Source organism: Microbacterium sp. X-17, assembly GCF_039615055.1.
The window spans coordinates 123,693-178,436 of record NZ_JBDHNI010000006.1; the positions used below are offsets into that span (position 1 = coordinate 123,693).

Annotated in this window: 57 protein-coding genes and 3 tRNA genes (1 of these 60 cut by a window edge); 28 read left to right on the top strand and 32 right to left on the bottom strand. The window is 68.2% G+C overall.

What is annotated here, in order from left to right; translation table 11 throughout:
• The 3 genes from ABCS02_RS26615 to ABCS02_RS26625 form a co-directional block, all read left to right on the top strand.
• On the top strand, window positions 1-204 hold the 3' end of the coding sequence (locus tag ABCS02_RS26615) for a MerR family transcriptional regulator (RefSeq protein WP_345839169.1). The gene continues 210 nt to the left of window position 1, outside the view; 204 of the gene's 414 nt are visible here — the last part of the coding sequence; its start codon lies off the left edge, out of view; the stop codon is at window positions 202-204.
• 125 nt (window positions 205-329) lie between these two features.
• Window positions 330-554 (top strand): hypothetical protein, encoded by a 225-nt coding sequence (locus tag ABCS02_RS26620; protein WP_345838729.1) that lies wholly within the window; start codon window positions 330-332, stop codon window positions 552-554.
• 43 nt (window positions 555-597) lie between these two features.
• Entirely contained in the window at window positions 598-1,161 is a 564-nt protein-coding gene (locus ABCS02_RS26625; RefSeq protein WP_345838730.1) for a dihydrofolate reductase family protein, read from the top strand.
• Here ABCS02_RS26625 and ABCS02_RS26630 read toward each other — a convergent pair.
• The 3 genes from ABCS02_RS26630 to ABCS02_RS26640 all read right to left on the bottom strand — a co-directional run bounded on the left by ABCS02_RS26630 (window position 1,142) and on the right by ABCS02_RS26640 (window position 3,651).
• The gene (locus tag ABCS02_RS26630; RefSeq protein WP_345838731.1) at window positions 1,142-1,705 is read right to left on the bottom strand and encodes a hypothetical protein; all 564 of its coding nucleotides are present in this window, start codon (window positions 1,703-1,705) and stop codon (window positions 1,142-1,144) included. The two genes, ABCS02_RS26625 and ABCS02_RS26630, sit on opposite strands and share 20 nt — an antisense overlap.
• Before the next feature lie 102 nt (window positions 1,706-1,807).
• On the bottom strand, window positions 1,808-3,214 hold the full coding sequence (locus ABCS02_RS26635) for an MFS transporter (protein ID WP_345838732.1): 1,407 nt from the start codon (window positions 3,212-3,214) through the stop codon (window positions 1,808-1,810).
• Window positions 3,211-3,651: a MarR family winged helix-turn-helix transcriptional regulator gene (locus ABCS02_RS26640; protein WP_345838733.1), complete on the bottom strand. Its 441-nt coding sequence runs from the start codon at window positions 3,649-3,651 to the stop codon at window positions 3,211-3,213. Before ABCS02_RS26640 ends, ABCS02_RS26635 begins: the two co-directional genes overlap by 4 nt.
• Before the next feature lie 148 nt (window positions 3,652-3,799).
• Between ABCS02_RS26640 and ABCS02_RS26645 the strand changes: the two genes are divergently transcribed.
• On the top strand, window positions 3,800-4,987 hold the full coding sequence (locus ABCS02_RS26645; protein WP_345839170.1) for an APC family permease: 1,188 nt from the start codon (window positions 3,800-3,802) through the stop codon (window positions 4,985-4,987).
• Window positions 4,988-5,016: 29 nt separating this feature from the next.
• Here the strand turns inward: ABCS02_RS26645 and ABCS02_RS26650 are convergent, their stop codons facing one another.
• The 5 genes from ABCS02_RS26650 to ABCS02_RS26670 all read right to left on the bottom strand — a co-directional run bounded on the left by ABCS02_RS26650 (window position 5,017) and on the right by ABCS02_RS26670 (window position 10,102).
• Window positions 5,017-5,802: a glucosamine-6-phosphate deaminase gene (locus ABCS02_RS26650; RefSeq protein ID WP_345838734.1), complete on the bottom strand. Its 786-nt coding sequence runs from the start codon at window positions 5,800-5,802 to the stop codon at window positions 5,017-5,019.
• A 97-nt stretch (window positions 5,803-5,899) separates the two neighbouring features.
• Entirely contained in the window at window positions 5,900-6,895 is a 996-nt protein-coding gene (locus ABCS02_RS26655; protein WP_345838735.1) for a Gfo/Idh/MocA family oxidoreductase, read from the bottom strand.
• Between the two features lie 22 nt (window positions 6,896-6,917).
• Complete coding sequence (locus tag ABCS02_RS26660; RefSeq protein ID WP_345838736.1) at window positions 6,918-7,748, bottom strand: carbohydrate ABC transporter permease; 831 nt, start codon at window positions 7,746-7,748, stop codon at window positions 6,918-6,920.
• Window positions 7,745-8,707 carry a sugar ABC transporter permease gene (locus tag ABCS02_RS26665; RefSeq protein ID WP_345838737.1) on the bottom strand — a complete coding sequence of 321 codons (963 nt, stop codon included), beginning with the start codon at window positions 8,705-8,707 and terminating at the stop codon, window positions 7,745-7,747. The genes ABCS02_RS26660 and ABCS02_RS26665 overlap by 4 nt, the downstream gene beginning before the upstream one ends.
• A 69-nt stretch (window positions 8,708-8,776) precedes the next feature.
• The gene (locus ABCS02_RS26670; RefSeq protein ID WP_345838738.1) at window positions 8,777-10,102 is read right to left on the bottom strand and encodes a sugar ABC transporter substrate-binding protein; all 1,326 of its coding nucleotides are present in this window, start codon (window positions 10,100-10,102) and stop codon (window positions 8,777-8,779) included.
• 161 nt (window positions 10,103-10,263) lie between these two features.
• Between ABCS02_RS26670 and ABCS02_RS26675 the strand changes: the two genes are divergently transcribed.
• The 3 genes from ABCS02_RS26675 (at window position 10,264) to ABCS02_RS26685 (ending at window position 12,681) form a co-directional block, all read left to right on the top strand.
• Window positions 10,264-11,214 (top strand): BadF/BadG/BcrA/BcrD ATPase family protein, encoded by a 951-nt coding sequence (locus ABCS02_RS26675; RefSeq protein WP_345838739.1) that lies wholly within the window; start codon window positions 10,264-10,266, stop codon window positions 11,212-11,214.
• Window positions 11,207-11,920: a putative N-acetylmannosamine-6-phosphate 2-epimerase gene (locus tag ABCS02_RS26680; RefSeq protein WP_345838740.1), complete on the top strand. Its 714-nt coding sequence runs from the start codon at window positions 11,207-11,209 to the stop codon at window positions 11,918-11,920. The genes ABCS02_RS26675 and ABCS02_RS26680 overlap by 8 nt, the downstream gene beginning before the upstream one ends.
• Window positions 11,921-11,985: 65 nt before the next feature.
• A complete protein-coding gene (locus tag ABCS02_RS26685) occupies window positions 11,986-12,681 on the top strand; it encodes a GntR family transcriptional regulator (protein ID WP_345838741.1) in 696 nt (231 codons plus the stop codon).
• Window positions 12,682-12,758: 77 nt separating this feature from the next.
• Here the strand turns inward: ABCS02_RS26685 and ABCS02_RS26690 are convergent.
• A tRNA-Leu gene (locus tag ABCS02_RS26690) sits at window positions 12,759-12,842 on the bottom strand.
• A 155-nt stretch (window positions 12,843-12,997) separates the two neighbouring features.
• Here ABCS02_RS26690 and ABCS02_RS26695 point away from each other — a divergent pair.
• The 7 genes from ABCS02_RS26695 (at window position 12,998) to pknB (ending at window position 21,913) form a co-directional block, all read left to right on the top strand.
• Window positions 12,998-13,711: a DUF3662 and FHA domain-containing protein gene (locus ABCS02_RS26695; RefSeq protein ID WP_345838742.1), complete on the top strand. Its 714-nt coding sequence runs from the start codon at window positions 12,998-13,000 to the stop codon at window positions 13,709-13,711.
• Window positions 13,708-14,301 carry an FHA domain-containing protein gene (locus tag ABCS02_RS26700; protein WP_345838743.1) on the top strand — a complete coding sequence of 198 codons (594 nt, stop codon included), beginning with the start codon at window positions 13,708-13,710 and terminating at the stop codon, window positions 14,299-14,301. Before ABCS02_RS26695 ends, ABCS02_RS26700 begins: the two co-directional genes overlap by 4 nt.
• Window positions 14,302-14,304: 3 nt before the next feature.
• Window positions 14,305-15,552, top strand: coding sequence for a PP2C family serine/threonine-protein phosphatase (locus ABCS02_RS26705; protein WP_345838744.1), 1,248 nt, complete (start codon window positions 14,305-14,307; stop codon window positions 15,550-15,552).
• A complete protein-coding gene (locus tag ABCS02_RS26710; RefSeq protein WP_345838745.1) occupies window positions 15,536-16,933 on the top strand; it encodes an FtsW/RodA/SpoVE family cell cycle protein in 1,398 nt (465 codons plus the stop codon). Before ABCS02_RS26705 ends, ABCS02_RS26710 begins: the two co-directional genes overlap by 17 nt.
• Window positions 16,934-16,936: 3 nt before the next feature.
• Entirely contained in the window at window positions 16,937-18,391 is a 1,455-nt protein-coding gene (locus tag ABCS02_RS26715) for a penicillin-binding protein 2 (RefSeq protein ID WP_345838746.1), read from the top strand.
• Window positions 18,388-20,103 (top strand): serine/threonine protein kinase, encoded by a 1,716-nt coding sequence (locus ABCS02_RS26720; protein ID WP_345838747.1) that lies wholly within the window; start codon window positions 18,388-18,390, stop codon window positions 20,101-20,103. Before ABCS02_RS26715 ends, ABCS02_RS26720 begins: the two co-directional genes overlap by 4 nt.
• Window positions 20,104-20,218: 115 nt before the next feature.
• A complete protein-coding gene (gene pknB / locus ABCS02_RS26725) occupies window positions 20,219-21,913 on the top strand; it encodes a Stk1 family PASTA domain-containing Ser/Thr kinase (RefSeq protein ID WP_345838748.1) in 1,695 nt (564 codons plus the stop codon).
• A 14-nt stretch (window positions 21,914-21,927) separates the two neighbouring features.
• On the opposite strand, the gene ABCS02_RS26730 is transcribed toward pknB, so the two are convergent.
• The 3 genes from ABCS02_RS26730 to ABCS02_RS26740 are packed head-to-tail and all read right to left on the bottom strand — an operon-like array spanning window position 21,928 to window position 23,531.
• A complete protein-coding gene (locus ABCS02_RS26730; RefSeq protein ID WP_345838749.1) occupies window positions 21,928-22,566 on the bottom strand; it encodes a gamma-glutamyl-gamma-aminobutyrate hydrolase family protein in 639 nt (212 codons plus the stop codon).
• The gene (locus ABCS02_RS26735; protein ID WP_345838750.1) at window positions 22,563-22,721 is read right to left on the bottom strand and encodes a hypothetical protein; all 159 of its coding nucleotides are present in this window, start codon (window positions 22,719-22,721) and stop codon (window positions 22,563-22,565) included. The genes ABCS02_RS26730 and ABCS02_RS26735 overlap by 4 nt, the downstream gene beginning before the upstream one ends.
• A gap of 3 nt (window positions 22,722-22,724) precedes the next feature.
• Window positions 22,725-23,531 (bottom strand): class E sortase, encoded by an 807-nt coding sequence (locus tag ABCS02_RS26740; RefSeq protein ID WP_345838751.1) that lies wholly within the window; start codon window positions 23,529-23,531, stop codon window positions 22,725-22,727.
• Window positions 23,532-23,639: 108 nt separating this feature from the next.
• Here ABCS02_RS26740 and ABCS02_RS26745 point away from each other — a divergent pair, with 108 nt between their 5' ends.
• Window positions 23,640-23,900: a cell division protein CrgA gene (locus tag ABCS02_RS26745; protein ID WP_179604135.1), complete on the top strand. Its 261-nt coding sequence runs from the start codon at window positions 23,640-23,642 to the stop codon at window positions 23,898-23,900.
• A 179-nt stretch (window positions 23,901-24,079) separates the two neighbouring features.
• Here the strand turns inward: ABCS02_RS26745 and ABCS02_RS26750 are convergent, their stop codons facing one another.
• Together ABCS02_RS26750 and ABCS02_RS26755 are read right to left on the bottom strand one after the other, a co-directional pair.
• Window positions 24,080-24,937: a rhomboid family intramembrane serine protease gene (locus tag ABCS02_RS26750; RefSeq protein WP_345838752.1), complete on the bottom strand. Its 858-nt coding sequence runs from the start codon at window positions 24,935-24,937 to the stop codon at window positions 24,080-24,082.
• Window positions 24,938-24,964: 27 nt separating this feature from the next.
• Complete coding sequence (locus tag ABCS02_RS26755) at window positions 24,965-25,504, bottom strand: peptidylprolyl isomerase (protein ID WP_345838753.1); 540 nt, start codon at window positions 25,502-25,504, stop codon at window positions 24,965-24,967.
• A gap of 124 nt (window positions 25,505-25,628) precedes the next feature.
• On the opposite strand from ABCS02_RS26755, the gene ABCS02_RS26760 reads away from it, so the two are divergent.
• Together ABCS02_RS26760 and ABCS02_RS26765 are read left to right on the top strand one after the other, a co-directional pair.
• Window positions 25,629-26,183, top strand: coding sequence for a hypothetical protein (locus ABCS02_RS26760; RefSeq protein ID WP_345838754.1), 555 nt, complete (start codon window positions 25,629-25,631; stop codon window positions 26,181-26,183).
• Window positions 26,184-26,266: 83 nt separating this feature from the next.
• A complete protein-coding gene (locus ABCS02_RS26765) occupies window positions 26,267-26,470 on the top strand; it encodes a PspC domain-containing protein (RefSeq protein ID WP_345838755.1) in 204 nt (67 codons plus the stop codon).
• 7 nt (window positions 26,471-26,477) lie between these two features.
• Here the strand turns inward: ABCS02_RS26765 and ABCS02_RS26770 are convergent, their stop codons facing one another.
• Window positions 26,478-26,915, bottom strand: coding sequence for an NUDIX hydrolase (locus ABCS02_RS26770; protein ID WP_345838756.1), 438 nt, complete (start codon window positions 26,913-26,915; stop codon window positions 26,478-26,480).
• Window positions 26,916-26,963: 48 nt separating this feature from the next.
• Here ABCS02_RS26770 and ABCS02_RS26775 point away from each other — a divergent pair, with 48 nt between their 5' ends.
• Complete coding sequence (locus ABCS02_RS26775; RefSeq protein ID WP_345838757.1) at window positions 26,964-27,827, top strand: DNA-formamidopyrimidine glycosylase family protein; 864 nt, start codon at window positions 26,964-26,966, stop codon at window positions 27,825-27,827.
• A 9-nt stretch (window positions 27,828-27,836) separates the two neighbouring features.
• Here the strand turns inward: ABCS02_RS26775 and ABCS02_RS26780 are convergent, their stop codons facing one another.
• Window positions 27,837-28,268, bottom strand: coding sequence for a rhodanese-like domain-containing protein (locus ABCS02_RS26780; RefSeq protein ID WP_345838758.1), 432 nt, complete (start codon window positions 28,266-28,268; stop codon window positions 27,837-27,839).
• 93 nt (window positions 28,269-28,361) lie between these two features.
• Here ABCS02_RS26780 and ABCS02_RS26785 point away from each other — a divergent pair, with 93 nt between their 5' ends.
• On the top strand, window positions 28,362-28,826 hold the full coding sequence (locus ABCS02_RS26785; RefSeq protein WP_345838759.1) for an Lrp/AsnC family transcriptional regulator: 465 nt from the start codon (window positions 28,362-28,364) through the stop codon (window positions 28,824-28,826).
• Window positions 28,827-28,831: 5 nt separating this feature from the next.
• Here ABCS02_RS26785 and ABCS02_RS26790 read toward each other — a convergent pair.
• The 10 genes from ABCS02_RS26790 to dnaA all read right to left on the bottom strand — a co-directional run bounded on the left by ABCS02_RS26790 (window position 28,832) and on the right by dnaA (window position 39,777).
• Window positions 28,832-28,904, bottom strand: a tRNA-Ala gene (locus tag ABCS02_RS26790).
• A 25-nt stretch (window positions 28,905-28,929) separates the two neighbouring features.
• Window positions 28,930-29,006 (bottom strand) — tRNA-Ile (locus ABCS02_RS26795).
• A 66-nt stretch (window positions 29,007-29,072) separates the two neighbouring features.
• Window positions 29,073-29,486: a DUF3566 domain-containing protein gene (locus tag ABCS02_RS26800; protein WP_345838760.1), complete on the bottom strand. Its 414-nt coding sequence runs from the start codon at window positions 29,484-29,486 to the stop codon at window positions 29,073-29,075.
• Complete coding sequence (gene gyrA / locus ABCS02_RS26805) at window positions 29,476-32,034, bottom strand: DNA gyrase subunit A (protein ID WP_345838762.1); 2,559 nt, start codon at window positions 32,032-32,034, stop codon at window positions 29,476-29,478. Before gyrA ends, ABCS02_RS26800 begins: the two co-directional genes overlap by 11 nt.
• 43 nt (window positions 32,035-32,077) lie before the next feature.
• Window positions 32,078-34,087 carry a DNA topoisomerase (ATP-hydrolyzing) subunit B gene (gyrB, locus tag ABCS02_RS26810; protein WP_345838763.1) on the bottom strand — a complete coding sequence of 670 codons (2,010 nt, stop codon included), beginning with the start codon at window positions 34,085-34,087 and terminating at the stop codon, window positions 32,078-32,080.
• A 123-nt stretch (window positions 34,088-34,210) separates the two neighbouring features.
• Window positions 34,211-34,657 carry a DciA family protein gene (locus ABCS02_RS26815; protein ID WP_345839171.1) on the bottom strand — a complete coding sequence of 149 codons (447 nt, stop codon included), beginning with the start codon at window positions 34,655-34,657 and terminating at the stop codon, window positions 34,211-34,213.
• 26 nt (window positions 34,658-34,683) lie between these two features.
• Window positions 34,684-35,838 carry a DNA replication/repair protein RecF gene (gene recF / locus ABCS02_RS26820; protein ID WP_345838764.1) on the bottom strand — a complete coding sequence of 385 codons (1,155 nt, stop codon included), beginning with the start codon at window positions 35,836-35,838 and terminating at the stop codon, window positions 34,684-34,686.
• Between the two features lie 6 nt (window positions 35,839-35,844).
• Window positions 35,845-36,732, bottom strand: coding sequence for a phosphogluconate dehydrogenase (NAD(+)-dependent, decarboxylating) (gnd, locus tag ABCS02_RS26825; RefSeq protein WP_345838765.1), 888 nt, complete (start codon window positions 36,730-36,732; stop codon window positions 35,845-35,847).
• Between the two features lie 36 nt (window positions 36,733-36,768).
• Window positions 36,769-37,914 (bottom strand): DNA polymerase III subunit beta, encoded by a 1,146-nt coding sequence (dnaN, locus tag ABCS02_RS26830; protein ID WP_345838766.1) that lies wholly within the window; start codon window positions 37,912-37,914, stop codon window positions 36,769-36,771.
• Between the two features lie 438 nt (window positions 37,915-38,352).
• On the bottom strand, window positions 38,353-39,777 hold the full coding sequence (dnaA, locus tag ABCS02_RS26835) for a chromosomal replication initiator protein DnaA (protein WP_345838767.1): 1,425 nt from the start codon (window positions 39,775-39,777) through the stop codon (window positions 38,353-38,355).
• Window positions 39,778-40,221: 444 nt separating this feature from the next.
• Between dnaA and rpmH the strand changes: the two genes are divergently transcribed.
• The 8 genes from rpmH to ABCS02_RS26875 all read left to right on the top strand — a co-directional run bounded on the left by rpmH (window position 40,222) and on the right by ABCS02_RS26875 (window position 45,320).
• On the top strand, window positions 40,222-40,359 hold the full coding sequence (gene rpmH / locus ABCS02_RS26840) for a 50S ribosomal protein L34 (RefSeq protein ID WP_021763546.1): 138 nt from the start codon (window positions 40,222-40,224) through the stop codon (window positions 40,357-40,359).
• A 42-nt stretch (window positions 40,360-40,401) separates the two neighbouring features.
• Window positions 40,402-40,818 carry a ribonuclease P protein component gene (gene rnpA, locus ABCS02_RS26845; RefSeq protein WP_345838768.1) on the top strand — a complete coding sequence of 139 codons (417 nt, stop codon included), beginning with the start codon at window positions 40,402-40,404 and terminating at the stop codon, window positions 40,816-40,818.
• Window positions 40,815-41,126, top strand: coding sequence for a membrane protein insertion efficiency factor YidD (gene yidD / locus ABCS02_RS26850; protein ID WP_345838769.1), 312 nt, complete (start codon window positions 40,815-40,817; stop codon window positions 41,124-41,126). Before rnpA ends, yidD begins: the two co-directional genes overlap by 4 nt.
• 9 nt (window positions 41,127-41,135) lie before the next feature.
• A complete protein-coding gene (yidC, locus tag ABCS02_RS26855) occupies window positions 41,136-42,104 on the top strand; it encodes a membrane protein insertase YidC (RefSeq protein ID WP_345838770.1) in 969 nt (322 codons plus the stop codon).
• Window positions 42,105-42,108: 4 nt separating this feature from the next.
• Window positions 42,109-42,663 (top strand): R3H domain-containing nucleic acid-binding protein, encoded by a 555-nt coding sequence (locus ABCS02_RS26860; protein WP_345838771.1) that lies wholly within the window; start codon window positions 42,109-42,111, stop codon window positions 42,661-42,663.
• Window positions 42,664-42,677: 14 nt separating this feature from the next.
• Entirely contained in the window at window positions 42,678-43,307 is a 630-nt protein-coding gene (gene rsmG / locus ABCS02_RS26865; protein ID WP_345838772.1) for a 16S rRNA (guanine(527)-N(7))-methyltransferase RsmG, read from the top strand.
• Between the two features lie 142 nt (window positions 43,308-43,449).
• The gene (locus tag ABCS02_RS26870; protein ID WP_345838773.1) at window positions 43,450-44,367 is read left to right on the top strand and encodes an AAA family ATPase; all 918 of its coding nucleotides are present in this window, start codon (window positions 43,450-43,452) and stop codon (window positions 44,365-44,367) included.
• Window positions 44,367-45,320: a ParB/RepB/Spo0J family partition protein gene (locus tag ABCS02_RS26875; protein ID WP_345838774.1), complete on the top strand. Its 954-nt coding sequence runs from the start codon at window positions 44,367-44,369 to the stop codon at window positions 45,318-45,320. Before ABCS02_RS26870 ends, ABCS02_RS26875 begins: the two co-directional genes overlap by 1 nt.
• A 46-nt stretch (window positions 45,321-45,366) precedes the next feature.
• Here ABCS02_RS26875 and ABCS02_RS26880 read toward each other — a convergent pair whose 3' ends face one another.
• The 6 genes from ABCS02_RS26880 to ABCS02_RS26905 form a co-directional block, all read right to left on the bottom strand.
• On the bottom strand, window positions 45,367-46,329 hold the full coding sequence (locus tag ABCS02_RS26880) for a D-alanine--D-alanine ligase (protein ID WP_345838775.1): 963 nt from the start codon (window positions 46,327-46,329) through the stop codon (window positions 45,367-45,369).
• 34 nt (window positions 46,330-46,363) lie between these two features.
• Window positions 46,364-47,686, bottom strand: a complete 1,323-nt coding sequence (locus ABCS02_RS26885) for a PLP-dependent aminotransferase family protein (RefSeq protein WP_345839172.1) — start codon at window positions 47,684-47,686, stop codon at window positions 46,364-46,366.
• Window positions 47,687-47,836: 150 nt separating this feature from the next.
• Window positions 47,837-48,163 (bottom strand): thioredoxin, encoded by a 327-nt coding sequence (gene trxA, locus ABCS02_RS26890; RefSeq protein ID WP_179604159.1) that lies wholly within the window; start codon window positions 48,161-48,163, stop codon window positions 47,837-47,839.
• Between the two features lie 15 nt (window positions 48,164-48,178).
• Window positions 48,179-49,165, bottom strand: a complete 987-nt coding sequence (gene trxB, locus ABCS02_RS26895) for a thioredoxin-disulfide reductase (protein WP_345838776.1) — start codon at window positions 49,163-49,165, stop codon at window positions 48,179-48,181.
• A gap of 83 nt (window positions 49,166-49,248) precedes the next feature.
• Window positions 49,249-50,856, bottom strand: coding sequence for a murein biosynthesis integral membrane protein MurJ (murJ, locus tag ABCS02_RS26900; RefSeq protein WP_345838777.1), 1,608 nt, complete (start codon window positions 50,854-50,856; stop codon window positions 49,249-49,251).
• The gene (locus ABCS02_RS26905) at window positions 50,849-53,128 is read right to left on the bottom strand and encodes a DUF6049 family protein (RefSeq protein WP_345838778.1); all 2,280 of its coding nucleotides are present in this window, start codon (window positions 53,126-53,128) and stop codon (window positions 50,849-50,851) included. The genes murJ and ABCS02_RS26905 overlap by 8 nt, the downstream gene beginning before the upstream one ends.
• 132 nt (window positions 53,129-53,260) lie before the next feature.
• Here ABCS02_RS26905 and ABCS02_RS26910 point away from each other — a divergent pair, with 132 nt between their 5' ends.
• Window positions 53,261-54,685, top strand: coding sequence for a CCA tRNA nucleotidyltransferase (locus ABCS02_RS26910; RefSeq protein WP_345838779.1), 1,425 nt, complete (start codon window positions 53,261-53,263; stop codon window positions 54,683-54,685).
• Window positions 54,686-54,744 lie beyond the last annotated feature (59 nt).

Sequence of the window (54,744 nt, forward strand, 5' to 3'; positions counted from 1 at the left end):
TCGGGCCACGCCCGCAGCGACGAGTGCCCGGCCTCCGTCGCCGCCTACCTCGACGGCCTCGCCGAGGTGGAGGCCGCGATCGCGGTCCTGGAGGCCCGCCGCGAGCAGCTCGCCCGACGCCTCGCCTCGGCGACCGGCGACGTCCCGCCGGCGCCGGACACCGGGTACGGCTGCACCGTGATCGGAGATCATCCCACGGGATGACACCCTCCCGACCTTCGACCGATGCCCCCTGCGGCCTCCCCCGCTTGACTTGATGTCGTGGCCGGTCCGCCCGGCGGACGGCCACCCAGCAGCCGGACGAGGGGCCGGCCGAGGAGGGGGAGACGATGACCACGCTGGAGCACCGCCACCACCAGGGGGGTCTGGTGCGAGCACGGGGAACGCTCGCGGGCGTGGCGGACAACGCCTACCTGAGGCTGCTCTCAGCGCTGGTCATCCTCGCGGCCGGCGCCGCGTCACTTGTTCTCGCGATCGGATTCGCGCTCGACGTGGTCGTGCCGCTGGTCTTCGGGAACGAGCTGCGGGCGCTGGCCGTGCTCCTCCCGCGCTGAGCCGGCCCTGTCCTCCGGCGCCCCGGAGGCCTAGAGTCGCCGCATGTCCCTCGTCTTCTCGGCTCTCGCGTCCCTCGACGGGTACACCGTCGACACCTCCGGCTCGTTCGACTGGGCCGCACCCGACGAGGAGGTGCACGCCGCCGTCAACGCCCGCGAGCGCGGAATCGGCACCTACCTCTACGGCCGGCGAATGTTCGAGACCATGCACGTGTGGCAGGACATCGGCTCCGGCGACGAGCCGGCGGTCATGCGCGAGTACGCGGACATCTGGCGCGACGCCGACAAGATCGTGTACTCGTCCTCGCTCACCGGTGTCACGACGCCCCGCACGACGGTCGAGCCCGTGTTCGATCCGGCCGCCGTCCGCGCGCTGGTGGAGGCCGCGCCCGGCGACGTGTCGATCGGCGGCCCGACCCTCGCGGCGGAGGCCTTCCGGGCCGGACTGGTCGACGAGGTCGTGCTCTACCTCGTCCCGGTGTCCGTCGGCGGCGGCACGGCCGCGCTGCCGACCGACCTCATGCTCGACCTCGAACTCCTGGAGGAGCGCGCCTTCCCCTCCGGGACGGTGATGCTGCGCTACCGGGTCAACGCACCCGCAGCGTGACGCTGGGCCGGTCGAGGGCGGCCTCCAGGTCCTGCAGCGTGACGCCGTGCTCGGCGAGGATGGCGACCGGGTAGAAGAAGGCGTCGTACCCGGTTCCCGTGCCGGGCAGCTCGACGCCGTCCGACTCGAACGGGAGCGGGTGGCCGGAGGTCCGGGTCACCAGATCGCCGTCGTCGCCCAGCTCCACCGAGACCGAGCGGGTCGGCGCGCCGCGCTCCAGGAAGCTCCAGCTCATCGCCGGCAGCCGCACGTCGATCGTCGCCCGGTAGAGGTCCCGCTGCTCGCTGAGGAGGCCGGCTGCCCAGCCGACCGTCTCGCTGGCGCCGTGCAGCAGCATCCAGCCGTTCATGGCGGAGGTGAGGACGAGCAGCCCGGAGCCCTCACCGAGGTGCGGGTTCTCGCACCAGGAGAACTGCTCGTCGAGGATCGCGGCGTCCAGCTCGGTCGCGACGCCGCGCGCGGGACCGGCGGGCAGGAAGATCCAGCTCCCGCTCGCGAACACGTCGAAGAGCGGCTCGCTCAGCACCGGGACGTCCTCGGACACGTGAGGATTCTACGGCGCGGCGGCGATCAACTGCCGAGGGGCACCTTAACGCCCCTAAAACCCGCCTTTAAGGGCAACAACGTGCCCCTCGGCGGCAGGCGATCAGTCGCCGCCAGCGCCGGTCGCGAGCCGATCCACCCGGCGCAGGGAGCGGTCCACGAGCGTGATCACCAGGAACAGCGCGCTCGCGCCGAGCATGAACCAGGCGAGGTCGTGGAGGCCGCCGGTGTCCGCCGTCGTGTGGTAGAACGCCCCGGTCGCCGCCGAGGCGAGCATCGCGCCCAGGTACATGAAGGTGCGCAGCAGTCCCGACGTCGCGCCCATCCTGGCGGGGTCGGCCTGGTGGTAGAGCGTGTTCTGGATGGCGAGGTTCACCAGACCCTGCGGGATGCCGGTGACGATCGCGATGAGCACGAGGAACCAGACCGCGGCCTCCGCTCCGACCAGGAGCAGCAGCAGCGCCATCACGATCTGACCGGCCGCGCCGACGATGAGCTTCCACCGGATCTCCGGCTTGCGCCCGAACAGCGACGCGACCACGATCCCGACGCCGAATGTCGGCAGCAGGATGAGCCCGGCAGCCGCCGGGGACAGGCCGCGGCCGCCCTCCAGCCACTGCGTGAACCCGTAGAGGTAGCAGTACGAGACCGTCGCCGCGAGCACGCCGCGCGCGTACGTGACCAGCAGCGGGATGTTGCCCGCGAACACCCGCACGTCGATGAACGGGTCGGGGCGGCGCAGCTCCCAGAGCGCGAACGCAGCGCCGAGCACCGCGGCGAGCGCGAGCAGCCAGAGCTGCGCGAGGTGGATGTTCATCAGGAAGAGCAGGAGGCTCACCAACGTGCCCGCGAACAGCGCGATGCCGAGGTAGTCGAGCCGTCCCCGCGCCGGCCGGCTCGCGTCCAGCGCCGTCGACTTCGGGAGGAAGAGCAGGCTGAGCACCAGCGACGCGATCGCCAGCGGGATGTTCACGGCGAACGTCGCCCGCCAGCCGCCCACCTGGATGAGGAGGCCGCCGAGCGTCGGCCCGATGACCGCGATGGTCTGGGTCGTCACCGACAGCGCGGTCAGCACGCCCGCCGGGCTGCGCATCCCGGTGCGGGTCGCCTCGCTGCGGATGAGGTACATGGCCGCCGGGTAGCCGGCGCAGGTGCCGAAGCCGAGGATGACGCGCGCGATCACCAGCACCGCGATGTTCGGCGCGAACACGCCGATCACCCCGGCCAGCCCGGTCAGGATCGCGCCGGCGATGGACAGCCGCCGCGGCCCGAACATGTCCACCAGGCGACCGACGAGCGGCTGCCCGATGGAGGTCGCCAGGTAGAGGGAGGACACCAGCCACGCCGTCTCGGACGCGGGAGCGCCGAGCGCCGTGGCGATGGGCACGAGTGCGACCGCGATGATCGACGAGTTGACCGGGTTGAGCACGGCGCCGATCATCATCGGCGCGAGCAGCCGCCGGTCGAACCGGTCGGCGGGGCCGGGCTTGGCGGCGATCAGGTCGATCACGCGCGCACCAGCTTCTCGATCAGCGCGGTCGCGGCGAGCACCGTCTGGCGCTCCTCCTCGGTCAACCGCTCCTCCATCGCGTGCGCGAGCCACTCGCGCCGGGCGTCCAGGTTGCCGCTCTCGGCCTCCCGGCCGGCGTCGGTCAGCGAGACGAGCTGCCGCCGGCCATCGGTGGGGTCGGGCGTGCGGACGACGAGGCCGAGCTCCTCCAGCGACGCGATGGTGGTGGCCATCGACTGCGGGCGGACGCCCTCCAGCTCCGCCAGACGGGATGCCGTGCTGCCCTCGCCCTTGCCGATGCGAGCGAGGACCGACGACTGCTGCGCGCTGAGACCGGCGGGCTCGGTCGCCACCTCGCGCATCCGGCGGCGGAGTCGCGCGAAGGCCACGCGGAGGTCGAGTGCGGCGCGGACGGAGGACGGGGAGGGGTCGGGCATATCGACAGTCTAGCTGTTCAGTCCCAACTGTGCAGTCCAGACTGTCTAATTGTGTTCACGCGTGGCGACTAGGCTGCCGCCCGTGACCACGCCCGCCTCCCCGCCGCCGGGCGCGCTCGCCCGGCGGCTCACGCTCGGCGACGCCGTGATGATCGGTCTCGGCTCCATGATCGGCGCCGGGATCTTCGCGTCGTTCGGCCCCGCCGCCGCGGCCGCCGGCGTCGGTCTGCTGGTCGGCCTGGTCGTCGCCGGCGTCATCGCCTTCTGCAACGCGACCTCCTCCGCCCAGCTCGCGGCACAGTACCCGACCTCGGGCGGCACGTACGTCTACGGGCGCGAACGGCTGGGCGAGTGGCCGGGCTTCATCGCCGGCTGGTCGTTCGTGGTCGGCAAGACCGCCAGCTCCGCCGCCATGGCGATCACGTTCGCCACCTACGCGGTGCCTGCGGCCTGGGTGAAGCCCGTCGCCATCCTCGCGGTCGTGGTGCTGACGCTCGTCAACACGCTCGGGATCACGCGGACGGCGCTCCTCACCCGCATCCTGGTCGGGGTGGCCCTGCTCGCGCTCACCGTGGCCGTGGCGATCGGCTTCACCCACACCGCGGCGAGCGCCGCGGCCCCCGGCGTCACCCCGACGGTCTACGGCGTCCTCCAGTCGGCCGGCTTCCTCTTCTTCGCGTTCGCCGGCTACGCCCGGATCGCCACGATGGGCGAGGAGGTCGTCGACCCGGCGCGCACCATCCCGCGCGCGATCACGACCGCCCTCACGATCGCGCTGGTCGTGTACGCGCTCGTCGCCGTCTCCGCCCTGCACGCCCTCGGCCCGGCGGGACTCGCGGCGGCGCCGGCCCCGCTGAGCGCGGTCGCGGACACGACGGGAGCCGCCTGGCCGGCCCTCGTGATCCGGATCGGCGCAGCCGCCGCGGCGCTCGGCGCACTGCTGGCGATGATCGCGGGCATCGGCCGCACGAGCCTCGCGATGGCGCGCAACCGCGACCTCCCCGGCTGGTTCGCCGCGGTGCACCCGCGCTTCCACGTCCCCTACCGCGCCGAGCTCGCGCTGGGGCTCGTGGTCTGCGCGCTCGTCGCGGTGACCGACCTCCGCGGCGCGATCGGTTTCTCCTCGTTCGGGGTGCTCCTCTATTACTTCGTCGCGAACCTGTCGGCCTGGACGCAGGACCGGGCGCAGCGGCGCTATCCCCGGGCGCTGGCGGTGGCAGGAGCCGTCGGCTGCCTCCTCCTGGTCGTGACGCTGCCCGTGGGCGCCGTCCTGGCCGGCGTCGTCGTACTGGCCGTCGGGCTGGCCTACCGGGTCGTGCGGCTGCGAGCTCGTTAACACGCCAAGCTACCCGTCGAGATCCAGGATCAGATGGTCTGCCAGGCGGGTTTGTGGTCGTAGGCGTACCGGTAGTAGTCGATGTTGCGCAGCCGGGAGGCCGCGGCCTCGTCCACGAGGACGGTGACGTGGGGGTGCAGCTGGATTGCCGAGCCCGGGTTGGAGGCCGACACCGGCCCTTCCACCGCACCGGCCAGCGCCTCCGCCTTGCCCTCGCCGAACGCCAGCAGCAGCAGGTGCCGCGCCCGCAGGATGGTCGAGAGGCCCTGCGTGATGCAGTGCATGGGCACGTCGTCCTCGCCGGCGAAGAAACGGGCGTTGTCACGCCGGGTCTGCTCGGTCAGCGTCTTCACCCGCGTGACCGACGCGAACGAGGACCCGGGCTCGTTGAAGCCGATGTGACCGTCGGTGCCGATGCCGAGCAGTTGCACGTCCACGCCGCCGGACTCCGCGATCGCCTTCTCGTAGTCGGCGCCGGCGTGCTCGATCGTCGCGAGGGCGCCGTTCGGGACGTGGATGAGCGAGGGGGTGAGGCCCAGCGGCTCCACGACCTCCCGGGTGATCACCGAGTGGTAGGACTCCGGATGGCCGGCGGGAAGGCCGACGTACTCGTCCAGCGCGTAGCCGCGCACGTGCGAGACGTCGGTTCCGGCCTCCGCGACCCGGCGGGCCAGTGCCCGGTACACCGGCAGCGGGGTCGACCCGGTCGCCAGGCCCAGTACCGCGTCCGGCTTGGCGGCGATCAGCGCCTGGATGGACTCCGCCGCGAGCTCGCCCGCCGCGTCCTTGTCGGCGACGATGACGATTTCAGCCACAAGCCGGTGCTCCTCAGCTCTCAGGTCTCGTTGTGCGGGCAGCAGAATTACCGGCGACCGGGTGTCGCGCCTCGGACCCCGGCCGCCGGTGGCGGTGTCAGCGGTAGTCGACGGTTTCCGTCTGACCGCTCGCGATGGCACGGTCGATCGTGGTCGCGACGCGCACCGCGTCAGCGGCCTCGCGCATCGTGATCGGGACCTCGATCTCCCCACGCACGGCGCGGAGGAACGCGTTGAGCTCCTCGTAGAGCATTCCCTGCGGGCCGCCGTAGATCGGGCCGGCCGCGGGAACCGGGTAGCTCAGCGTCTCGCTGAACGCGCTCATCCCGAAGTCATGGATGTCGATGCGGACCTCACCCTTGTCGCCGACCAGCCGGAGGCGGGCGTCGATGTCGGTCGGATAGGTATCGGGAAGGCCCCACGCGGCCTCGAGGGAGACGACTCCCCCACCGGCGAGGCGCAGGTTCGCTGTGATGGCGACCGCCTGGCCGCCGTCCGGCGTGCGCTGCTCGGACTCGAACGCCTGAACAGCGACCACACGCTCGCCGGCGATCCAGGTCAGGGCGTCGATGTCGTGGATGCCGAGGAAGAAGGTCACCGAAGTGCGGCCGTTGACGCGTCGGGCGACGCTGACCTTGTTGTTACGGCGAACGTTGCCGTGGATGACCGAGCCGACCGAGCCTGAGGCGACGAGGTTCTTCGCGGTCAGATATTGGTTGGCGAAGCGCAGGGTGTGACCCGGCATTGCGACCAGCCCGGACGCCTCGGCGACGCGGACGAGGTCGTCCGACTCTTCCACTGTCGTCGCGATCGGCTTCTCCAGGAGCAGGTGGACACCGGCCTCGAGGATCCGGACGGCGTCGTCGTGGTGCAGGTGATCCGGCGTGCTGAGCGTGACCGCATCGACGACGCCGGCCTCCAGCAGCTCGGCGGTGCTCCCGAAGGACTGAGCGCCGATCTCCGCCGCGATCTCGTCGGCGACGTTCTTGGCGAAGTCGGCAACGGCAGTGACCTCGACGCCGGGGATCTCACGATAGATCTCCAGGTGCTCCCGGCCGATGGCGCCGAGGCCGATGACTCCTACGCGAACCATGTGTCTGTCTCCTTGAGGTTGATTACTTGACGCCGCCGAACGACAGACCGCGAGCCATGTGCTTGCGGACGACGATGGCGAAGATGATGATCGGGAGTGCGCCGATCACGCCGGCCGCGGTCAGGCGGGCCCAGTTGGTTCCGAAGAAACTCAGGAAGCCCGAAATGGTGACCGGCACCGTCTCGCTGGAGCCATTGGTCATCACAAGCGCGTAGAGGAACTCGTTCCAGCTCTGGATCAGCGCCAGGATGAAGACGGCGAACATGGCGCCCCACACGTTGGGGAGGATCGTGAGGCCGAGGGTGCGCCACTCGCCGAGGCCGTCGAGTTGGGCGGCTTCGCGGATGTCGCGAGGGAAGTTGACGAGGAACGACCGGAAGATCAGCACGGCCAGCAGGATTGCGTAGAACGTGTGGATGATCGTCAGGCCGAACGCGTTGCCGGTCAGGCCGATGCCGAACAGCGCCCGGTAGTACGGGGTCAGGCTCAGCACCGGCGGCACGATCGTCAGCAGCAGGATCGCGAGGGTCAACCGCGAGGCTGCGACGCTTTCGGACGGCCAGATCTGGGTGGAGAGATAGGCGAGTGGCAGTCCGGCCACGATGCCGATCACCGCCGAGGTGACGGCGACGAGGGTGCTGATGATCATGGACTGGCCCATCCCGCCGTCCATCCACGCGTTGACGTAGTTCTGGAACTGCGGGACGAAGATCCAGACGGGGGTGGGACTGAATGCCTGTACGTCGCTCTTCAGGGATGTGGAGATGAGCCACAGCACCGGTGCGACGCACCAGATGACGAACAGGTAGACGACGGCGACGCGGACGGCGTTGCCGGCTCGAGATGCCTTCATCGCTTGCCCTTTCGGATGCGCAGCCCCATGAGCTTGCTTGCGGTCGGGAACAGGAGGATCAGCATCGCCAGGGAGACGATCAGTCCGAGCGTGGTCGAGTAGCCGATGTCGAAGGTCTGGAAGCCCGTCTGGTAGACGTAGTTCGAGATCGTCATCGTGGAGGTACCCGGGCCGCCCTGGGTCATGGTGTTCACCAGGGCGAAGGTCTTCACCGCGTCGATGATGCGCAGCAGCATGACCACCGCGAGTACCGGGGCGAGCATGGGCAGTGTGATGTGCCGCAGCATCCGCCAGCCGCCCGCACCGTCGAGAGACGCCGCCTCTCTCGGGGAAGGGTCCAGCGACTCGAGCCCGGCCAGGACGATGATGATGACGAACGGGGTGTTCTGCCAGATCTCGACGAGGATGACGGCGGGCAGTGCGGTTGCGGTGTGGGAGAGGAAGGCATGGTCGCTTCCGAGCCCGAGGACACCCAGGAGGTAGTTGATGAAGCCCGCAGTCGGGTCGAACAGGAGCCGCCACATCAGACCGGCGACGACGGGGGTCAGGACCATGGGAATGAGGATGAGGGCACGGAGCACGCCCTTGCCGGGAATTCGGCCGTTGAGGAGAAGCGCGATTCCGACGCCGATGATCATCTCGAAGCCGACGCCGAAGATGACGTAGACAAGGGTGACCTGGATGGATCCGGCGAGGTTCGGGTCAGTGAAGGCCCGGACGAAGTTGCCCCAGCCGACCCAGACGTCGGCGGAACCGGGCCGCGTCAGGTTCTCGTTGTGGGTGATGAGCTGGAAGCCCTGGACCACGAGAATGACCAGCAGCGGAACGATCACGACTGCGGCAGGGAGGGCGAGGGTGGCCCGTGAGAGCCCGCGTCGGAGCGCGATCTGCCGGCGAGACGCGCTCACAGGCGTGGGGCGTTTCGAGCTGGTGCCTGCTCGTTCGGCTGTGGTTGTCATGGTGACTTCCTTGTTGGGAGCGGGCCGGCCATAGGCCGACCCGCCCCTGCTCGCTAGGTGCTGTCAGCCTTACTGGCCGAGCTGCTGGTTCAGTGTCTGCTGCGCCTGCTGTAGTGCGGCCTGGGGGGATTTCTCCCCGGCGAGCGACTGCGAGAGCGCCTGGCCGACGGCGGTGATGATGGTATTCGCATCCTGCCCGGCGGGGAGGTAGTCCTTGTTGCCGGTCTTCAGCTGCGCGAGTACCGCGGCCTGGAACGCACCGTACTTCTGGGCGTACTCCGGACCGTTGAGGACGGCGTTGTTGGTCACACCGACCGCCTCGCTGGTCTTCAGAACGTTCTCCTGCACCTTTTGACTGGTCGCCCAGAACATGAAGGCTGCGGCGGCGGGCTTGTTCTTCGAGTAGGTGTTCAGGTAGAGCCCGTGGACGTCGAGCGAGTTGTTGGTGTTGCCCGTCTTCGGCGGGTTGCTGATCGCGTACGGGATGGCGGCATAGCCGACCTTGCCGGCCACGGTCGACGCAGACGGGTCCTCGTTGAACGGACCGTTCGCGGTGGCGTCGATCGTCATCCCGGCCTTGCCCTGGGTGAACGCGATGCGGTTCTGCTCCCAGTCGAAGTTCGCGGCCCCGGACGGCCCGTAGTTCTTCAGCAGGTTGGCCCAGAACGTGGTCGCCTTCACCGACTCCGAGGACGCGATGTCGATCTTGCCCTTGCTGTTGTAGTAGTCGCCGCCGAACGAGCGGAGGAAGCCCGACCACGGGTACACGCTCTGGATGCCAGGAGCGCCGCGGAGGGTGATGCCGGCCACGGCTCCGCCGGATTTCTCCTGGATGGTCTTGGCGTCGGCCTGGAGCTCGTCCATCGTCTTCGGCGGTCCGTCGATGCCGTACTGCTGGAACAGGTCCTTGCGGTACATCAGCATCGTGCTCTCACCGTAGACCGGGAGCCCGAAGGTCGCGCCGCTCTTCTGCATGGGCTGGATGTAGGGGCCATAGAAGTCGCTCTCCGAGCCGTACTTCTTGCCGTACTGCTCGTACTGCTTCAGGTCGTCGATGTACTTCGACTGGAAGTAGCCGACGCCGTAGGTGTTGTCGTTGAAGACCACGTCGTAGTCGCTCGACTTCTGGCTGAAGCCGAGGAGGATCTTCGAGGCGAGGTTGGTGTAGGGCACCGTGTCGATCTTGACCGTGATGCCGGTCTCCTTCTCGAACTGCGGAAGCAGCGACTTCCAGTTGTCGGTGTAGTTGATGTCCTCGGCCAGAACGTGGATGGTGCCGGATGGCTTGCTGCTGGTCGACGTGCTCGCCTGGCTGCAGGCGGACAGCATCGAGGCGGCCGCGACGACGCCCAGTACGGCTAGTACGTGGCGTTTCATGCGGGGGGTGAGTGGCATGGTGCGCTCCTTTGCGGGTGACGGATTGGCTGCCGCTATGTCTACTACCCTAGGGTTATTGATTCACTCTAGGATTGCCGATACGCTAACACCGTAGGCGCACCACTTGCAAGAGCGAAACAAGACCGTTACACAAGAACCTGAACCCAAGGAGGTGTTTGATGGCCGAGCTCGCATTCGACCTCGGGCAGACGCAGACGCGCGTCCGAATTACTAGTGATTCCGGGGCCACATCGGAGCTCGAACTCGACGGCTTCCGCTATGGATCAAACCTCATGGACACGATCGCCGAGCGATGCACTCGAGCGGCGAACACCCTAGGGAATCAGCGAGTACATGTGGTTGCCGGAGGGGTCACGGGTCTCTACGGGCACGCACCCGATCTGAGCGGTCTGCTTGCGACACTCTCCACTTCTCTCGGTGCGCGACGGGTCGTCATCGCCGATGACGCTGTCACCTCGCACCTCGGAGCACTCGCCGGTGAACCCGGTACGCTCGTCGCCGCCGGAACCGGACTCGTAGGACTCGGCGTGGGTCCCGCCGGCGCGGCACGCGTCGATGGCGTCGGCTCCGTGATCGGCGACAACGGCTCCGGCTGGTGGATCGGACGAGAAGGCATCATCGCCGCACTCAGCACGAAGGACGGACGTTCGGGGGCGTCTGCAGCGCTGCTCGATGCTCTGGAGAACCAACTGGGTCCGATCGAGGCCGTTCCGGCGAAGATCGCCGCATCGCCCTTCCCGGTAGGAATGGTGGCCTCCTTCGCTCCGGCCGTTGCGGCCGCTGCTCGCGAAGGCGACGTGCGCTCCCGGGAAATCTGGGTGGAGGCCGCCCGCCACATCGCCGATGCTGTCGTTGCGGCAAGCACGCGAGCCGGCTTCACACGAGACGCATCATTCTCGTGGGCAGTGGCCGGACGCCTCACTGGCGCAGGCGACCTCTTGGACCCGGTGCTCAACAGCATCGTGGCGGCTCGCTTTCCCGAAGCTTCCCGGGTGACGCCTTCCGGCACATCGCTCGACGGAGCACAACAGCTCCTCCGCCACCCGGACCCGATGACCCTCGCACCGCTTGTCGGCGTGTGTGTGACAGAAAAGGAAACCGATGACTGACCAGAACACCCCGCAGACCTTCCTCCCTCGGGGAGTTTTCGTCTCGTGCCAAGCCCCCGTGGGCAGCCCGCTGCGCGACCCGTATGTGATGGTGAGCATGGCGCGTGCGGCGGAGAAGGCCGGCGCGGTCGGAATCCGCGCCGAAGGCGTTGAGGACATCGCGCAGATCGTCGCGGCCGTCCGTCTCCCCGTGATCGGAATCCGAAAGGAGCACTACGAGGGAAGCGACGTCTACATCACCCCTACTCGATTCGAGGTGGACGAGATCGCGCGCGCCGGAGCCGGCATTGTCGCCCTGGACGGAACGACCCGCCGGCGGCCCGGCGGTGAAACCCTCGATCGGGTGGTCGCCCACGCGAAGTCGCTCGGCCTGATCGTGATGGCCGACCTGTCCAGCGCAGCTGACGCCGAGGCAGCGATCGCCGCGGGGGTCGACGTGCTCGGAACGACCCTCATCGGTCCCAGCGACGCCGACATCCGCCCCGGCGGACCCAACCTGTCCGCGATTGCGGCCCTCTCGCAGCGATTCTCCGACCGCCAGATCATCGCTGAGGGTCGCTACGCGACACCGGAAGACATTCAGGCCGCTTTCCGCGCCGGGGCATCGTCCGTCGTCGTCGGCAAAGCAGTGACAGACGCGTATGCACTCACGCACGATCTCGTCGTCGCAGCGAAGACTGTTGAACTCTCGAATCGCGTTGTTTAACACTGGGGTTATCGACTAAACAATAGACAACCGTCGGAACAAGCCGACCAACGGAGGGGATCGCAGTGGTCGCGAAGTACGAAGAGGTCTTGAAGGATCTCTCCCTGACCATCGCAGAAATGGAACCAGGCGACCGCCTGGCCGGCGAGCAAGCCCTAGCCGAGCAGTACGGGGTGTCCGCGATGACGGTCCGTCGAGCGCTACAGGTACTGATCCAAGCGAAGCGCATCGTCGGCATTCGCGGCCGCGGTACCTTCGTCGCCCAGCCCACCGTCACCAAGCGAATGGTCATGGCTTCGTTCACCGACTCCATGAAGGCGGCCGGGATGACGGCGCACGCAAGCGTCCTCGCCGCGAGTCTCGGCCCCGCCACCGCAGAGGCCGCAGCGGACCTCGGCATCGGCCGTCACGATCAGATCATCACCGTCCAGCGGCTGCGGTTCGGTGATGATGTCGCGCTGAGCATCGACACGACCATTCTGAGTGCGACCAGCGTTCCCGGCATCCTCGGAGAGGACCTCACCGGCTCGCTCTACGAGTTGCTTTACCGCAAATACGGAATGAACCTGTCCCGTGCGGAGTCCCGCGTCTCGGCCGTGCTGCCGAGCGCCGAACAAGCAGAACTCCTTGAGATCCCCCAAGGACAGCCGTGCCTGCGAGTCCACTCCCGAAGCATCACCGAAGAAGGCACGATCGCTGAGCAGACCACGTCGCTGTACCGCGGTGATCGTTACGAGCTCTCGATAAACCCCGACAACTGATCCGGCACCTCGGATCAGCGCGATCAACACGAAAGGCCGGACCGACGTCACCCGTCGATCCGGCCTTCCACCGTTCGTGCGCGAGGGGGGACTTGAACCCCCACGCCCTTTCGAGCACTGGCACCTGAAGCCAGCGCGTCTGCCAATTCCGCCACTCGCGCGAACCCAGGAAGACTAACACGACAGCGCGTCCGACAACGAATCCGTCCGCACTCCCTGAGGACGATCTTCACCTGTGAGGCAGCCGTGCGGGGGTGTCTTCCAGGGGGTTCCGACTAACATGCATGTAGCTGGCCAAGCCGGGAGCGGGAGACTAGTGGGCATTCTGGACAACTTCGAGCGGGGGCTCGAGCGCGCCGTCAACGGCGCGTTCGCGAAGACCTTCCGTTCCGGGCTGCAGCCCGTGGAGCTCACCAGCGCCATCCGCAAGGAGATGGACACCAAGGCGGCCGTCGTCTCCCGGGACCGCGTCCTGGCGCCCAACCGCTTCGTCCTGAGGATGTCGGCCGCCGACTACACGCGCATGAGCGCCATGGGCGCAGCGCTCACCGACGAGCTCGTGTCGTTCGCCCAGAAGCACGCCACCAGCCAGCACTACGCGTTCGCCGGCGGCCTCTCCATCGACCTCCGGGAGGACCCCGACATCAGCGTGGGGATGCTCCAGATCGACTCCGAGAACGTCAAGGGCGACGTCGCCTGGACGCCGGTGCTCGACATCGACGGCCGGCACTACCCGCTCACGGGGGGCCGCACGGTCGTCGGCCGCGGGCAGGACGCCGACATCACGGTCGACGACACCGGCATCTCGCGCCGGCACGTCATGATCACCTGGGACGGCCACCGCGCCCAGGTGGAGGACCTCGGCTCCACCAACGGATCGAAGCTGAACGGGCAGCCGGTGAAGAAGGCGATCCTCGAACCCGACTCCGTCGTCACCATCGGACGCACCCGCATCGTCTTCCGGGTGCTCCCGCAGGCGGCGCCCTCCCCCGGCTCCGCGCAGGGCGACAACTTCTGGAGCACCTCGTGAACCCGAGTGAGCTCACCCTCCTGGTGCTGCGGTTCGGCTTCCTGCTGTTGCTGTGGCTGTTCGTGTTCGGCATCGTCTACGCCCTCCGCACCGACCTGTTCGGCCAGCGCGTGCGCAAGCTCCCGGAGTCGCAGGCGGCCGCGTCGCCGTTCCCGACCCCGGCAGCCGCTCCCGCTCCGGCCCCCGCCCCAGTCCCCGTGCCGGCCGGCCCGACCGAGCCGGTCATGCAGCACGCGCCCGTCTCCAACCTCCCGGCCGGCGCCAACACCGCAGCGGGCGGTACGAAGGCCAGCGTGCAGACGGCCCACCGCCTGGTCCTCACCTCCGGACCGCGCGCCGGCACGGAGCTCGCGCTCGGGCGCGACCCCATCACCATCGGCCGGTCCAGCGAGTCCGGGCTGGTCATCCGCGACGACTACACCTCCACCCACCACGCCCGCCTGCTCCTGTGGAACGACGAGTGGATGATCCAGGATCTGGACTCGACCAACGGCACCTTCCTCGACGGCCGCCGCGTCACCGTCCCGACCCAGGTCCCGCTCGACACCCCGATCAAGATCGGGACGACCACATTCGAGCTGCGACGGTAACCCGTGGCAGGCAATCGGGCAGCGGCCGTCTCCCACGTCGGGAAGATCCGCTCGAACAACCAGGACTCCGGCTATGCCGGTCATGAGCTGTTCGTGGTGGCCGACGGCATGGGCGGCCATGCCGGCGGAGACGTCGCCAGCGCGATCGCGGTCAACCGCATCAAGGAGGCCGACGGCGAGTACGAGACGGCGACGGAGGCGGAGTTCGCCCTCCAGTCCGCGCTGATCGCCGCCAACTCGCTGCTCGCCGAGACCGTCTTCGAGCATCCCGAGCTCACCGGGATGGGCACCACCGTCAGCGCGCTGATGCGGGTCGGCGACGAGATGGCCATCGCCCACATCGGCGACTCCCGTATCTACCTCTTCCGCGACGGCGAGCTCAGCCAGGTCTCGGTCGACCACACCTTCGTGCAGCGGCTGGTCGACAGCGGCCGCATCACGGAGGAGGAGGCGATGGTCCACCCGCGCCGTTCCGTGCTGATGCGCGTGCTCGGCGACGTCGACGCCTCCCCCGAGATCGACACCCTCATCCTCGCGACGCGGCCCGGCGACCGCTGGCTGATCTGCTCGGACGGGCTCAGCGGCGTCGTGAAGCACGACGACCTCCTCGCGGCCCTCGCCACGCGCGACGCGCCTAAGCAGGTCGCGGAGAAGCTCCTCAAGCAGAGCCTCGACGCCGGCGCTCCCGACAACGTCACGGTCGTGATCCTCGACATCGCGGACGTCGCCCGCGGCGACGTCGTGAAGGAGCCGGTCACGGTCGGCTCGGCGTCGGCCCCCCTCCAGTTCGGCGAGCCCAAGCCCGCCACCCGCGCCACGCGCCTCCCGACCCTCCGCCTCCACCCGGTGCGGCCCGCCACCGGCCCGACGCACTTCGAGCCGCAGTCGGACGACTACTACGACGAGCTGATCGAGGAGGACGAGCGCCGAGCGCGCCGCCGCCGGCTCACCTGGATGATCGGGCTGGCGGTGCTCGTCGTCGCGATCGTGCTCGCGGTGCTCTTCGGGTACCAGTGGACCCAGTCCCGGTTCTTCGTCGGCTCCTCGCCCGCCGGCAAGGTCGCCATCTACCAGGGCGTGCAGCAGAACCTCGGGCCGATCGTGCTCTCGCATGTGTACGAGGAGTCCGACGTGACGGTGAAGAGCCTCCCGCAGTACGACAAGCAGCTCGTGCAGCAGACCATCAACGCGGACGACCTGGCGGCCGCCCGCGCGATCGTGGACCAGTTGACCGATGCCGCAAAACAGTAGCGTGAGCGAGCGGAAGCAGGCCAGGCCGGCCACCGGCCCGGTCAAGCGGCTGCGCCTGCCCGCCAAGCAGCGGAACCTCGAGCTGCTCCTCCTGATCCTCGCCTGCGGCATCAACGCCGCGGCGGTCGTCCTCGTGCAGCTCGGCGCCCTGGGCCACTTGGACCTCACGCTCGTCTACCTCGGCGCCGGCCTGTCCGCGCTGGTGCTCGGGATGCACATCGCATTGCGGATCGTCGCCCCGCAGGCCGACCCGTTCCTGCTGCCGATCGCCACGGTCCTGACCGGCATCGGGATCGCGGAGATCTACCGGATCGACATCCACTTCAAGGACGCCGGCTGGGCCAGCGCGGGCGTCAAGCAGATCGCCTGGGCCGCCATCGCCATCGTGTGCGCCATCGCGGTCATCGTCGTCATCCGCAACCACCGCGTGCTGCAGCGCTACACCTACATCTTCGGCCTGGCCGCGCTCGTGCTGCTGCTCCTGCCGATGCTGCCGGGCATCGGCAAGGAGATCTACGGCGCCCGCGTCTGGATCGGCATCGGCCCGTTCAGCTTCCAGCCGGGCGAGCTCGCCAAGCTGTGCCTCGCGATCTTCTTCGCCGGCTACCTGGTGCAGGCCAGGGACTCGCTCTCGATGGTGGGCAAGAAGTTCCTCGGCATCCGCTTCCCGCGCGCCCGCGACCTCGGCCCGCTGCTCATCGTGTGGCTGATGTCGATGGCCGTCATCGTCTTCCAGCGCGACCTCGGCACCGGCCTCCTGATCTTCGGGCTGTTCCTCGTGATGGTGTACGTCGCCACCGCACGGATCAGCTGGGTCATCCTCGGCCTGGTGCTGATCGTCGGCGGCGCCGTGGTCGCGAGCCAGCTCCTCCCGTACGTGCACGACCGCTTCGCGAACTGGCTCGACCCGTTCTCCCAGAAGGTCTACGACGCCCAGGGCGGCAGCTTCCAGCTCGTCCAGGGCCTCTTCGGCCTCGCGCACGGCGGCCTGATCGGCACCGGGCTCGGCCAGGGCCAGCCGTGGGTCACCCCGGTGTCCCAGAGCGACTACATCATCGCGAGCCTCGGCGAGGAGCTCGGTCTCGCCGGCCTGTTCGCGATCTTCGCGCTGTACCTGGTCTTCGTCGCGCGCGGTCTGCGGATCGGTTTCGCCGGCCAGGACGACTTCGGCAAGCTCCTCGCGGTGGGACTGTCGTTCACTGTCGGCCTGCAGTGCTTCATCGTCATCGGCGGCGTGACGCGCGTGATCCCGCTGACCGGTCTGACGACGCCGTTCCTCGCGGCGGGAGGCTCCTCCCTGGTGGCCAACTGGATCATCGTCGCGCTGCTGCTGCGGCTCTCCGACACTGTCCGCAACCAACCCCGTCTGGTGGTGAGCTGAACGATGAATCGCGAGATCAAGCGGGTCAGCACGATCGTGCTGGTGATGTTCCTGGCGCTCCTGGTGTCCACGTCGATCCTGCAGGCGTTCCAGGCGGACAGCCTGGCCGCCGACGCGCGGAACACCCGGGCGCGGAACGACAGCTATGCGGCCCAGCGCGGCGCGATCCTCGTCGCGGGCCAGCCGGTCGCACAGTCCGTGCCCTCCAACGACGTCTACAAGTGGCAGCGCGAGTACAGCAACGGGCCGCTGTACTCGGCCGTGACCGGCTTCTACCCGGTCAACGGCGAGGCGACCGGCCTGGAGGGCGCCCTCGACGACCGGCTGTCCGGCACCTCCAACTCGCAGTTCTTCGAGCGGATCAACTCGATCCTGACCGGCAAGAACCCGCAGGGCGCGACGGTCGAGACGACGATCGACCCGAAGGCGCAGCAGGCGGCCTGGGATGCGCTCGGAAACTACCAGGGCGCGGTCGTGCTGCTGGAGCCGAAGACCGGCAAGATCCTCGCGATGGTGTCGAAGCCCACCTACGACCCGAACGTCCTGGCCTCCCACGACACCGCTGCCGTCAACGCGGCCTACCAGCAGCTCCTCGGCACCTCGGGCAGCCCGCTCACCAACCGCACCATCGGCGGCAACCTCAACCCGCCCGGCTCCACGTTCAAGCCTGTGATGAGCGCCGCGGCCTTCGGGACGGGCCAGTACACCAAGGACAGCCAGCTCCCGAACGTGGCCTCGCTCCCGCTCCCCGGCTCCCCGACCGTCGTCAAGAACGACTCGCTGACCACCTGCGGCCCCGGCGCGACGGTGTCGATCGCGACCGCGCAGATCCTCTCCTGCAACATCCCGTTCGCCGAGCTCGGGATGCAGCTGCAGCCGCAGGTCATCAAGGACCAGGCCGACAAGTTCGGCTTCAACCAGTCTCTGAGCATCCCGATCCCGGTCGAGAAGAGCGTCTACCCGCTCTACACCGACCCGGCGGAGCGGGCGCTCGGCTCGTTCGGGCAGAAGGACGACCGCGCGACCCCGCTGCAGATGGCGATGGTGTCGGCCGCGGTCGCGAACGGCGGCAAGCTGATGACGCCGAACCTGGTCGACTCGATCCGCTCGTCGGATCTGCAGCCGATCGAGACGTTCCAGCCCCAGCAGTTCTCGCAGCCGATGAGCCAGCAGAACGCCGACACCATCAAGCAGATGATGGTCGACGGCGTCGATCACGGTGTGGCGAGCAATGCAAGAATAGACGGGGTCGAGGTCGGCGGTAAGACGGGGACGGCGCAGAACGGGGCGAACGACCCGTACACGCTGTGGTTCACCGGGTTCGCACCGGCGAACGACCCTCAGTTCGCTGTTGCGGTAGTCGTTGAAAATGGCGGTGGACGCGGTCAGGACGGCACGGGTAACTCCATCGCCGCGCCGATCGCGAAAAAAGTACTAGAGGCGGTGCTGAATAAATGAGACCCACAGCAGGGCTCACCTTCGGAGGACGTTACGAGCTGCAGTCGCGCATCGCGATCGGCGGCATGGGCGAGGTCTGGCAGGCGACCGATCTGGTCATCGGCCGCACCGTCGCGATCAAGATCCTCAAGGACGAGTACCTCGGCGACCCCGGCTTCCTCGAGCGCTTCCGCGCGGAGGCCAGGCACGCCGCGCTCGTCAACCACGAAGGCATCGCGAACGTCTACGACTACGGCGAGGAGGAGGGCAGCGCCTTCCTCGTGATGGAGCTGGTGCCCGGTGAGGCGCTCTCCACCATCCTCGAGCGCGAGCACGTGCTCAGCACCGACCGCACCCTCGACATCGTCGCGCAGACCGCCGCCGCACTGCACGCCGCACACGCCGCCGGGCTGGTCCACCGCGACATCAAGCCGGGCAACCTCCTGATCACGCCGGACGGCCGGGTCAAGATCACCGACTTCGGCATCGCCCGCATCGCCGACCAGGTCCCGCTCACCGCCACGGGCCAGGTCATGGGGACGGTGCAGTACCTGTCGCCCGAGCAGGCGTCCGGCCACCCGGCATCGCCGACCACCGACATCTACTCGCTCGGCATCGTCGCCTACGAGTGCCTCGCGGGCCGCCGGCCGTTCACCGGCGAGTCGCAGGTCGCCATCGCGATGGCGCAGATCAACGAGGCCCCGCCGGAGCTGCCGGCCACGGTCTCCGAGCCGGTCCGCAACCTCGTCTTCGCCTGCATCGCCAAGAACCCCGCCGACCGTCCGGCCTCGGCTGCGCACCTGGCGCGTGCGGCGCAGGCCCTGCGCCGCGGCGACATCCGTGCCGCGGCCGCCTCGGTGCCCGCCGTGCTCGGCGCCGCGGTCGCCGCCGACGCCGCGACCGTGCTGATGACCTCCCCCAACGTCGCCCCGACCCAGGCCACCAGCGTGCTGCCCGCCGCGGCCGCCGGCGCCGCGGTCACGGAGGAGGAGACCGAGGAGCCGGTCGAGGAGAAGAAGCGCAGCCCGTGGACCTGGCCGCTCATCGCCCTCATCGCGCTCCTGGCGCTGGTCCTGATCGGGACGATCATCGCGCTGCTCGCGCAGCCCAAGACCCCGGTCGCGACGACGACCACGACGCCGCCGGTCGTCCACACCACCCCGCCGGCCTCGCCGACTCCGTCGCCCACCCCGACCAGCACGACGGTGCAGATCAGCGAGGGCGACTATCTCGGCCTGACCGCCGACCAGGCCAGGCAGAAGCTCCAGGGCGTCGGGATGGTCGCCGACGTGCAGACCGGCTCGGCGGCGTCCTCCGCGGGCCAGGTCAACACGGTGTACTCGGTCAACCCGACCGGCCCGGTGCAGAAGGGCACGACGATCACGGTCAAGGTGTACGGACCGGTGACGCCGATCCCGACGCCGAGCGACACGGTCTCGGCCAACCCGCCGTCCGGCCAGGGGGCGGCCAACTCGCAGATCACGGTGTCATTCGGCTCGGCGACCTGCCCGGCGGGCCAGAACCTCACCGGGCGCCGCCTGTTCGTCAACGGGCAGCCGCAGGCCCCGGTCAACGACTCCAAGTTCACCTGGTCGCCGACGGCAGCGGGCAACTACACGCTCAGCTACTCGATCTTCTGCAACCAGGGCGAGTCCGTGGAGTCCGCCCAGTCGCCCACGACCCCGTACACGGTGGTGCCCGCCAACGGCTCGACCGCCCTCCCGTCGCCGTAAACGCAGCCGCGCCGCACGGACGACGTCCGGTCTGCCCCCACCCGGGGGAGACATCCAGAGTCGGACCGCTACACTATCCGGAGCCACCAGCCCACCACCCGAAAAGGAGCCCGTCTTGAGCCCAGATAGCCGCCTGCTCGCAGGCCGATATCAGGTGGGCGAACTCGTCGGGCGTGGCGGCATGTCCGACGTGCACCGCGGGACGGACACCCGGCTGGGCCGCACGGTCGCCATCAAGCTGCTCAAGCCGTCCCTGGCCACCGATCCGGCGTTCCGCACGCGCTTCCGCCAGGAGGCCCAGGCCGCGGCGCGGATGACGCACCCGACCATCGTGCGGGTGTTCGACGCGGGTGAGGAGACGGTCCGCGAGCCGAACGGGCACGAGGCGCAACTCCCCTTCATCGTGATGGAGTACGTCGACGGCGTTCTTCTGAAAGATCTCATCAAGCGTGGCCCGCTGGAGGTCGCTGAAGCGGTCCGGATCACCGAGGGCATCCTGACGGCCCTCGAGTACTCGCACCGCGCGGGCGTGGTGCACCGCGACATCAAGCCGGGCAACGTCATGATCACGACGACCGGCCAGGTCAAGGTGATGGACTTCGGCATCGCCCGCGCCATCAGCGACTCCTCTGCCACGGTCGCGCAGACGACCGCGGTGCTCGGCACCGCCAGCTACTTCTCGCCCGAGCAGGCCAAGGGCGAGACGGTTGACGCCCGCACCGACCTCTACTCGACCGGCGTCGTCCTGTTCGAGATGCTGACCGGCCGGCCGCCGTTCCGCGGCGACACCCCGGTCGCCGTCGCCTACCAGCACGTCAGCGAGACGGCCGTCGCGCCGAGCACAGTGAACCCCAAGGTCTCGCCGGCGATGGACACCGTGGTCGCCCGCGCCCTCACCAAGGACCGCTTCGAGCGCTACCAGACGGTCGCCGACTTCCGTCACGACTTGGAGGAGGCCGCCGCAGGGCGCGTCCCCGTCCACAAGCAGCCCGACGAGTTCTCCGAGACGCTCTTCGGGGCGCCGCCGAGCTCGGTCTCCGGCCCCGAAGCAGCGTTCCGCCAGCTCGCGGAGGACCAGACGATGGTCCGCACGCAGCGCCGCCCACCGGTCATCTGGATCTGGGCCGGCATCGCCGTGATGGCGGTGGTCATCGTCGCCGTGCTCGCCTGGGTGCTGCGGATCGGACCGAGCACGACCATGCCGGACAGCTCCCGCCAGGTGCCCAACCTGTCCGGGCAGACGCTCGACAAGGCCACGAAGCAGCTGGAGGACCTCAAGCTCAAGTGGACGCAGTCCACGGAGGCCAGCTCGACCTACGCGCAGGGTCAGGTCATCCGCACCGACCCGGCCGCCGGGATCGTGGTGGCCACCGGCGACACGATCAACGTCTTCGTGTCCACGGGCAAGAAGGCCGTCTCCGTCCCCGACCTGACCAACATGACGCAGGACGCCGCGAAACAGGCGCTGACGGCGGCCGGACTCACCCTCGGCCCGGTCACGACCCAGAACTCGGCGACCGTGCCGGCCAACGTCGTCATCCAGACCGCGCCCGCGGCCGGGAGCAACGCCCACGAGGGCGATGCCATCGCGCTCACGGTCTCCAGCGGCAAGGTTACACTGACCGACCTCACCGGCCAGTCCCTGCCCGCGGCGACCTCGCTGCTCCAGCAGCTCGGGCTGACAGCCGATCCGAAGGCCGACGCCACCTGCAAGCAGAACAGCGGTGCTCCGCTGGTGCACACGCAGACGGTCGCGCCGGGCGACGTGCCCCAGGGGAGCACCGTCGGCCTCACCTACTGCTCGGGCTGACCGAGCGCGGAGCCTCAGCCCAGCTTGACGAGCGGGTTGAGCGACCGGGACGCCTCCGCGGCGCCGGCGAGACCGGCCTTCTCCAGCCAGTTGCCGAGCATCCGGTAGCCGCCCTCGGTGAGCACCGACTCCGGGTGGAACTGCACGCCGTAGATCGGCGCGGTCGTGTGCTGCAGCGCCATGATCACGCCGCCGGCCGTGCGCGCCGTGATGACGAGCTCGTCGGGGAGGGTGCCGTCCACGACCGCCAGCGAGTGGTAGCGCGTCGCCGTGAACGGCTGCGGCACGCCGTCGAACAGCAGGCTGTCGTCATGCTCGACCTGCGACGTCTTGCCATGCATCAGCTCCTCGGCGTTGGTGACCACACCGCCGAACGCCTCCGCGATCGCCTGATGCCCGAGGCAGACCCCGAGCAGCGGCTTCCCGGCCTGCAGCGCGAGCTCCACGACCGGGATGGACACCCCGGCGTCGGCCGGCTTGCCCGGCCCGGGCGACACCAGCACCGCGTCGAACTCCGCCACGCGCGCCGGCAGGTCCTCGATCGCGATGTCGTCGTTGCGCACGACCTCGGTCTCGGCGCCGAGCTCACGCAGGTAGCCGTTGAGCGTGTAGACGAAGCTGTCGTAGTTGTCGATGACGAGTACGCGGGTCACGGCCCAACGGTACCTTCCTGTGGTCCGAGGAGCGAATCCACCCACGGGAACACCCAGGTCACCAGTGCCCACAGCACCACCGCGAACAGGACCACCAGGATGACGATGCGCAGCCACACCGGCCCGGGGAGGATGCGCCACAGTGCTCCGTACATGGGTCAGCCTCCCGTCACCGCGGCGCGGATCTCGTTCGGAACGTCCTGCGTGGGCTGGTAGCCCGCGTAGACGCTGTAGGCGATCAGCCGCTCGCCCGCATGGAACGGCGGATTGCAGGTCGTGATCGTCATGAGCCTGTCGATCGGCTGGACGTCGGGATGGTGCGGCACCGACGCGATCACCTGCACCTGCGTGGGCTGCACGTACTCGAAGTTGCGGAAGACGTAGGTGTACCAGCCGTCCTTGGTCTGCACGTAGATACGGTCGCCGAGGTGCAGCTTGGACAGGTCGATGAAGGTGTTGCCCCAGCCCGAGTCGTGGCCGGCGACGGCGAAGTTGCCGACCTCCCCCGGCATGGCCGTGCCGGAATAGTGCCCGACGCCCGCGGTGTAGCTGTTGAGGACCTTCTCGACGTCGACGGTCTCGCGGATCGTGCGCTTCCAGTCCGGCCCGAGGCGCGGGATGTAGATCACGGCGAACGGCTCGTATTCCGCGGGCTGCGCCATCACGGGCGGGTCGACCGCTTCCGGAGACGACGGGTCCGTCGGGGTGGGCCGCGGCGCCTTGATCGCGTCGTCGATCCACTTCTTGCTCTGCTCCTCCGCCGCCGAGGTCTGCTGGCCCGACAGGACGAGGTTGTTCCACCACACCTGCCAGCCGAGGAAGAGGCCGACCAGCACTCCGGCCGTGATGAGCAGCTCACCGATGACGGTGAGGACCACCTCGCCGGCGCTGCGCTTGCGACGGGGAGGCCGGGCCGCGCGGCGCGAGCCGGCGCGGTGGCGCTCAGGCTCGGCGGGCTCGGTCATATGACACATTCTAAGCGGGGGCGAGCCCCGCCAAACCGGGTGTTTCCCGGGAACTGCACGCCTGCATCGCCACGAACGTTCAGACCGCTCCCGCTACACTTGTGTGCTATGGCACGCACCAAGTCCAAGACCAAGCTCGAGCGCTCCGCCCGTCCCGAGCGCAGCTCGGCCGCAACCGGCGAGGACGCCCCCAACCCCGTCTGGTTCAAGCCCGTCATGTTCGGCTTCATGCTGCTCGGGCTCATCTGGATCATCGTCTTCTACGTCAGCCAGAACCAGTACCCGATCCCGGCCCTCGGCGCCTGGAACATCCTGGTCGGCTTCGGGATCGCCTTCATCGGCTTCCTGATGACGACCCGCTGGCGCTGACCGCGTCCTCGCCCGCATTCCTCCACTTATCCACAGCACTTCTCCCCACAGCTCACAGCCCCGCAGTCGGCTTCTCCCCAGTGTTAATAAGCCTGTGGAGAGTTACACCGGTGTAATTATCCCCACTGTTAATAAGGCTGTGGATAACTTATCCACGCGTTGTGGGGAAGTGCCCGGCGTCAGACGAAGTGCAGCAGGCTCGCGCCCACGAGCACTACGCACAGCACCACGATGAGCGGGGTCTGCCAGCGGCGCCGCGACGGCATGCGCGTCTCGACGTAGATCAGCCCGGCCAGGGCACCCCCGACGAGACCGCCGACGTGCGCCTGCCACGCGATGTTCATGCCCGGCAGGAAGCCGATCGCGAGGTTGAGGCCGACCAGCACCAGGATCTGCATCCCGTTGCCGCCGAGCCGGCGCTGGATGATGAAGAAGGCGCCCAGCATGCCGAAGATCGCTCCGGACGCGCCGATGACCGGCTGGTTGGCCGGAGAGAGCAGCAGCACGCCGAGCGAGCCGGCGAACCCGCTGATCAGGAACAGCGTGAGGAAGCGCGCCCGGCCGAGGACCGGCTCCAGTGCCATCCCGAAGATCCACAGCGTGTACATGTTGAGCGCGATGTGGATGATGTTCGCGTGCAGGAAGACCGAGGTCAGCATCCGCCACGGCTCGAAGGCGAGCGCCGGCGACAGCGAGTGGGTCGGGTACGAGTAGGCGCCGGCGTAGAGCAGCGAGTTCGTGACCTGATTTCCGATCACGGGCAGGTTCTGCAGGATGAACACCACGACGCAGATGCCGATGATCGCGTACGTGACAACAGGCGCGCCGGGGCCCGTCAGCCGGGACACCCATGGCGAGCGGGTGCGCGGCGCGGTGGCGCGCTGCTGCGCCATGCACTCCGGGCAGATCACTCCCACCGCGGCGGGAGTCTGGCACTCACCGCAGATCGCGCGCCCGCAGCGCTGGCAGCGCACATGGCTGACGCGATCGGGATGCCGGTAGCAGACGCTCGCCGGAGCGTCGACGGGCTGAGACATGGTTCCCTCTCCGCCCTCCAGCAGAACTCAGGCCTGGTCGATCTCGACCGACTCGATCACCACGTCGTCGAGGGGACGGTCGCGGGCGTCGGTCGGCAGCTCGGCGAGCTTGTCGACGATCTTGCGGGACGCGTCGTCCGCGACCTCGCCGAAGATCGTGTGCTTGCCCTGCAGCCACGTGGTGGGCGCCACCGTGATGAAGAACTGCGAGCCGTTCGTGCCGCGGCCGCCCTGGACGCCGGCGTTGGCCATCGCGAGGATGTACGGCTGGGTGAAGTCGAGCTCGGGGTTGATCTCGTCGTCGAACTGGTAGCCGGGCCCGCCGATGCCCTGACCGAGCGGGTCGCCGCCCTGGATCATGAAGCCGGGGATGATGCGGTGGAAGACCACGCCGTCGTAGAGCGGCTTGTTGGTCTTCTCGCCGGAGCCGGGGTGCGTCCACTCGATCTCACCGGTCGCGAGGCCCACGAAGTTACGGACCGTCTTCGGAGCGTGGTTGCCGAAGAGGTTGACCTTGATGTCTCCGTAGTTAGTGTGGAGCGTGGCGACAGCGGTGTGCTTAGACATGCCACTAATTCTTGCACAGGGCCCAGTTGGGTTTCGGGAGCGCACTTCGGCTCTCGGGCCATCCTCAGGGCTTTCGGTGGCAAGATGGAGTCAGTTCGCCCAGCCGACGCAATGGAGGTCCAGAATGAGCCTGACACGGAAGCGCCAGAAGGAGCTCGACCGTCTGCGGAGTGACGCGCAGGAGCTGTGGGGGCAGCAGCAGGAAGTGATCGCGAACGCCAACGCTTTGGCCGCCGCCGCCCGCAAGCAGGCCGCGCACTACTCGCGTGAGGAGCTCGCCCCGCGGGTGCGCGAGGGCTACGACTCGTACGTCCGTCCCGTTGCCCAGACGGCCAAGGACTCTGCCGGCCGGTATGCGGGGGTCGCCCGCGATCGCCTCGTCGGCGACGTGATCCCGGCCGTCGGCACCGCCGTCGGAACCGCGCTCTCGGTGGTCGACCACGCGCGGGCCGCTCGCAGCGCCGCCTTCGCCGGTGATTTCACCAAGGCGCGCAAGGAGATCACCAAGAAGGCCTCCGCGGCCTCCCGCAACTCGGGCCCGGGTGTCGGCACGGTCATCGCGGTCGGCCTGGGCGTCATCGCGGCAGCGGGCCTGCTCTACGCGGTCTGGCAGACCTTCCGCGCGGACGACGAGCTCTGGGTCGCCGACGAGGAACCCACGACTCCCGCCGCGGAGTAGTCCTTCCGCGGACGGCCGACCCCAGGGTCGAATCGGGGGTTTCCCCGATGGCGCTCCGGTCTCGTGATGACGAGGCTGGAGCCATGAACACTCTGCAACGACCCCTCGACGGCCGCATCCTCGGCGGCGTCTGCGCCGGACTGGCCGACCGTTTCAGTCTGAAGCCGCTGACGGTACGACTGCTCTTCCTGCTGTCCCTGCTGCTGCCTGGACCGCAGTTCATCGCCTACATCGCGATGTGGATCATCATCCCGTCCGAGCAGCGCTCCGTGACCCGGGTCGCCTGACCGCGGCTCAGCGCTGCGGACGGGCCAGGTCGCCGAGACCGGCCATGCGCAGTGCGACGTCGACCAGGTCGACCCGCCGGTTCGGGATGCTGGCCAGCGCGAACCACGCGGCCTCGTCCGTCGTCCCGTCGAGCTCGTTCCTCAGGCTCCCGCCGGTGACGGTCGCGCGGTAGACGATCCGGAGCGCGTGCAGCGGCCCGGCCTCCGGGACGAAGCGCGCCTCGGCGGGGACGATCTTCGAGTCGATGCCGAGCAGCTCGTCCGCCCGCGCCTCGAAGCCCGTCTCCTCCTCGATCTCGCGCACGACCGCGTCGAGCGGGTCCTCGCCGGGCTCGATCCCGCCGCCGGGCAGTGTCCACCCGGAGCGGCCGCCCTCGTTCCAGTGCGCGAGCAGGATGCGCGGCCCGTCCACGATGACGCCGTAGGCGGCGACCCTGATGTCCATTCCGACACCCTACTGCCGCTCGTCGGTGGAGAGCGGCAGTATGGGGTGGTGCCCGAACTGCCGGAAGTCACCGCCCTCGCCGCCGACCTGGGCGAGCGGCTGACCGGTCGCGTCATCGACCGGCTCAGCATCGTCGCGTTCTCCGCGCTGAAGACGTTCGACCCCCCGCCCGAGGCGCTGAAGGGGCTGACGATCACCGGGGTCAGCCGCCACGGCAAGTTCCTCGACATCGCGGCCGGCGACCTCCACGTCGTCATCCATCTCGCGCGTGCCGGCTGGATCCGCTGGCGCGAGACTCCCCCGCCCCCGCCGACCGGGAGGCCCAGCAGGGGACCACTGGCTGCACGCCTGGTGCTCGACGACGGCTCCGGCCTGGACATCACCGAGGCCGGCACGAAGAAGAGCCTCGCCATCTCCATCGTCCACGACCCGGCGGAGGTGCCCGGCGTCGCCCGCCTCGGCCCTGACCCGCTCGACGCGGCGTTCACGCGGGACGCGTTCGCCGCCATCCTCGCCGGACAGGGCCGCGCGCAGATCAAGGGCGTGCTGCGCAACCAGGCCCTGATCGCCGGAATCGGCAACGCCTACTCCGACGAGATCCTGCACGTCGCGAAGATGTCCCCCTTCAAGCCCGCCTCGATGAGCGCGGAGGAGGTCGACCGCCTCTACGCCGCGCTCGAGGAGACGCTGCACGAGGCCCTCGCCCGCTCGGAGGGCCTGGCCGCGTCGGAGCTGAAGAGCGAGAAGAAGTCGGGGATGCGCGTCCACGGCCGCACCGGCCAACCCTGCCCGGTGTGCGGCGACACGATCCGGCAGGTGATCTTCGCGGACTCCACGCTGCAGTACTGTCCGACGTGCCAGACCGGAGGGAAGCCGCTGTCGGATCGGGTGCTGTCGCGGTTGCTCAAGTAGGCCAGCGCCTCAGCACGCGCAGCTCACCGCACCCACCGGCGCGGTCAGCGGATCCGCCGCGCGCTCCACAGGCCCGTGCTCGTCCTCGACCGGGAGGCCCTCCCGCGCCCAGTACTCGAAGCCGCCGATGAGCTCGCGCACCTCGTAGCCCAGCAGACTGAACGCGAGGGCGGCACGGGTCGCTCCGTTGCAGCCTGGGCCCCAGCAGTAGACCACCACGGGCAGGTCGAGCGGCACGAGCGCACCGGCTCGCACGGCGATCTCCGCCGTCGGGAGGTGGACAGCTCCGGCGATCCGGCCCTGCGCCCACGCCGCATCGCCACGGCTGTCGATCAGCGTGAAGCGCTCCCCCGCCACCTGCGCGGCGCGCACGTCGGAGGGGTCGGTCTCGAAGCGGAGCTTCGCCGCGAAGTGCTGCGCGGCCTCGGAGGTCGTCGTCATGAACACAACAGTAGGGAGGTCGAAGCGTGATTTGAACAGGCGATCCACGGCATTCGACCTCCCTGGCCGTGAATTGCGTGCCAGAATCCCCTCATGACCGCGAATCCACCATTCATCGCCGACGGAGTCGATCGCGCCCTCCTCGCCGAGCTCCAGCGCGACGGCCGGCAGTCGATCGCAGAGCTCGCCCGCACCGTCCACATGTCGAACAGTGCGGTCGCCGAACGCGTTCGGAGGTTGGAGGAAGCGGGCGTGGTCTCGGGCTATCGCGCCGTCGTGGACCCGGAGCGATTGGGCTACGGGATCCTCGCGTTCCTGCGGCTGCGCTACCCGAGCAGTCAGTACACGCCACTGCACGACCTGCTCGCAGCCACGCCGGAGGTCGTGGAGGCCTACCACGTCACGGGAGACGACTGCTTCATCCTGAAGGTCGTCGCGACCTCGATGCGCCACCTCGAACAGGTGTCCGGCACGATCGGGACCCTCGGCAGCGTGACCACGAGTATCGCGTACTCGAGCACCGTGCCGATGAGGCCTATCGCCCCTCCGAGTGAATAAGACTGTGGAGCCTAGGAGATTCGAACTCCTGACATCCTGCTTGCAAAGCAGGCGCTCTACCAACTGAGCTAAGGCCCCGGGAGATGGTGTCCGTCACGACACATGGTGGGGATACGAGGACTTGAACCTCGGACCTCTTCGTTATCAGCGAAGCGCTCTAACCGCCTGAGCTATATCCCCGAATGGGCAACAGATAAGAGGGTACCTGATCTGAGCCCGGATGGTGAAATCGAGCGCCGGCCGCGCTCAGTTGTTGGTGAAGCCCACGAGCAGACCGCCCGTGATCTTGACCGACAGGTTGTAGAGCAGCGCGAACACGGCGCCGAGAGCGGTCACCACGACGATGTCGAGGATGCCCACCACCAGCGAGAAGCCCATGACCTGGCCGAGGCCGAGCACGGAGCGGAGGTCGCCGCCGCTCGCGCCGGAGACGTCCTTCACCAGGCCGTTGAGCTGGTCGAAGATGCCGGTGCGGTCGAGGACGGTCCAGATCAGGAAGGTGCCGACGATCGCGATGATCGCCAGGCAGATGCCTGCGAGGAACGAGAGCTTCACAGTCGACCAGAAGTCGATGTAGACGAGCTTCAGTCGCACCTGCTTGGCGGACGTGGGTCGTCGTGTCGACTTCCTCGCGAGTTTCTCGGCGACGCTACTGCTCATCTACGGCTTCATCCTTCCCGGCACGACCGGTTTCATCGTCGGCTACCGATTCTGCATCGGCTTCCTGGGAATCCAGGTTGCGCTCGGTGTTCTTCGCCAGAGCGATGATCTTGTCCGTCTCGGCGAATCGTGCAAAAACGACACCCATAGTGTCTCGGCCCTTGGCGGGTACCTCGGCCACGGCAGAGCGTACCACCTTGCCGCTGGCAAGAACCACCAGGACCTCGTCGTCCTCGTCGACGATGAGAGAACCCACCAGATCCCCTCGGTCGTCGCTCAGTTTGGCGACCTTGATGCCCAGTCCGCCGCGGTTCTGGAGGCGGTACTGGTCGGCCGAGGTGCGCTTGGCATAGCCTCCCTCGGTCACGACGAAGACGTAGCCCTCGTCGGAGACGACGGCCGCATCGAGCAGACTGTCGTCGCCGCGGAAGTGCATCCCGATCACGCCGGAGGTGGAGCGGCCCATCGGCCGCAGCGCCTCGTCGGTTGCTGTGAATCGGATCGACATGCCCTTGCGGGAGACGAGCAGGAGGTCGGAGTCCTCCTCGACCAGCAGCGCCGAGACGAGCTCGTCGTCCTCGCGGAGCTTGATCGCGATGATGCCGCCGGAGCGGTTGGTGTCGTACTCCTCCAGCGCGGTCTTCTTGATGAGGCCGTCGCGGGTGGCGAGCACCAGGTACTGCGCGGCCTTGTAGTCGCGGATGTCCAGGATCTCCGCGATCTCCTCGTCCGGCTGCATGGCGAGCAGGTTCGCGACGTGCTGGCCCTTCGCGTCGCGGCCGGCCTCCTGCACCTCGTACGCCTTGGCGCGGTAGACGCGGCCCTTGTTCGTGAAGAAGAGGAGCCAGTGGTGCGTCGTCGTCACGAAGAAGTGGTCGACCACGTCCTCGCCGCGGAGCTGGGCGCCCTTGACGCCCTTGCCGCCGCGGTGCTGGCTGCGGTAGTTGTCACTGCGCGTGCGCTTGATGTAGCCGCCGCGGGTGACCGTGACCACCATCTCCTCTTCGGGGATGAGGTCCTCGACGCTCATGTCGCCGTCGAAGCCGAACATGATCTCGGTGCGGCGGTCGTCGCCGAAGCGGTCCACGATCTCGGTGAGCTCCTCGCTCACGATCGTGCGCTGACGGGTCGGGTCTTCGAGGATCGCCTTGAGGTCGAGGATCTCCAGCTCGATCTGGTCGTGCTCCTCGATGATCTTCTGGCGCTCCAGGGCGGCGAGGCGGCGCAGCTGCATCGCGAGGATCGCGTCGGCCTGGACGTCGTCCACGTCGAGCAGGCTCTTCAGGCCGTCACGCGCGTCCTCCACGGTCGCGGACCGGCGGATGAGCGCGATGACCTCGTCCAGCGCGTCGAGCGCCTTGAGGTAGCCGCGCAGGATGTGGGCCCGCTCCTCTTTCTTACGGAGGCGGAAACGGGTGCGGCGCACGATGACGTCGATCTGGTGCTCGACCCACGCGGTGATGAAGCCGTCTAGGGCGAGCGTGCGCGGCACGTTGTCCACGATCGCCAGCATGTTGGCGCCGAAGTTCTCCTGCAGCTGGGTGTGCTTGTAGAGGTTGTTCAGCACGACCTTCGCGACCGCGTCGCGCTTGAGGACGATCACGAGGCGCTGACCGGTGCGGCCCGAGGTCTCGTCGCGGATGTCGGCGATGCCGCCGACGCGGCCGTCCTTGACCAGCTCCGCGATCTTGATCGCCAGGTTGTCCGGGTTCACCTGGTACGGCAGCTCGGTGACAACCAGGCACACGCGGCCCTGGAGCTCCTCGATGCTCACGACGGCGCGCATCGTGATCGAGCCGCGGCCGGTGCGGTAGGTGTCCTGGATGCCCTTGACGCCGAGGATCTGCGCGCCGGTCGGGAAGTCCGGGCCCTTGATCCGCTTGATCAGCTCTTCCAGCAGCTCCTCGCGCGAGGCCTCCGGGTTGGCCAGGTGCCAGAGGGCACCGTCGGCGACCTCCCGGAGGTTGTGCGGCGGGATGTTCGTGGCCATGCCGACCGCGATGCCGACCGAGCCGTTGACCAGCAGGTTCGGGAAGCGGCTCGGGAGGACGGCCGGCTCCTGGGTGCGGCCGTCGTAGTTGTCCTGGAAGTCGACGGTCTCCTCGTCGATGTCCCTGACCATCTCCAGCGCCAGCGGGGCCATCTTGGTCTCGGTGTACCGCGGGGCCGCGGCGCCGTCGTTGCCCGGGGAGCCGAAGTTGCCCTGGCCGAGCGCGAGCGGGTAGCGGAGGCTCCACGGCTGCACGAGGCGCACGAGCGCGTCGTAGATGGCGGAGTCACCGTGCGGATGGAACTGCCCCATCACGTCGCCGACGACGCGGGCGCACTTCGAGAACGCCTTGTCCGGCCGGTAGCCGCCGTCGAACATCGCGTAGATCACGCGCCGGTGGACCGGCTTCAGGCCGTCGCGCACCTCGGGCAGCGCGCGCCCGACGATGACGCTCATCGCGTAGTCGAGGTACGACCGCTGCATCTCCGACTGCAGGTCGACCTGGTCGATCTTGCCGTGGATGCCGAAGCTCTCGCCGGTGGGGGTCTCGTCCGTCACAGTGCTCTCTTCTCAGACCGTGTGGTCTCGTCGTCGCAGGTCCTCAGATGTCGAGGAACCGCACGTCCTTGGCGTTCTTCTGGATGAACGAACGGCGCGACTCGACGTCCTCGCCCATCAGGGTGGCGAAGATCTCGTCGGCGGCGGCCGCGTCGTCGAGCGTCACCTGGAGCAGCGTGCGCGTCTCCGGGTTCATCGTGGTCTCCCACAGCTCCTTGTAGTCCATCTCACCCAGACCCTTGTAGCGCTGCACGCCGTTGTCCTTCGGGATGCGTTTGCCGGCGGCGAGGCCCTCCGCGAGGAACGCGTCGCGCTCGCGGTCGGAGTAGACGTACTCGTGGTCGGCGTTCGACCACTTGAGCCGGTAGAGCGGCGGCTGCGCGAGGTACACGTAGCCGAGCTCGATGAGCGGACGCATATAACGGAACAGCAGGGTCAGCAGCAGGGTCGTGATGTGCTGGCCGTCCACATCGGCGTCGGCCATCAGCACGATCTTGTGATAGCGCGCCTTCTCCGGGTTGAAGTCCTCGCCGATGCCGGCGCCGAACGCCGTGATCATGGCCTGGACCTCGTTGTTCGCGAGGGCGCGGTCGAGCCGGGCCTTCTCGACGTTGAGGATCTTGCCGCGCAGCGGGAGGATCGCCTGGGTCTCCGGGTTGCGGCCCTGGACGGCCGAGCCGCCTGCCGAGTCGCCCTCGACGATGAAGATCTCCGACAGCGTCGGGTCCTTGGACGCGCAGTCCTTGAGCTTGCCCGGCATCCCGCCGCTCTCCAGCAGGCCCTTGCGGCGCGCGGTCTCGCGCGCCTTGCGGGCGGCGAGGCGCGCGGTCGCGGCCTGGAGCGCCTTGCGGATGATCTCCTTGGCCTGGTTCGGGTTGCGGTCGAACCAGTCGCCGAGCTGGTCGCCGACGACCTTCTGCACGAACGCCTTGGCCTCGGTGTTGCCGAGCTTGGTCTTGGTCTGGCCCTCGAACTGCGGCTCGGACAGCTTGACCGAGATGACGGCGGTGAGGCCCTCGCGCACGTCCTCGCCCGAGAGGTTGTCGTCCTTCTCCTTGAGGATGTTCTTCTCGCGCGCGTAGCGGTTGACCAGCGTGGTCAGCGCAGCGCGGAACCCCTCCTCGTGCGTGCCGCCCTCATGCGTGTTGATCGTGTTCGCGTAGGTGAAGACGGACTCGTTGTAGCTCGTGGTCCACTGCATCGCGACTTCGAGCGCGATCTTGCGATCGGTGTCCTCCGACTCGAACGAGATGATCTCGTCGTGGACCACGTCGGCCTTCTTGGCGGAGTTGAGGTAGTGCACGTAGTCGGTCAGGCCGCGCTCGTAGAGGAAGACCTCCGAGCGAGCGGCGAACACCGTGGCATCCTCCTCGACCTCGCCCTCGACGGGCTCGACCTCGGGTGCGCGCTCGTCGGTGATCGCGATGCGCAGGCCCTTGTTGAGGAAGGCCATCTGCTGGAAGCGCGTCCGTAGCGTGTCGTAGTCGAACACGATCGTCTCGAACGTGTCGGCGCTCGGCCAGAACGTGATGATCGTCCCGGTGCGGTCGGACGCCTCGCCCTTCTCGAGCGGAGCCTGAGGGACGCCGTTGCGGTAGCTCTGCCGCCAGACGTGCCCCTGACGGTGGACCTCGACGTCGAGACGCGAGGAGAGCGCGTTCACGACGGAGCTGCCCACGCCGTGGAGGCCGCCGGAGACCGCGTAACCGCCGCCGCCGAACTTTCCGCCGGCGTGCAGGATCGTGAGGACGACCTCCACCGTGGACTTCTTCTCGGTCGGGTGCTCGTCCACCGGGATGCCGCGGCCGTTGTCATCCACGCGCACCGCGCCGTCGGGGAGGATCGTCACCTCGATGTTGTCGGCATGACCGGCGAGCGCCTCGTCGACGGAGTTGTCCACGATCTCGTACACCAGGTGGTGGAGGCCGCGGGGACCGGTGGAGCCGATGTACATTCCGGGTCGTTTGCGGACGGCTTCGAGACCTTCGAGGATCTGGATCTCATTCGCGCCGTAGTCGTGTTCCGCCTCGGCCCTGTTCGGTTCCATCGTCATATGAAATTTGGCTCCTGACCGCACCTGACAGTGACTCTCCATTCTACCAAGGGCAGGGAGCCGGATTGCCCGAAATCGCCCCTCTGACGCGTTTTCTTCGAATGGGCGACCTCTTTTGTGCAGTCAGCCGTAAGTATCGCGCGGACCGCGCCCTGGAATCGACCTGGGACCGCGTTTCCAGGAGGGGGCGTCCGGGCCTTGAAAACGGATCGACTGGATGTCCGCGTCCGGGAACCGCTCGCCGATGCGCACCAGCAGCTCCGAACGCATCATCCGCAGCTGTGTCGCCCAGGCCGTCGACTCGCATCGCACGACCAGCACACCGTCTGCGATCTGGTCGGGAACCGCGTGCTTGGCGGTCTCCTCGCCGGCGAGCTGCTCCCACCCCTCCAGGAGGTCCGACTTCGCGAGCGGTGCCGTCCAGCCGAGCTGCTGCGCGAGGGCGTCGACCACGTCCCCGAGCCCGCGCGGGTCGCGGCCGGCCCCGAACGGCTTGGACGCCGACGGGTCCTCCGCGCCGCGTTTCGTGCGGCGACTGCGGGAGGGGGTGCCCGTGAAGAGCTCCTTCATCCGCAGGTAGACGGCCGACGCCTCGCTCACGATCCCACGATAGTCCCGGCCTCGATCCGCACGGTGTGGGCGGTGAGGGTCTCCGGGACGTCGTCGTAGACGGCAGCCGTGATGAGCACCTGTTCGTAACCGACTACGGCGGTTGCGAGCATGCGCCTGCGGGCCTGGTCCAGCTCGGCGAAGACGTCGTCGAGGATCAGCACGGGGTCGCCGGTCGCGGACTCCCGGCGGAGCAGCTCGGCGGAGGCCAGCTTCAGCGCCAGTGCGAACGACCAAGACTCCCCGTGACTGGCGTAGCCCTTGGCCGGCAGTCCGTTGAGCTCGAACAGCACGTCGTCGCGGTGGGGGCCGACCAGGGTGAGGCCACGCTCCAGCTCCTTCGCGCGCACCGCAGCCAGGGCGCCGCGGAACACGTCCGCCGTGTCACCGGCTGAGCTGGTTACCGTCGTATCGGCATCGTCGTCGTCATCGTCCACGTGCGCGCCGCGGATCGTGAGCTGCGGGATGAGCCGCGGATGGTGGTCGTCGCCGGCGACCGACCGGTACGCCGCCACGAGCGGATCGCTGAGCCGGGCGACCAGGTCGAGCCGCGCATCCACCAGTTCCGTGCCGAGGGCGACCAGCCGCTCGTCCCAGATGTCGAGGGTCCCGAGCTGGTCGGGCTTCACGCGGGAGGCGCGGGCCGACTTCAGCAGGGTGTTCCGCTGCTTGAGCACCCGCTCGTAATCGGCGATGACCGCAGAGAACCGCGGGCTCCGCTGGATCAGGAGCTGATCGAGGAACCGGCGCCGGATGCCGGGCTCACCGCGGACCAGCGCCAGGTCCTCCGGAGCGAACAGCACGCTGGAGAAGTACCGCGGCAGCTCGCGCGGCTTGATCGCGCCGCGGTTCACCTGCGCGCGATTCGGCGAGGAGCGGTTGAGCTGCACCTCCACGAGGAGCTCGCGGCCGTCGTGCTCGATGCGCGCCCGGACGATCGCCGAGTCGGCGTCCTTGCGGATCATCGCCTGATCGCTCGACACCCGATGCGACCCGAGGGTGCTCAGGTAGCCGAGCGATTCGACGAGGTTGGTCTTGCCCTGACCGTTGCGGCCGACGAACAGATTGGCGCCGGCCGCGAACGGGACCTCCGCGGTGCGATAGTTGCGGAAATCAGTCAGGGAAAGGTGCGTAACTCTCAATGAGGGTTAGTCCACGGCCTTCACGGCGTGGCCGCCGAACTGGTTGCGGAGGGCGGCGACCGCCTTCATCGCGGGCGAGTCCTTCTGGCGCGAGACGAAGCGCGCGAAGATCGAGGCGCTGATCGTGGGGACGGGGACGGCGTTGTTCAGCGCCTCCTCGACCGTCCAGCGGCCCTCGCCCGAGTCCTGCACGAAGCCTTCGATGTGCTCGAACTCCGGGTCCTGCTCCAGCGCGCGCACCAGGAGGTCGAGCAGCCAGGAGCGCACGACCGTGCCGCGCTGCCACGCCTTGAACGTGCCCGTGACGTCCTTGATGATGTCCTTGCGGGTGTCCAGGAGCTCATAGCCCTCGGCGTAGGCCTGCATCAGCGCGTACTCGATGCCGTTGTGCACCATCTTCGCGTAGTGGCCGGCGCCCACCTCGCCGACGTGGACGAAGCCTTCGTCGCGCGGACCCTCCGGACGCAGTGCGTCGAAGACGGGCATGACCCGCTCGACCTGCTCCTTCGAGCCGCCGACCATCAGGCCGTAGCCGTTGTCGAGACCCCAGATGCCGCCGGAGACGCCGGCGTCCATGAAGTCGACGCCCTTCGGCGCGAGCTGCTCGGCGTGCTTGAAGTCCTCGGTGAACTTCGAGTTTCCGCCGTCGATGACGAGATCGCCCTTCTCCAGCAGCGGCTCCAGGTCGGTGATCACCGAGTCGGTGATCTCGCCGGCCGGCACCATCACCCAGACGGTGCGCGGAGCAGGGAGCGCCGCGACGAGGTCGGCGAGGGTGGCCACATCCGACACGTCGGGATTGGTGTCGTAGCCGGTGACCTCGATGCCCTTCTTCTCCAGGCGAGCGCGCATGTTGTTGCCCATGCGTCCGAGACCGATGAGGCCGATGTGCATGATTGTCCTTCTTCTCTCGTGGAGCGGGACCGGGTCCTAGCGGAGCAGCAGGTTGGGCTGCAGCAGGTACTTGTAGGAGTCCGAACCGGACTGATCCTTCGAGGTCTGACTCGTGATGAGCACCGGACCCGGCTTGTTGGGGTTCTCGGTCTTGGTGAAGGAGATGCGCACGAATTCCGAGTGCACGGCACCGAGACCATCGAGCAGGAACTGCGGCTTCAATGAAACCACCGTCTCCTGGCCAGTGAGGAGAGCGTCGATGCTCTCGGATGCTTGCGCCTGCTCCGAGCCGATCGCTTCCAGCGTCAGCCCGTCGGCGGTGAAGGTGTAGCGGAGCGCGGCCTCGCGCTCCAGGACGAGGGAGACGCGGCGCGTCGCCTCGATGAGCTCGGCGGTGTTCATCACCGCGTAATTGTCGACCTGCTCGGGGAAGAGCCGGCGGACCGGTGGGAAGTTGCCCTTGATCAGCAGCGACGTCACGGTCTTCTTGTCGGCCGTGAACGCGATGAGCTCGCGGTCGTCGCGGTTGGTGATCGAGATGGACACCGTCCCGGAGTGGCCGAACGTCTTGCCGATCTCCGTCAGGGTGCGGGCGGGGACGAGCGCAGTCTGGGCCTCGCCGGAGGTGGTGCCGTTGTCCCAGTCGATCTCGCGGACGGCGACGCGATAGCGGTCGGTCGCGACCAGGCCGAGCGTGTTGTTTCCGACCTCGAGCTGCACGCCGGTGATCACCGGAGTGACATCGTCGCGCGACGCGGCGACGCCGACCTGGGCGACGGCCTCGGCGAATTCCTCTGCGGGCACGAGTCCGGCCTCCCCGCCGACCTGCGGGATGCTCGGGTATTCCTCCACCGGCATGGACAGCAGTGTGAAGTTCGCCGATCCGGCGCGGACCACGATCTTCGACTCCTCGGTCGAGAACTGCACGGGCGCGTTCGGGAGCTTGGCGGCGATCTCCGCCAGGAGGCGCCCGGAGACGAGCACGCGCCCCGGCTCCTCGACCTCGGCCGCGATCTCGGTCTGTGCCGAGACCTCGTAGTCGAACGACGAGAGCTGCAGTCCTGTGTCCGTGGTCTCGATCAGTACGCCGCTCAGGATGGGGAGGGTGGTCCTCTGCGGAAGAAGCTTCACGGCGAAGGAGACGGCCTCACTGAAGACATCCCGATTGGCTTGGAACTTCACGAAGTCTCCCCTGGTCGGCGCTCGGATACGAACGTCACCGATCCTAGCGCTTGGCCTTCGGCGGAGAAGTTGTCATTCGAGCCAGCGCTTGAGGTTGTCGGCCGGCCTTAACTGAGAAGGATTAATCATTAATGGTGTTAACCGCTGTGGAAACTGTGGATAACTCGGTGGATACCTTGCAATCAGCGGGAACTACACCCTCGTGACTTGTTGATGACCGGTGGAATCCCACTGTTGACAAGGATGTCGAGCGCGAGCCCGATACACGGCTTTTCACAGCCCCGCAGCCGTAGTCCCCATTAATCGAGCGACTTTCCGGAACTTCTCCACAAGTTATCCCCAGGTGTTAATAACGAACTCTCCCCACTCTGGGGATCGATCTGTGGATAACTTTCTCGACGGCCGCGGCGTGGCGTGCAGTCGAGGCCGTCGGCCGGCTTACTTGCCGTAGCGGTGGTTCTGCTTGATCCGGCTGGTGAGCTCGGTCACCTGGTTGTAGATCGAGCGCCGCTCCTTCATGAGCTCGCTGATCTTCTTGTTCGCGTACATCACGGTCGTGTGGTCGCGGCCCCCGAAGAGCTGCCCGATCTTCGGCAGCGAGAGGTTCGTCAGCTCCCGGCAGAGGTACATCGCGATCTGGCGGGCGGTCGCCACGGCCTGCGAGCGGCTCGACCCGTAAAGGTCGTCGACGCTGAGCTTGAAGTACTCCGCGGTGTTGGTGATGATGTCGGTCGGCGCGATCACGTTGTCGTCGTCGAGAGTGATCAGGTCCTTCAGCACCGTCTGCACCAGCGGCATGTCGACCGGCGTGCGGTTCAGGCTCGCGAACGCGGTGACACGGATGAGCGTCCCCTCCAGCTCGCGGATGTTGCTCGACACCTTCGACGCCATGAACTCCAGGATGTCGTCGGGGACGAGGATCTTCTCGCTCTGCGCCTTCTTACGGAGGATCGCGATGCGGGTCTCCAGGTCGGGGACCTGGACGTCGGTGATCAGACCCCACTCGAAGCGCGACCGCATCCGGTCCTCGAAGCCGGTCAGGTGCTTCGGCGGGAGGTCGCTGGTGATGACCACCTGCTTGTTGTGGTCGTGGAGGGTGTTGAACGTGTGGAAGAACGCCTCCTGCGTCTCGACCGCCCGCTGGAGGAACTGGATGTCGTCGATCAGCAGGATGTCGATGTTGCGGTAGCGCGCCTGGAAGGACGAGCCCCGGTTGTTCGCGATCGAGTTGATGAAGTCGTTCGTGAACTCCTCGCTCGACACGTACCGGACGCGGATTCCCGGGTACAGGCTCATCGCGTAGTGACCGATGGCGTGCAGGAGGTGGGTCTTGCCCAGACCCGAGTCGCCGTAGATGAAGAGCGGGTTGTACGCCTTGGCCGGCGCCTCCGCGACGGCGACCGCGGCCGCGTGCGCGAACCGGTTGGACTGGCCGATGACGAAGTTGTCGAAGCTGTACTTGGAGTTGAGGCGGGTGTCGCCGTTGCGCGGGGGCGCGGTGATCTCGGTCGGCGGCGCCACCATCGGCGCGACGGCGTCCAGATAGGGGGCGGGTTCCGGCTCGGACGGGCCGGCCATCGACTCCTGCTGGATCTCGGGGTTCACCACGATCGCGAAGGTGTTGACTTCGAGCGCCTGGTCGAGCGCGCCGATCGCGTTGAGGAGGGGGACGCGGCTGCGCTGCTCGATCATCCCGCGCGTGAACTCGTTGGGCACTTCGAGGTAGAACGTGCCGGCCATGATGCCCTTGGGCTCGACCAGGCTGAGGAAGCCGTGCAACTGCGGGGTGATGCGGTCGTCCGTCTCGAGATTGTCGAGCACGTTCTGCCATGCCGCAGAAATGGACTCTTCGCCGCCTGCCATCGTTCCCCGTCTTCGAATTTCGTGGATGCCGTCGGCCCGGCGCGAGACGAGTCGTCCCCCGTGTGACTCGCGCTGGGCTGGCGGCAAGGATGCCGCCGTGGGGTATTCACAGAGTTATCCACCGCTGTGTGTGCAATACCGTAGCGATCTCCGGCCGATTTTGGGATGGCCTGGGGATAACTTTGGAGTTCACGCTAACTTGTCCACAGGTGTGGATCAAATTCGGTTCCCGGAATACTCCGGCGCGTCGATCACGCGCTTCCTGCTAATCCCGTGCATAATCAAGGGTTTCGGGGCGATCGGTTTGACCTCGGTCGGCCTCAGGACGTAGTTTTAATAAGTTGACTTCAGCCGTTTCGGCTGCCCAGAAACTTTCCTGGCCTCCCCGTGCTGGCCGAATTCCTTTCAGCACCGGCCTGTGAAGAGACCACCACGGAGATTGATATGAGCAAGAGAACGTTCCAGCCGAACAACCGCAAGCGCGCGAAGACCCACGGCTTCCGCCTCCGCATGCGCACGCGTGCCGGCCGCGCCATCCTGTCGGCGCGCCGCTCCAAGGGCCGCGAGAAGCTCTCGGCCTGACCCCTTCCGGGTCAGAGCCCCTTCCGGCGTAGGTCGCGGCGCGTGCTCGCGAAGAACCATCGCATCACGCGGGGCGCGGAGTACCGGGCGACCGTGCGACGAGGTGCTCGCTTCAACGGAGCGAGCACGATCGCGTACGTCCGGTTCAACCGCGACTCCGACGTGGTGCGATTCGGTTTCATCGTGAGCAAGGCGGTCGGGAACGCGGTCGTCCGCAACCGCGTCCGCCGTCGCCTGAAGGCCGCCGCGTACGACCTGCTCCCCCACCTGTCCCCGGCGGCCGCCGACGGCGCCGGCATCGACGTGGTGATCCGGGCATTGCCAGCGTCCGCCCAACTGACCTGGGCTAATCTGCACGGTGAGGTTTCGCGGGCCACCGACCGTTTCCTCAGCCGTCACACCACCAGTCCGCGCGACAACCGTCCACGAGACACCAGCGAAGGCAACGTCCGTCCATGAACACCGCGATCGCAGCTGTGCTCCTCGCTCCGAGGAATGCTGCCGTGCTGGTGCTCCGGGCGTACCGAGCGGTGATCTCCCCGCTGTATGGCGATGTCTGCCGGTACTACCCCTCGTGCTCCGCTTATGCTCTGCAGGCGATTCAGGAGCATGGAGTGATCATCGGGAGCGCGCTCGGCGTCCGCCGCATCGCGCGCTGCCACCCGTGGGCAGCCGGAGGGGTCGATGACGTCCCCCTCAAGAAGAAGCGCCGCTACCGGGTCACTCCGTTCGGATTCGTCGTCGCCACCAGCCAGGGAAAGGCCTAGCACCCAGACATGGACATCATCGGTACCATCCTCTGGCCCATCAAATGGGTCGTGGAGCTCATCCTCGTCGCCTGGCACTGGGTGTTCAGCAACATCGGAATGGACCCGGCGGCGGGTATCACCTGGGTGCTGTCGATCGTCGGCCTGACGGTCGTCGTGCGCGCAGCCCTCATCCCGATCTTCGTCCGGCAGATCAAGAACCAGCGCCGCATGCTGGAGATCGCGCCGCAGCTCAAGAAGATCCAGGACAAGTACAAGGGCAAGAAGGACCAGTTCTCCCGCGAGGCGATGTCGCGCGAGACGATGGAGCTCTACAAGAAGACGGGCACCAACCCCCTGAGCTCGTGCCTCCCACTGCTGCTGCAGATGCCGGTGTTCTTCGCCCTGTTCCAGGTGCTGAACGGCGCCCAGAGCGGCAAGGCCGGCGTCGGCCCGCTGAATGCGACCCTCGCTCAGCAGTTCGGCAACGCGACGCTGTTCGGCGTCGCTCCGCTCCACCAGAGTTTCCAGGGCGCGCTGAACGCCCACCCGCAGCAGGTGGCCGTCATGGTGATCGCCGCGACGATGGTCGTGCTGATGACCGGATCGCAGTTCCTCACCCAGCTCCAGATCGTCTCCAAGAACATGTCGCCGGAGACCAAGGCGAGCCCGCAGTTCAAGCAGCAGCGCATTCTGCTCTACCTGCTCCCCTTCGTGTTCCTGTTCTCGGGCTTCGCGTTCCCGCTCGGCGTCATGTTCTACTGGCTGACCTCCAACCTGTGGACGATGGGCCAGCAGTTCCTGGTCATCCGCAACATGCCGACGCCGGGATCCGACGCGGCCAAGGCCCGCGAGGCCCGCCTGGCCCGCAAGGGCAAGCTGGTGCAGGACGGCGCCGTCGTCCTCCAGGTGGACGAAGTGCCGCAGAAGCCGGTGACCACGCAGCGCGTGCAGCCGGTGAACAAGAACCGCGCGAAGAAGCAGGCCGGAAAGAAGTAGGGATATGACCGACGTGCAGACCGAGTTCACGCCTTCCGAGGAGGAAGCCGTCCACTCCCCCATCACCGCAGACGTGGATGGCGACGCCGAGTCGGCGCCCGCCGCCGACCTCGACCGTGAGGGCGACATCGCCGCGGACTACATCGAGGAGCTGCTGGACATCGCGGACATCGATGGCGACATCGACATCGACACCCGCAACGGCCGTGCGTACATCTCCGTGAACGCTGAAGAGGGCACCAACCTCCGCCTGCTGTCGAAGCCGGACACGGTCGCGGCGCTGCAGGAGCTGACCCGCCTCGCGGTTCAGAACCAGACGGGTGGATTCTCGCGCCTGATCCTCGACATCGCCGGTTCGCGCGACGCGCGCCAGGCGGAGCTCGCCACGCTGGTGGACCGGGCGATCGCCCGACTGGAGGAAGGTTCGGCCGAGGCGTCGCTTCCCGCGATGTCCTCGTACGAGCGCAAGCTCGTGCACGACATCGTGTCCGAGCGAGGCTACGTGTCCAACTCCCGCGGCGAGGGTCGTGACCGCCACACGGTCATCACCGCCGCGTAGTTTCACGTGAAACGGTGACTGATTCCGTCGAGACCGAACCTGCGGTCGCTGGGACACTGTTCGGTGAGCGGACCGACGTCGCGCGCGCATTTACGGCCAATCTGGTTGCCCAGGGTGAAGAGCGTGGGTTGATCGGACCCCTCGAACTCCCCCGCATCTGGTCGCGTCACATCCTGAACTGCGCCATCGTCGCGCCGCTGCTCAAGCCGGGGCGCGTCGGGGATGTCGGGAGCGGCGCCGGTCTGCCTGGACTCGTGCTTGCGATCGCCCGCCCTGATGTGGAATTCGTCCTCATCGAGCCGATGGAGCGCCGCGTCGCCTGGCTGAATGAGCAGGTGGCCGAGCTCGGACTGGATAACGTGATCGTCGTGCGCGATCGGGCCGAGGATGCTCGGCTTGCTGAGCCGTTGGACCAGGTCACCGCGCGTGCAGTGAGCGCGTTCCGCAAGCTCATTCCGTTGACCGCTCCCCTGCTGCGCGACGGCGGCGAGCTGGTGTTGATGAAGGGCGCCGGCGCGCCCGCGGAGGTCGAAGCGGCCTCGAAGGAGATGCGGAAGTATCGCGTCCATGACGTTGAAGTCCTGACGCTGGGCGAGGGTGTCCTGGAAGACGTCACCCGGGTCATTCGGGCGCGGGTCCGCTGAGGATAACTGCGTTCTCCACAGCTTCCGCGATGCTGAAGGGTGTCGCCGGACAGTCAAGCTAGAGTTGACGAGTGGTTCGCACCGCGTTCCAGCAACTCCCCCGCGGCGAGGCCGTACACCGTACCAAGCAACGAGGTTTCACGTGAAACAGCCCGACCAGGATGCTCCCGTTGAGGTGGGTGAGATCACCTTCGATGCGTCGACGCCACTTGCGCGGGAGATGCAGGATCTGGCCAGGAGGAGACAAGCCATCGCTTCAACGACGCTGCCGTTGCCGTCACGAACTCGGATTTTCACGATTTCCAACCAGAAGGGTGGCGTTGGTAAGACGACCACGGTCGTGAATCTCGCGGCCGCGCTGGCGAAGTCCGGCGCGCGGGTGCTCGCGATCGACCTCGATCCCCAGGGAAACGCCTCCACCGCGCTGAGCGTGGAGCACCGGGAGGGCACGCCGAGTGTTTACGACGTGATCGTCAACGACAAGGAGCTCGAGGAGGTCATCCAGAAGAGTCCGGAGTTCGACGGGCTGTTCGTGATTCCCGCCACCATCGACCTCGCGGGCGCCGAGATCGAGCTCGTCTCGATGGTCGCCCGTGAACAGCGTCTTTCGCGTGCACTCGCGCGTTTCCTGGACGAGTTCGACATCGACTACGTCCTGATCGACTGCCCACCCTCGCTCGGGTTGCTCACCATCAACGCCTTCGTCGCTGCCACCGAAGTCCTCATCCCGATTCAGTGCGAGTACTACGCGCTTGAGGGCCTGAGCCAGCTGCTGAAGAACATTCAGCTCATCGAGCGGCACCTCAATCCGAAGCTGCGGGTGTCGACGATCCTGCTGACCATGTACGACTCGCGGACCAACCTCGCCCACCAGGTGGCGGATGATGTCCGGCAACACTTCCCCGACGAGGTGCTCGACACGATCATTCCGCGTTCCGTGCGGATTTCGGAGGCACCGAGCTACGGGCAGAGCGTCATCAGCTATGACGCGAACTCGTCCGGCTCGCTCTCGTACCTCGAGGCGGCCGCTGAAATCGCACGAAGAGGAGTACCCCGCTAATGGCAGCGAAGCGCACTGGTCTGGGCCGCGGAATCGGCGCACTCATCCCCACGAGCGATCAGGCGTCGCGTCCGGTGGATGTCTTCTTCCCGGAGGCGTCCGCGGTCATGACCGAGGAGCTCGTCGCGGTGCCTGGAGCTCGGCTCGCGAACCTCTCCCCCGCAGACATCGTCCCCAATGCAGTACAGCCGCGCGTCGAGTTCGACCGCGAGGCGCTGGACGAGCTCGTGGCGAGCATCCGCGAGGTGGGTGTCCTCCAGCCGGTGGTCGTCCGTCCGGTCGCCGGGCAGGTGGATAAGTACGAGCTCATCATGGGCGAGCGCCGGCTGCGAGCGACCAAGGAACTCGGGCTCGACAGCATCCCGGCGGTCATCAAGGACACGGCGGACGAGGACATGCTGCGGGATGCCCTCTTGGAGAACCTTCACCGGTCGCAGCTCAACCCGCTCGAAGAGGCGTCGGCCTACCAGCAGCTCCTCGCGGACTTCGGGATCACGCAGGAGCAGCTCGCGACGCGGATCGGGCGTTCGCGTCCGCAGATCACCAACACGATCCGCCTGCTGAAGCTCCCGGCGCCGGTGCAGTCGCGCGTGGCGGCCGGCGTTCTCAGCGCGGGCCACGCTCGCGCGATTCTCTCGGTCGGCGACGACGAGGACGCGATGGTGCGACTGGCAGACAAGATCGTGAACGAGGACCTCTCGGTGCGTGCGGCGGAGGCGGCGGCAAGCAGGTCGCCGAAGCCGGTCCGAACGAAGGCCTCCCCTGGCAAGCACCGCGGACACCTGGATGAGGTCGCCGAGCGTCTCGGCGATCGGCTGAACACCCGCGTCAAGATCAGCCTGGGCGCACGAAAAGGCCAGATCGTGGTCGATTTCGCCACGATTCAGGACCTGAACCGGATCCTGGACGAGATCGGCCAGCCGACCTACAGTTCGCCGGTCCGTTTCACGTGAAACAAGGCTGAATCAGCCTCCCGTTTCACGTGAAACCCCCCGGCAGCTACTCCCCGGCGTCCGCGATCGCTGCTGCCGCGAGCGTCGCGTAGACGTCGCCGAGGTCGCGACCGGACGCCGCGATCGCCTGGGGCATGATCGAGGTCTCCGTGAGACCCGGCAGCACATTCGCCTCCAGGAACCACGGGACGCCCGCCGCGTCGACGATCAGGTCGACGCGGGACAGGTGCCGGAGGCCGAGCGCGGAATGCGCTGCGGTCGCCGCGGCCGAGACCGCCTCGGTGGTCGACTCGTCCAGCCGCGCCGGCACATAGAACCGGGTCTCCCCCGCGTTGTACCGCGCATCGAACGTATACGTGCCCTCGATCGGCTCGATCTCAACTGGCGGAAGCGCGATCGGGCCGTCTCCCGTGTCGAGCACGGCGACGGAGACCTCCACGCCGGCGACCTTCCGCTCGATCAGCGCGACGTCGGCATACGTGTACGCGTCGACCATCGCTCGCGGGAGCTCCTCGGCCGCCGTGACGATGGTGACACCCTGCGCTGAGCCGCCGTGGGCCGGCTTGACCACGAGCGGGACGTCGAACGCGCCGAGCACCGTCGCCAGCACGCTGTTGGCGCCGAGTTCCCGGAACGTCTCCTTCGGAAGCGTCACCGACGCCGGGGTGGCGACGCCGGCACGGGACACGACGGTCTTGGCGGCCGGCTTCGACCAGGCGAGCCGGGCGGCGTCCGTGGTCGACCCGACGAACGGAACGCCGGCCAGTTCCAGCAGCGCGCGGAGGGCGCCGTCCTCACCGCTCGATCCGTGCAGGGCCGGCCAGACGACGTCCGGGCGGCTTTCGCTGAGATAACCGAGCAGCGCGCCGTCCGGCTCGCGCACAGTCACGTGGTGTCCGAACGCCTGGAGGCCGTCGGCGACACGGCGTCCGCTGCGCAGCGAGATGTCGCGCTCGTGCGAGATGCCGCCGGCGAGAACGACGATGTCGAGTGCTTCTTTTTCGGCCATGATCTGCTCTTTCTTCGGCAATGGACGCACTGGGTCAGCGCAGATCCGTCGGCGGGTTCGGGCTGGTGCGGCTGGCGCGGGATGCGGTGAGGGGTCCGGTGCCGGCGAAGGTGTCCAGGAGGTCCTGCTCGCCGTTGATGACGTTGGCGAGCCGGCGGACTCCGACCTTGATGCTCTCCGGCGTGGGATAGCAGAACGAAAGGCGGATGTTCTGCGCGCCCGACCCGTCCCCGTAGAACGCGGTGCCGGGCGTGTATGCGACGAGCTCGGTCACGGCGCGCGGCAGCATCGCCTTGGAGTCGAGGTGCGAGGGCAGCGTGAGCCACACGTAGAAGCCGCCGTTCGGGTTGGTCCAGGACAGCTCGGGGAGGTACTCCTCCAGCGCGGCGATCATGGCCTCCTTGCGCTCCCGGTACACCCCGCGGAACGTGTCGATCTGACCGCGCCAATCGGCGTCGCGCAGATACTCCGAGATGACGAGCTGGCTGAACGAGCTCGGGCTCAGGACGGCCGCCTCATTGGCGAGGATGAGCTTCTCCCGGATGGCGTGAGGAGCGAGCGCCCAGCCGACCCGGAATCCGGGCGCGAGTGTCTTCGAGAAGGTGCCGAGGTAGACGACGCCGTCACGCTCGACCGATCGCATCGCGGCAGGAGGCTTCTCACCGAAGTAGAGCAGCCCGTAGGGGTTGTCCTCCAGCACCAGGATGTCGTTCTGGCGGGCGATCTCCAGGATCTCCAGCCGCCGCTCCCAGGACAGGGTGACGCCGGCCGGATTGTGGAAGGTCGGCACAGTATAGAGGAACTTCACCCGCCGGCCCGCTGCCTTCAGCCGGGCGATGTGCTCGCGCAGCGCCTCCGGGATGAGTCCGTGCTCGTCCATCGGGATGTGATCGACCTCCGCCTGGTACGAGCGGAAGATGACCATCGCCGTCACGTAGCTGGGGCCTTCGGCCAGCACCACGTCGCCCGGGTCGATGAACAGCTTGCTGAACAGTTCGAGCGCGTGCTGCGAGCCCGTCGTCACGATGACGTCGTCGGCGCTGCCGCTGATCCCCTCGAGGGCCATGACCTCCAGGATCTGCTCCCGGAGCGCGGGAACACCCTGGCCGGACCCGTACTGGAGGGCGACCGGACCCTGCTCGCGCATCACCCGGTCCATCGCCCCCACGACCAGATCATCGGGGAGCGCCGCGACGTACGGCATGCCGCCGGCCAGCGAGACCACCTCGGGGCGACTGGCGACGGCGAACAGGGCTCGGACCTCACTGGCGGCCAGGCCGCTGGTGCGCTGTGCGTAGTGGTGATACCACGGGTCCAGATTGTTGCCTTGCTGGCGAGGGCTGCCCTGTTCTGTCACGAATCGTCCGTTTCTCGTGTCGTTCATTCATGCTAGGGGCGGCATGCACCCCGCTGGAAATCGAGCCGACTCCCGGATACACGAAAGACCCGCCCGGCGGATGAGCGCCGGACGGGTCTGACAGTGTGTGGAAGCTGCCTGGCTGTCGCGCTACGCGAGGTAGGCGGCCAGGTCGGCCTCGAGGGCGGGCTTCGGCTTGGCGCCGATGACGGTCTTGACGACCTCGCCACCCTGGTAGACCTTCATCGCGGGGATGGAGGTGATCTGGTACTTCGCCGCGGTCTGCGGGTTCTCGTCAACGTTGAGCTTGACGATCTCGATCTTGTCCGCGTGCTCGGCGGCGATCTGGTCGAGGATCGGACCGACGGCGCGACACGGACCGCACCACTCGGCCCAGAAGTCGACGAGGACGGTCTTTCCGCTGCTGAGGACGTCCTGCTCGAAAGTGGCGTCCGTGACGGAACGTGCTGCTGACATAGTTGCTGATTCTCCTTATGCGGTGGTCGTGAGTTCGAGATCGCCGGACGCGCCCTCCGCAGCGCGCTCCAGCAGGTCCTTGGGGAGGGTCGTGAGGTAGTGCTCGGCGTCGAGCGCGGCGACCGTACCCGACGCGGCGGCGGTGACCGCCTGGCGGTAGGTGGGGTCGATCACGTCGCCCGCGGCGAACACGCCCGCGACCTTCGTCTTGGAGCTCCGGCCGGCGACCGCGATGGTCCCCTCCGGAGTGAGGTCGAGCTGGCCGTGGACCAGGTGGACCCGCGGGTCGTTCCCGATCGCGATGAACAGGCCCTGCAGCTCCAGCTCGCTCTGCTCGCCGGTCTCCAGGTTGCGCAGCGTCACCGCGCGCACCTGCTCGTCGCCGCTGATGCCGACGACCTCCGAGTTCCAGATGAACTCGATCTTCTCGTTGGCGAACGCGCGCTCCTGCATGATCTTGGAAGCGCGGAGCGACTCGCGGCGGTGGATGACGTACACCTTGTCCGCGAAGCGGGTCAGGAAGGTCGCCTCCTCCATCGCCGAGTCCCCGCCGCCGACGACGGCGATCGTGCGCTCACGGAAGAAGAACCCGTCGCAGGTGGCGCACCAGGAGACGCCGTGACCGGACAGGCGCTCCTCGTCCTCCAGCCCGAGCTTGCGGTACGCGGAGCCCGTGGCGAAGATGACCGAGAGCGCCTCGTGCACGGCGCCGGAGCCGAGCGTTACCGTCTTGACGTCGCCCGAGAGGTCGACGGACACGACGTCGTCGAGGACGATGTCGGTGCCGAACCTCTCGGCCTGCGCCTGCATCTTGAACATGAGGTCGGGGCCCATGACACCGTCGGGGAAGCCGGGGAAGTTCTCGACCTCCGTGGTGTTCATCAGCTCGCCGCCGGCCTCGACAGAGGAGGCGATCAGCAGCGGCTTGAGGTTGGCGCGAGCGGCGTAGATGGCCGCCGTGTAACCGGCAGGGCCGGAACCGATGATGATGATCTGCCGCACGGAGGAACTCCTTGATGGTCTGCGGTGCTCCGTCCGGGAGACACCGCCCTGTAGAACACATCCTAGGCGGATGCTATTCCGTGTCACCTGCGAGCGGAGGAACGGGCCGCGGCGCGCTCCAGAACGGGCGCAAGACCGGCCTCCAGATCGCTCGATCGCAGGAGGGCGAGGAAGCCGAGGTAGACGACCAGCATGATCACGCCGACGATCGCCGAGGAGACGACGGCGGCGATCGGGCCGCTCACCGGGAAGGAGCCGTGGTCCACTCCCCCGAGGATGACGAGGAACCCGCCACCCGCCACCATCGACGCGACGCCGGCGACGAGGAAGCGCCACAACCCGTTCAGGATGCGCCGGCCGTCCACTCCCCCGGTGCGGCGCCGCAGCAACGCGAACGCGAGGCCCGCCTGCACGACGCTCGCGCCGGAGACCACGAAGGCGATGGCGGCGGCGCGGAAGTCCGCGGGCACCGCGAAGCACGCGAGCACGCCGACCACGATCACCACGGTCTGCACGAGGGTGAACATGAACGGCGTGCGGGTGTCACCGAGCGAGTAGAAGGCGCGCTGGGCCATGAACACGAGGGAGAACGGGACGAGGCCGATGAGGTAGGCGATGAGCACGTTGCCCATCGACTGGTAGGACGAGGTGAACACCCGGGCGACGGGATAGGCGAGGACGATCAGCACGGCCGACGCCAGCACGATCAGGAACATGATGGACCGCGCCGCGCTGGAGAAGTCGTCGCGGAAGGATTCGAGGGCTCCGCGGTGGGCATGCTCCGCCATCCGCGTGTAGAAGGCGGTCACGATCGACACGGCGATGATGCCGTGCGGGAGCATGAAGACGAGCCAGGCGTTCGTCATCGCGAACGAGCCGGCGTGCCCCTCACCGACCGAGTTGGCGACGTTGGTCTCCACGAGTCCCGCGACCTGCGTGGCGATGAGCATGGCGAAGGTCCAGCCCGCCGCCTTCCCGGCCGAGCCGAGGTTCACCCCGCGCCAGCCGAAGTCGAAGCGGAAACGGAGGCCGATCCGTCGCCAGAACAGGAAGAGCACCAGCGCCTGCGCCGCCAGGCCGAGCGTCGCGCCGCCGGCGAGCAGCGCCACCATCCCCGGCGACCACACCTGGTGGGTGTTCCCGGTGGCGTAGGCGCCGAAGGCGAGCACGAACACGCCGAGCATGACGACGCCGACGAGGTTGTTGACCACCGGCGCCCAGGTGAACGGACCGAACGACTTGCGCGCGTTCAGGACCTCCCCGAGCAGCGTGTACAGCCCGAGGAAGAATATCTGCGGCAGCGACCAGTACGCGAACGCCGTCGCCAGCTCCGCCTGGGCCCCGCGGAGACCGTAGAGCGACATCAGGACCGGGGAGAGCAGCGTGGCGACAGCGGCAACCCCCGCGAACACCACCATCCCGAGCGTGATGAGCTTGTTGATGTAGGCGCGTCCGCCGTCCGGGTTGACCGAGGCACGCACGATCTGCGGCACCAGGATCGCGTTGAGGATGCCCTGGGCGATGATCGCGTAGACGCTGTTCGGCACGATCGTGGCGGTGTTGTACGCGTTCGCGGCGATGCTCGACAGCCCGATCGCCTGGACCAGCAGCCACGCCCTCCCGAACCCGAGGACGCGCGAGACGAGGGTGCCGGACGCGAGCATCGCGCTCGCCCGGCCCACGCTAGCCATCGGCGCCTCCCGGGGTGGGGCGGGTGTCCGCGTCCTCGGCGTCGCCGGAGGCGTCGTCGGTGGCCTCATGGGAGGCGTCACCGTCGGCGGCTGCGCCCTCCTCGTCCTCGCGGCCCTCGCCCTTCCGGCGCTGGTCGCGGCGGCGCAGGATGTTGCGCACGATCCCGAAGCCGAACAGCAGCACGAGGAGGCCGCCGAAGATCAGCGCGCCGATGCCCTCCCAGTCGGCGTGCACATCCACCGTGACCGAGCTCGGGTCGCCGATCGGCACGCCCGTCGGGCTGTAGAGCTGCAGCGACAGGATGACCTGGCCGTTCCCGACCTTGGCCTTCACCGGCACGAGCATCGTCGCCCGGGAGTCCTGCGGGATGGTTTTCGTGGTCGGCGCGTCGATCTCCAGCCGGCTGTTCGACGGCGACGCGCTGAGCACGACCGTGACGGCCTCCGTGCTCAGCTCGTTGCTGACCGTGAACGGGATCGACCCCTGCGCGCTCACCAGGTTCACGTTCTCGGTGGGCAGGATGTGGACCGCGTGGAGGGTCTTGACGGTCGCCTGCCTGCTGCCGCTGACGGCGTTCGTCCAGTCGCTGCGCGGGTTCTGCCAGGAGACCGCGAGCAGGGTGAGCAGCTGCGCCCGCGTCTGCCCGGTGAGCGTGGTCGGGTCGCTGAGGATGGTCGCGAACTCGTCGATCGACTTCTCGTCCTGCAGCAGCAGGTGGATGCTGTCGATCCGGGTCTGCGACTCCGGGGCGTCGGTCAGCGCGAGCTCGGACGAGGGCGCGGACGACAGCAGGGCGGGGAACGTCGACGGCGCCGCGAACGGGCTGGTGAACAGGGCATCCAGGGTGCGCTGGAGCTGGGTCCCGCTCGACGGCCAGGAGCGGTCGAGCGCGAGGAGCAGGTGGCGGGGTGTCGTCCCCTCAGCGCTGACGAGCTGGAGCTGGGCGTTCAGCTTCGACATCGCGGCGTTCCAGGCGAGGTCGCTGGGCGCGGAGACGGCCTGGCGGAGCGCTTCGGAGAGCCGTTGATCCGAGACCGCGAGGGTCGACGACCCGCTGTGCTGCGGCGCGTTCGGCGTCGAGTCGAGCTTGTCGGCGTTGGTGTTGCCGCCCGAGACGACGACGGTGCCGAGTCCTGCCGCCGCGAGGGGCGCGAGGTCGGCCGAGCGGAGGGTGTCGTCGCCGGGCCACGCGATGCCGCGGAGGGTGTAGTTCCAGGCCAGCAGGCGGTCGAGGGTGGGGAGCGTCTGTCCGGTGCCGGGCGTCGGCGTCGGGCTGGGCGTCGCCGCGGGAGTGGAGGTCGGGGTCTGCGGCTCCCCGATCGCCGTCGGGGTCGGCGAGAAGTTCTTGGGGTCGAGCGCGTAGCCCAGGGCCGTCGGCTGCAGCGGCGCGGGAAGACCGGCCTGGATCTGGCCGGCGACGTCCGCGTCACCGTAACCGAGTGAGAAGGTGTCGTTCGGGAGGGCGCTCAGCCGGTCGAGCCACGCCGTCGCGCTGGCGGGCGCGGTGTTCCCGAGCACGCGGATGGACGCCAGGATCATCGGGTCGATCCCGACCGTGACGGTCGCGTGGTTCTGGAGGCCGTCGAGGTCGCGGGTCAGCACGCCGTTGGGCGCCGTGTAGGTGGCCAGCTCCTGCGCCGAGATGAGGCCGTCACCGGTCGACGGGCTCACGATCGGCATCACCACGCCGACGGTGGAGCGCGTCGCGGCGTCGCCCGGGTTCCAGACGACCGAGCCGCGAGCGTTCGCCACCGCTGGGCCGATGTCGACCGTGGCGCCGATCCCGTAGACGGCAGAGGTGGTCCTCCCCGCGAACGGGACGGCCGCCGCGGGCACGTTCACGCGCACCACGACGCTGGCGCCCGGTTCGAGGATGGGGAGGGTCGCCGTGCCGAGGTCGACCCGGCCCGGGACCGTGTCCGTCGAGGTGAGCCAGGAGGCGAGATCCGCTCGTGACTTCTGCGGCTGCGGGTCGAGCCACAGCCCGACCGAGCCGGCCGTGTATGCGGCGTCCGTCGGGTTGGTCACCGTGACGGACGCGACCAGCTCCTGGCCTGGCGCGAGCACTCCGCCGTTGTCGGCGGTCAGCGACGCGCTGACCGAGGCGTTCGTCGCCGTGCGGACGGAGGCCGAGGCGACGGACACGGGGCCGGAGGACGCCGTGGCGGGGCTCGCAGCGGGACCGGCCAGGAGGGTGACGATGGCGACCCCCGCACCGATCAGGGCAGCAGGCAGTCGCGCACCCCGGAGGGTGAAGCCGGGTACGCTCATGCGCCGACGCACGATCCCGGTTCCGCCTCCATGTCGACGATTCTAGGGGCCGCCCCCTGTGAGAGCCCGGCGAGCACGCGGCCTCGCGCCGAGGCGAGCGGCGTGTCCGGCCTCCCATTAAACTGAGTCACCATGCAGTCCGTCGCCGAATCCCTCGACCGCCTCGGCGCCCTGGCCACGACCCCGACGGTCGATCGGCTCGCGCAGGCGTTCGCCGCAGCCGGGTTCGAGCTGTCGCTCGTCGGGGGTCCCGTGCGCGACGCCCTCCTGGGCCGCGAGGTGCACGATCTGGACTTCACCACCGACGCGCGCCCGGACGACATCCTGGGCGTCGTCCGGCCCATCGCCGACGCCGTGTGGGACATCGGCCGCGCGTTCGGCACGATCGGCGCGCGCTTCGGCGACGACACGGTCGAGATCACGACCTACCGCAGCGACAGCTACGACGGCGCGACGCGCAAGCCGGAGGTGGAGTTCGGGGACACCCTCGAAGGCGACCTCCTGCGCCGGGACTTCACCGTCAACGCGCTCGCCCTCCGCGTCCCGGAGGTGCGGCTCGTGGACCCGTCCGGCGGGGTGGAGGACCTCCTGGCCCGGCGGATCACCACGCCGTCGAGCCCGGAGGTGTCGTTCGGCGACGACCCGCTGCGGATGATGCGCGCCGCGCGGTTCGCCGCGCAGCTCGGCTTCACGGTGGACGAGGCGACGCGCGAGGCGATGGCGGACATGGCCGAACGGATCGGGATCGTCAGCGCCGAGCGCGTGCGCGACGAGCTCACGAAGCTGCTGTCGGCCGACGACCCGCGGCCCGGCGTCGAGCTGCTCGTGGACTCGGGGCTCGCCGACCACGTGCTTCCGGAGCTGCCCGCGCTGCGGCTGGAGGTCGACGAGCACCACCACCACAAGGACGTCTACCAGCACAGCCTGACCGTGCTGGAGCAGGCGATCGGCTATGAGAAGGAGCGCCACCCCGGCGAGGCGCCCGACCTCGTGCTGCGGATCGCCGCCCTCCTGCACGACATCGGCAAGCCCGCGACGCGGCGGTTCGAGCCCGGCGGCGCCGTCTCCTTCTATCACCACGACGTCGTCGGGGCGAAGCTCGCCAAGAAGCGGCTGACCGCGCTGCGCTTCGACAAGGCCACGGTCGACGCGGTCGCGCGCCTCATCGAGCTGCACCTCCGCTTCTTCGGGTACTCCGACGCGCACTGGACCGACTCGGCCGTCCGCCGGTACGTGCGCGACGCCGGAGGCGAACTGGAGCGCCTGCACATGCTGACCCGCGCCGACGTGACGACGCGCAACCGGCGGAAGGCCGACCGGCTCGGCTTCGCCTACGACGACCTCGAGCGGCGCATCGCGGAGCTGCAGGCGCAGGAGGAGCTGGACGCCGTCCGGCCCGACCTCGACGGCGAGCAGGTGATGCGGCTGCTGAGTCTGAAGCCCGGACGCGAGGTCGGTCAGGCGCTCTCCTTCCTGCTGGAGCTGCGGCTCGATGAAGGGCCGCTCGGCGAGGAGGAGGCCACGCGGCGGCTGCTCGCGTGGTGGGAGGCGCGGTAGGTTCGTCCTCCACCGCATTGGTCCTCCACAGCGTCGGCACCTGGACGAGTCGTCCACAG

Excerpts from the sequence above, each read along its gene's own strand:
- ABCS02_RS26780 (WP_345838758.1), bottom strand. The coding sequence starts at position 28,268 with ATGACGACGACCTCCGAGGCCGCGCAGCACTTCGCGGCGAAGCTCCGC.
- ABCS02_RS26680 (WP_345838740.1), top strand. The coding sequence starts at position 11,207 with ATGACTGACCAGAACACCCCGCAGACCTTCCTCCCTCGGGGAGTTTTC.
- ABCS02_RS26765 (WP_345838755.1), top strand. The coding sequence starts at position 26,267 with ATGAACACTCTGCAACGACCCCTCGACGGCCGCATCCTCGGCGGCGTC.
- ABCS02_RS26800 (WP_345838760.1), bottom strand. The coding sequence starts at position 29,486 with ATGAGCAGTAGCGTCGCCGAGAAACTCGCGAGGAAGTCGACACGACGA.
- ABCS02_RS26620 (WP_345838729.1), top strand. The coding sequence starts at position 330 with ATGACCACGCTGGAGCACCGCCACCACCAGGGGGGTCTGGTGCGAGCA.
- ABCS02_RS26750 (WP_345838752.1), bottom strand. The coding sequence starts at position 24,937 with ATGTCTCAGCCCGTCGACGCTCCGGCGAGCGTCTGCTACCGGCATCCC.
- ABCS02_RS26785 (WP_345838759.1), top strand. The coding sequence starts at position 28,362 with ATGACCGCGAATCCACCATTCATCGCCGACGGAGTCGATCGCGCCCTC.
- ABCS02_RS26815 (WP_345839171.1), bottom strand. The coding sequence starts at position 34,657 with ATGAAGGAGCTCTTCACGGGCACCCCCTCCCGCAGTCGCCGCACGAAA.
- ABCS02_RS26740 (WP_345838751.1), bottom strand. The coding sequence starts at position 23,531 with ATGACCGAGCCCGCCGAGCCTGAGCGCCACCGCGCCGGCTCGCGCCGC.
- ABCS02_RS26875 (WP_345838774.1), top strand. The coding sequence starts at position 44,367 with ATGGCAGCGAAGCGCACTGGTCTGGGCCGCGGAATCGGCGCACTCATC.
- ABCS02_RS26735 (WP_345838750.1), bottom strand. The coding sequence starts at position 22,721 with ATGTACGGAGCACTGTGGCGCATCCTCCCCGGGCCGGTGTGGCTGCGC.
- ABCS02_RS26880 (WP_345838775.1), bottom strand. The coding sequence starts at position 46,329 with ATGGCCGAAAAAGAAGCACTCGACATCGTCGTTCTCGCCGGCGGCATC.
- ABCS02_RS26745 (WP_179604135.1), top strand. The coding sequence starts at position 23,640 with ATGGCACGCACCAAGTCCAAGACCAAGCTCGAGCGCTCCGCCCGTCCC.
- dnaA (WP_345838767.1), bottom strand. The coding sequence starts at position 39,777 with ATGGCAGGCGGCGAAGAGTCCATTTCTGCGGCATGGCAGAACGTGCTC.
- ABCS02_RS26640 (WP_345838733.1), bottom strand. The coding sequence starts at position 3,651 with ATGCCCGACCCCTCCCCGTCCTCCGTCCGCGCCGCACTCGACCTCCGC.
- ABCS02_RS26770 (WP_345838756.1), bottom strand. The coding sequence starts at position 26,915 with ATGGACATCAGGGTCGCCGCCTACGGCGTCATCGTGGACGGGCCGCGC.
- ABCS02_RS26670 (WP_345838738.1), bottom strand. The coding sequence starts at position 10,102 with ATGCCACTCACCCCCCGCATGAAACGCCACGTACTAGCCGTACTGGGC.
- ABCS02_RS26660 (WP_345838736.1), bottom strand. The coding sequence starts at position 7,748 with ATGAAGGCATCTCGAGCCGGCAACGCCGTCCGCGTCGCCGTCGTCTAC.
- ABCS02_RS26625 (WP_345838730.1), top strand. The coding sequence starts at position 598 with ATGTCCCTCGTCTTCTCGGCTCTCGCGTCCCTCGACGGGTACACCGTC.
- murJ (WP_345838777.1), bottom strand. The coding sequence starts at position 50,856 with ATGGCTAGCGTGGGCCGGGCGAGCGCGATGCTCGCGTCCGGCACCCTC.
- ABCS02_RS26760 (WP_345838754.1), top strand. The coding sequence starts at position 25,629 with ATGAGCCTGACACGGAAGCGCCAGAAGGAGCTCGACCGTCTGCGGAGT.
- gnd (WP_345838765.1), bottom strand. The coding sequence starts at position 36,732 with ATGCACATCGGCCTCATCGGTCTCGGACGCATGGGCAACAACATGCGC.
- ABCS02_RS26655 (WP_345838735.1), bottom strand. The coding sequence starts at position 6,895 with ATGGTTCGCGTAGGAGTCATCGGCCTCGGCGCCATCGGCCGGGAGCAC.
- ABCS02_RS26910 (WP_345838779.1), top strand. The coding sequence starts at position 53,261 with ATGCAGTCCGTCGCCGAATCCCTCGACCGCCTCGGCGCCCTGGCCACG.
- yidD (WP_345838769.1), top strand. The coding sequence starts at position 40,815 with ATGAACACCGCGATCGCAGCTGTGCTCCTCGCTCCGAGGAATGCTGCC.
- yidC (WP_345838770.1), top strand. The coding sequence starts at position 41,136 with ATGGACATCATCGGTACCATCCTCTGGCCCATCAAATGGGTCGTGGAG.
- ABCS02_RS26645 (WP_345839170.1), top strand. The coding sequence starts at position 3,800 with ATGATCGGTCTCGGCTCCATGATCGGCGCCGGGATCTTCGCGTCGTTC.
- ABCS02_RS26720 (WP_345838747.1), top strand. The coding sequence starts at position 18,388 with ATGAGACCCACAGCAGGGCTCACCTTCGGAGGACGTTACGAGCTGCAG.
- ABCS02_RS26675 (WP_345838739.1), top strand. The coding sequence starts at position 10,264 with ATGGCCGAGCTCGCATTCGACCTCGGGCAGACGCAGACGCGCGTCCGA.
- ABCS02_RS26715 (WP_345838746.1), top strand. The coding sequence starts at position 16,937 with ATGAATCGCGAGATCAAGCGGGTCAGCACGATCGTGCTGGTGATGTTC.
- ABCS02_RS26860 (WP_345838771.1), top strand. The coding sequence starts at position 42,109 with ATGACCGACGTGCAGACCGAGTTCACGCCTTCCGAGGAGGAAGCCGTC.
- trxA (WP_179604159.1), bottom strand. The coding sequence starts at position 48,163 with ATGTCAGCAGCACGTTCCGTCACGGACGCCACTTTCGAGCAGGACGTC.
- ABCS02_RS26710 (WP_345838745.1), top strand. The coding sequence starts at position 15,536 with ATGCCGCAAAACAGTAGCGTGAGCGAGCGGAAGCAGGCCAGGCCGGCC.
- ABCS02_RS26665 (WP_345838737.1), bottom strand. The coding sequence starts at position 8,707 with ATGACAACCACAGCCGAACGAGCAGGCACCAGCTCGAAACGCCCCACG.
- rpmH (WP_021763546.1), top strand. The coding sequence starts at position 40,222 with ATGAGCAAGAGAACGTTCCAGCCGAACAACCGCAAGCGCGCGAAGACC.
- ABCS02_RS26755 (WP_345838753.1), bottom strand. The coding sequence starts at position 25,504 with ATGTCTAAGCACACCGCTGTCGCCACGCTCCACACTAACTACGGAGAC.
- ABCS02_RS26905 (WP_345838778.1), bottom strand. The coding sequence starts at position 53,128 with ATGAGCGTACCCGGCTTCACCCTCCGGGGTGCGCGACTGCCTGCTGCC.
- gyrB (WP_345838763.1), bottom strand. The coding sequence starts at position 34,087 with ATGACGATGGAACCGAACAGGGCCGAGGCGGAACACGACTACGGCGCG.